This is a genomic window from Paraburkholderia sp. CNPSo 3274 (genome assembly GCF_024206475.1).
Classification (GTDB): Bacteria; Pseudomonadota; Gammaproteobacteria; order Burkholderiales; family Burkholderiaceae; genus Paraburkholderia.
Window position 1 is genome coordinate 1 of record NZ_JAMBPR010000016.1, and the last position, 57,671, is coordinate 57,671.

The 57,671-nt window shown below is 66.3% G+C and carries 49 protein-coding genes (1 of these 49 running past the window's edge); 23 read left to right on the forward strand and 26 right to left on the reverse strand.

The genetic code is table 11. From position 1 onward, the window contains the following. The 6 genes from M3I54_RS13105 to M3I54_RS13130 all read left to right on the forward strand — a co-directional run. Positions 1 to 818, forward strand: an 818-nt coding sequence (locus M3I54_RS13105; protein ID WP_254336465.1) for a UDP-2,3-diacylglucosamine diphosphatase, incomplete at its 5' end; no start/stop codon positions are given. A 70-nt stretch (positions 819 to 888) separates the two neighbouring features. Continuing rightward, on the forward strand, positions 889 to 1,920 hold the full coding sequence (locus M3I54_RS13110) for a glycosyltransferase family 1 protein (protein WP_254336467.1): 1,032 nt from the start codon (positions 889 to 891) through the stop codon (positions 1,918 to 1,920). 116 nt (positions 1,921 to 2,036) lie between these two features. After that, positions 2,037 to 2,744 carry a diacylglycerol kinase gene (locus M3I54_RS13115; RefSeq protein WP_254336469.1) on the forward strand — a complete coding sequence of 236 codons (708 nt, stop codon included), beginning with the start codon at positions 2,037 to 2,039 and terminating at the stop codon, positions 2,742 to 2,744. Between the two features lie 194 nt (positions 2,745 to 2,938). Beyond that, positions 2,939 to 3,661, forward strand: coding sequence for a TetR/AcrR family transcriptional regulator (locus M3I54_RS13120; RefSeq protein ID WP_254336471.1), 723 nt, complete (start codon positions 2,939 to 2,941; stop codon positions 3,659 to 3,661). 13 nt (positions 3,662 to 3,674) lie between these two features. Beyond that, a complete protein-coding gene (locus M3I54_RS13125; protein ID WP_254336473.1) occupies positions 3,675 to 4,259 on the forward strand; it encodes a TIGR00730 family Rossman fold protein in 585 nt (194 codons plus the stop codon). Between the two features lie 59 nt (positions 4,260 to 4,318). Continuing rightward, positions 4,319 to 5,065, forward strand: coding sequence for an SDR family oxidoreductase (locus M3I54_RS13130; protein ID WP_254336475.1), 747 nt, complete (start codon positions 4,319 to 4,321; stop codon positions 5,063 to 5,065). A 19-nt stretch (positions 5,066 to 5,084) separates the two neighbouring features. Here M3I54_RS13130 and M3I54_RS13135 read toward each other — a convergent pair whose 3' ends face one another. From M3I54_RS13135 to M3I54_RS13210, 16 genes are all read right to left on the reverse strand, one after another. Further along, complete coding sequence (locus tag M3I54_RS13135; protein ID WP_254336477.1) at positions 5,085 to 5,672, reverse strand: DUF924 family protein; 588 nt, start codon at positions 5,670 to 5,672, stop codon at positions 5,085 to 5,087. Continuing rightward, the gene (locus M3I54_RS13140) at positions 5,669 to 6,406 is read right to left on the reverse strand and encodes an alanyl-tRNA editing protein (RefSeq protein WP_254336479.1); all 738 of its coding nucleotides are present in this window, start codon (positions 6,404 to 6,406) and stop codon (positions 5,669 to 5,671) included. The genes M3I54_RS13135 and M3I54_RS13140 overlap by 4 nt, the downstream gene beginning before the upstream one ends. A 157-nt stretch (positions 6,407 to 6,563) precedes the next feature. Next, on the reverse strand, positions 6,564 to 6,974 hold the full coding sequence (locus tag M3I54_RS13145; protein WP_254336481.1) for a group II truncated hemoglobin: 411 nt from the start codon (positions 6,972 to 6,974) through the stop codon (positions 6,564 to 6,566). Between the two features lie 86 nt (positions 6,975 to 7,060). Next, positions 7,061 to 9,610, reverse strand: coding sequence for an ABC transporter permease (locus tag M3I54_RS13150; RefSeq protein WP_254336658.1), 2,550 nt, complete (start codon positions 9,608 to 9,610; stop codon positions 7,061 to 7,063). A 179-nt stretch (positions 9,611 to 9,789) separates the two neighbouring features. Then, positions 9,790 to 10,404 carry a DUF4126 domain-containing protein gene (locus M3I54_RS13155; RefSeq protein ID WP_254336483.1) on the reverse strand — a complete coding sequence of 205 codons (615 nt, stop codon included), beginning with the start codon at positions 10,402 to 10,404 and terminating at the stop codon, positions 9,790 to 9,792. Positions 10,405 to 10,614: 210 nt separating this feature from the next. Next, the gene (gene sugE, locus M3I54_RS13160) at positions 10,615 to 10,935 is read right to left on the reverse strand and encodes a quaternary ammonium compound efflux SMR transporter SugE (RefSeq protein WP_254336485.1); all 321 of its coding nucleotides are present in this window, start codon (positions 10,933 to 10,935) and stop codon (positions 10,615 to 10,617) included. 101 nt (positions 10,936 to 11,036) lie between these two features. Further along, the gene (gene kdpE, locus M3I54_RS13165; protein WP_069265302.1) at positions 11,037 to 11,735 is read right to left on the reverse strand and encodes a two-component system response regulator KdpE; all 699 of its coding nucleotides are present in this window, start codon (positions 11,733 to 11,735) and stop codon (positions 11,037 to 11,039) included. Continuing rightward, a complete protein-coding gene (locus M3I54_RS13170; protein ID WP_254336487.1) occupies positions 11,728 to 14,625 on the reverse strand; it encodes a sensor histidine kinase KdpD in 2,898 nt (965 codons plus the stop codon). The genes kdpE and M3I54_RS13170 overlap by 8 nt, the downstream gene beginning before the upstream one ends. Positions 14,626 to 14,757: 132 nt before the next feature. Further along, positions 14,758 to 15,336: a potassium-transporting ATPase subunit KdpC gene (gene kdpC, locus M3I54_RS13175; RefSeq protein ID WP_254336489.1), complete on the reverse strand. Its 579-nt coding sequence runs from the start codon at positions 15,334 to 15,336 to the stop codon at positions 14,758 to 14,760. 44 nt (positions 15,337 to 15,380) lie between these two features. Further along, positions 15,381 to 17,465 (reverse strand): potassium-transporting ATPase subunit KdpB, encoded by a 2,085-nt coding sequence (gene kdpB, locus M3I54_RS13180; protein WP_254336491.1) that lies wholly within the window; start codon positions 17,463 to 17,465, stop codon positions 15,381 to 15,383. 32 nt (positions 17,466 to 17,497) lie between these two features. Continuing rightward, positions 17,498 to 19,303: a potassium-transporting ATPase subunit KdpA gene (kdpA, locus tag M3I54_RS13185; RefSeq protein ID WP_254336493.1), complete on the reverse strand. Its 1,806-nt coding sequence runs from the start codon at positions 19,301 to 19,303 to the stop codon at positions 17,498 to 17,500. After that, positions 19,300 to 19,392, reverse strand: coding sequence for a K(+)-transporting ATPase subunit F (kdpF, locus tag M3I54_RS13190; RefSeq protein ID WP_027819619.1), 93 nt, complete (start codon positions 19,390 to 19,392; stop codon positions 19,300 to 19,302). The genes kdpA and kdpF overlap by 4 nt, the downstream gene beginning before the upstream one ends. Further along, positions 19,389 to 19,511 carry a potassium ABC transporter ATPase gene (locus tag M3I54_RS13195; protein WP_069265305.1) on the reverse strand — a complete coding sequence of 41 codons (123 nt, stop codon included), beginning with the start codon at positions 19,509 to 19,511 and terminating at the stop codon, positions 19,389 to 19,391. The genes kdpF and M3I54_RS13195 overlap by 4 nt, the downstream gene beginning before the upstream one ends. A 265-nt stretch (positions 19,512 to 19,776) precedes the next feature. Next, positions 19,777 to 20,751: a quinone oxidoreductase gene (locus tag M3I54_RS13200; protein ID WP_254336495.1), complete on the reverse strand. Its 975-nt coding sequence runs from the start codon at positions 20,749 to 20,751 to the stop codon at positions 19,777 to 19,779. Between the two features lie 79 nt (positions 20,752 to 20,830). Beyond that, the gene (locus tag M3I54_RS13205) at positions 20,831 to 21,220 is read right to left on the reverse strand and encodes a methylglyoxal synthase (RefSeq protein WP_254336497.1); all 390 of its coding nucleotides are present in this window, start codon (positions 21,218 to 21,220) and stop codon (positions 20,831 to 20,833) included. A gap of 101 nt (positions 21,221 to 21,321) precedes the next feature. Next, positions 21,322 to 22,101, reverse strand: coding sequence for an SDR family oxidoreductase (locus tag M3I54_RS13210; RefSeq protein ID WP_254336499.1), 780 nt, complete (start codon positions 22,099 to 22,101; stop codon positions 21,322 to 21,324). A gap of 373 nt (positions 22,102 to 22,474) precedes the next feature. On the opposite strand from M3I54_RS13210, the gene upp reads away from it, so the two are divergent. The 10 genes from upp to mnmH all read left to right on the forward strand — a co-directional run bounded on the left by upp (position 22,475) and on the right by mnmH (position 31,920). Continuing rightward, the gene (gene upp / locus M3I54_RS13215) at positions 22,475 to 23,125 is read left to right on the forward strand and encodes a uracil phosphoribosyltransferase (protein ID WP_254336501.1); all 651 of its coding nucleotides are present in this window, start codon (positions 22,475 to 22,477) and stop codon (positions 23,123 to 23,125) included. Positions 23,126 to 23,510: 385 nt separating this feature from the next. Beyond that, positions 23,511 to 24,239 (forward strand): YebC/PmpR family DNA-binding transcriptional regulator, encoded by a 729-nt coding sequence (locus tag M3I54_RS13220; RefSeq protein ID WP_028205715.1) that lies wholly within the window; start codon positions 23,511 to 23,513, stop codon positions 24,237 to 24,239. A gap of 123 nt (positions 24,240 to 24,362) precedes the next feature. Beyond that, entirely contained in the window at positions 24,363 to 25,637 is a 1,275-nt protein-coding gene (gene purD / locus M3I54_RS13225; RefSeq protein ID WP_254336504.1) for a phosphoribosylamine--glycine ligase, read from the forward strand. A gap of 306 nt (positions 25,638 to 25,943) precedes the next feature. Then, a complete protein-coding gene (gene hemF, locus M3I54_RS13230) occupies positions 25,944 to 26,879 on the forward strand; it encodes an oxygen-dependent coproporphyrinogen oxidase (RefSeq protein ID WP_254336506.1) in 936 nt (311 codons plus the stop codon). A gap of 4 nt (positions 26,880 to 26,883) precedes the next feature. Continuing rightward, positions 26,884 to 27,627, forward strand: a complete 744-nt coding sequence (locus M3I54_RS13235; RefSeq protein WP_254336508.1) for a nicotinate-nucleotide adenylyltransferase — start codon at positions 26,884 to 26,886, stop codon at positions 27,625 to 27,627. Between the two features lie 2 nt (positions 27,628 to 27,629). Then, the gene (rsfS, locus tag M3I54_RS13240) at positions 27,630 to 28,103 is read left to right on the forward strand and encodes a ribosome silencing factor (RefSeq protein WP_254336510.1); all 474 of its coding nucleotides are present in this window, start codon (positions 27,630 to 27,632) and stop codon (positions 28,101 to 28,103) included. A 34-nt stretch (positions 28,104 to 28,137) separates the two neighbouring features. Beyond that, entirely contained in the window at positions 28,138 to 28,608 is a 471-nt protein-coding gene (gene rlmH / locus M3I54_RS13245) for a 23S rRNA (pseudouridine(1915)-N(3))-methyltransferase RlmH (protein ID WP_254336512.1), read from the forward strand. A 73-nt stretch (positions 28,609 to 28,681) separates the two neighbouring features. Further along, positions 28,682 to 29,305 carry a nucleoside triphosphate pyrophosphatase gene (locus M3I54_RS13250; RefSeq protein WP_254336513.1) on the forward strand — a complete coding sequence of 208 codons (624 nt, stop codon included), beginning with the start codon at positions 28,682 to 28,684 and terminating at the stop codon, positions 29,303 to 29,305. Between the two features lie 8 nt (positions 29,306 to 29,313). After that, complete coding sequence (gene rng / locus M3I54_RS13255) at positions 29,314 to 30,783, forward strand: ribonuclease G (protein ID WP_254336515.1); 1,470 nt, start codon at positions 29,314 to 29,316, stop codon at positions 30,781 to 30,783. Between the two features lie 36 nt (positions 30,784 to 30,819). Beyond that, positions 30,820 to 31,920, forward strand: a complete 1,101-nt coding sequence (gene mnmH, locus M3I54_RS13260; RefSeq protein WP_254336517.1) for a tRNA 2-selenouridine(34) synthase MnmH — start codon at positions 30,820 to 30,822, stop codon at positions 31,918 to 31,920. A gap of 53 nt (positions 31,921 to 31,973) precedes the next feature. On the opposite strand, the gene M3I54_RS13265 is transcribed toward mnmH, so the two are convergent. Together M3I54_RS13265 and M3I54_RS13270 are read right to left on the reverse strand one after the other, a co-directional pair. Further along, positions 31,974 to 32,291, reverse strand: coding sequence for a DUF4148 domain-containing protein (locus M3I54_RS13265; protein ID WP_254336519.1), 318 nt, complete (start codon positions 32,289 to 32,291; stop codon positions 31,974 to 31,976). A 179-nt stretch (positions 32,292 to 32,470) separates the two neighbouring features. Continuing rightward, positions 32,471 to 33,397, reverse strand: coding sequence for a glycosyltransferase family 2 protein (locus M3I54_RS13270; protein ID WP_254336521.1), 927 nt, complete (start codon positions 33,395 to 33,397; stop codon positions 32,471 to 32,473). 278 nt (positions 33,398 to 33,675) lie between these two features. Between M3I54_RS13270 and M3I54_RS13275 the strand changes: the two genes are divergently transcribed. After that, on the forward strand, positions 33,676 to 34,854 hold the full coding sequence (locus tag M3I54_RS13275) for a glycosyltransferase family 9 protein (protein WP_254336523.1): 1,179 nt from the start codon (positions 33,676 to 33,678) through the stop codon (positions 34,852 to 34,854). Positions 34,855 to 34,873: 19 nt separating this feature from the next. Here M3I54_RS13275 and msbA read toward each other — a convergent pair whose 3' ends face one another. After that, entirely contained in the window at positions 34,874 to 36,658 is a 1,785-nt protein-coding gene (gene msbA, locus M3I54_RS13280; RefSeq protein WP_254336525.1) for a lipid A export permease/ATP-binding protein MsbA, read from the reverse strand. On the opposite strand from msbA, the gene M3I54_RS13285 reads away from it, so the two are divergent. Together M3I54_RS13285 and M3I54_RS13290 are read left to right on the forward strand one after the other, a co-directional pair. Beyond that, complete coding sequence (locus M3I54_RS13285) at positions 36,615 to 37,763, forward strand: glycosyltransferase family 2 protein (protein ID WP_309249605.1); 1,149 nt, start codon at positions 36,615 to 36,617, stop codon at positions 37,761 to 37,763. The genes msbA and M3I54_RS13285 overlap by 44 nt on opposite strands. After that, positions 37,760 to 38,593, forward strand: coding sequence for a glycosyltransferase family 2 protein (locus M3I54_RS13290; protein WP_254336527.1), 834 nt, complete (start codon positions 37,760 to 37,762; stop codon positions 38,591 to 38,593). Before M3I54_RS13285 ends, M3I54_RS13290 begins: the two co-directional genes overlap by 4 nt. A gap of 92 nt (positions 38,594 to 38,685) precedes the next feature. On the opposite strand, the gene dnaE is transcribed toward M3I54_RS13290, so the two are convergent. Beyond that, positions 38,686 to 42,243, reverse strand: coding sequence for a DNA polymerase III subunit alpha (gene dnaE / locus M3I54_RS13295; RefSeq protein WP_254336529.1), 3,558 nt, complete (start codon positions 42,241 to 42,243; stop codon positions 38,686 to 38,688). Positions 42,244 to 42,530: 287 nt separating this feature from the next. On the opposite strand from dnaE, the gene M3I54_RS13300 reads away from it, so the two are divergent. Both M3I54_RS13300 and gluQRS read left to right on the forward strand, forming a co-directional pair. Then, the gene (locus tag M3I54_RS13300) at positions 42,531 to 43,412 is read left to right on the forward strand and encodes a sulfurtransferase (RefSeq protein ID WP_254336531.1); all 882 of its coding nucleotides are present in this window, start codon (positions 42,531 to 42,533) and stop codon (positions 43,410 to 43,412) included. Between the two features lie 9 nt (positions 43,413 to 43,421). Next, positions 43,422 to 44,372 carry a tRNA glutamyl-Q(34) synthetase GluQRS gene (gluQRS, locus tag M3I54_RS13305; RefSeq protein WP_254336533.1) on the forward strand — a complete coding sequence of 317 codons (951 nt, stop codon included), beginning with the start codon at positions 43,422 to 43,424 and terminating at the stop codon, positions 44,370 to 44,372. A 70-nt stretch (positions 44,373 to 44,442) separates the two neighbouring features. On the opposite strand, the gene M3I54_RS13310 is transcribed toward gluQRS, so the two are convergent. The 5 genes from M3I54_RS13310 to purT all read right to left on the reverse strand — a co-directional run bounded on the left by M3I54_RS13310 (position 44,443) and on the right by purT (position 51,334). Continuing rightward, positions 44,443 to 45,921 (reverse strand): DEAD/DEAH box helicase, encoded by a 1,479-nt coding sequence (locus tag M3I54_RS13310; protein WP_254336535.1) that lies wholly within the window; start codon positions 45,919 to 45,921, stop codon positions 44,443 to 44,445. Between the two features lie 544 nt (positions 45,922 to 46,465). Continuing rightward, on the reverse strand, positions 46,466 to 47,902 hold the full coding sequence (locus M3I54_RS13315; RefSeq protein ID WP_254336537.1) for an aldehyde dehydrogenase family protein: 1,437 nt from the start codon (positions 47,900 to 47,902) through the stop codon (positions 46,466 to 46,468). A gap of 24 nt (positions 47,903 to 47,926) precedes the next feature. Further along, a complete protein-coding gene (locus tag M3I54_RS13320; protein ID WP_254336539.1) occupies positions 47,927 to 49,573 on the reverse strand; it encodes an acetolactate synthase large subunit in 1,647 nt (548 codons plus the stop codon). 115 nt (positions 49,574 to 49,688) lie between these two features. Then, positions 49,689 to 50,072 carry an MliC family protein gene (locus tag M3I54_RS13325; RefSeq protein ID WP_254336541.1) on the reverse strand — a complete coding sequence of 128 codons (384 nt, stop codon included), beginning with the start codon at positions 50,070 to 50,072 and terminating at the stop codon, positions 49,689 to 49,691. Positions 50,073 to 50,110: 38 nt separating this feature from the next. After that, entirely contained in the window at positions 50,111 to 51,334 is a 1,224-nt protein-coding gene (gene purT / locus M3I54_RS13330; protein WP_254336542.1) for a formate-dependent phosphoribosylglycinamide formyltransferase, read from the reverse strand. Positions 51,335 to 51,524: 190 nt separating this feature from the next. Here purT and M3I54_RS13335 point away from each other — a divergent pair, with 190 nt between their 5' ends. Both M3I54_RS13335 and M3I54_RS13340 read left to right on the forward strand, forming a co-directional pair. Beyond that, positions 51,525 to 52,199: an META domain-containing protein gene (locus M3I54_RS13335; protein ID WP_375542138.1), complete on the forward strand. Its 675-nt coding sequence runs from the start codon at positions 51,525 to 51,527 to the stop codon at positions 52,197 to 52,199. Positions 52,200 to 52,410: 211 nt separating this feature from the next. Next, positions 52,411 to 56,820: a DNA translocase FtsK gene (locus M3I54_RS13340; RefSeq protein WP_254336544.1), complete on the forward strand. Its 4,410-nt coding sequence runs from the start codon at positions 52,411 to 52,413 to the stop codon at positions 56,818 to 56,820. Between the two features lie 40 nt (positions 56,821 to 56,860). Here the strand turns inward: M3I54_RS13340 and M3I54_RS13345 are convergent, their stop codons facing one another. After that, positions 56,861 to 57,671 carry the 3' portion of a lactonase family protein gene (locus M3I54_RS13345; RefSeq protein ID WP_375542139.1) on the reverse strand. The gene runs 347 nt beyond the window's last position, so the window shows 811 of its 1,158 coding nt (coding positions 348-1,158); its start codon lies beyond the right edge, outside the window; the stop codon is at positions 56,861 to 56,863.

Below are 57,671 nucleotides of genomic sequence, written 5' to 3' on the forward strand. Positions count from 1 at the left end.
CCACCGGCTCTCACGACGACGACCATCCCGATCCCACCCGCTACCGCACGATCTGGCTCTCCGATATCCATCTCGGGACGGGCGGCTGTCAGGCATCGTATCTGCTCGATTTTCTGCGCCACAACGAGTCGGAGTATCTGTACCTCGTGGGCGACATCATCGACGGCTGGCAGTTGAAGAAGGGCTGGTACTGGCCGCAGGCGCACAACGACGTCGTGCAAAAAGTGCTGCGCAAGGCGCGCAAGGGCACCCAGGTCATCTACATCCCGGGCAACCACGACGAGAGCGCGCGCCAGTTCTGCAATCTCGCGTTCGGTGACATCCACGTGCGCGAGGAAGCCTTTCACACGACGCTCAACGGCAAACGCCTGTGGGTCGTGCACGGCGATCTCTTCGACGGCGTGATCCAGCACGCCAAGTGGCTCGCCTATCTCGGCGACTCGGCCTACACGCTGATCCTCCTGCTCAACCGCTGGTTCAACCGCGTGCGCGCGAAGCTCGGCTTCCAGTACTGGTCGCTCTCGCAGTACCTCAAGCATCAGGTCAAGAACGCGGTGAACTTCATCTCCTCGTTCGAGCGCGTGATGACCGACGAAGCGCGCCGCCGGGGCTGCGACGGCGTGGTCTGCGGCCACATCCACAAGGCTGAGATCCGCGACATCGACGGCATCCTGTACTGCAACGACGGCGACTGGGTGGAGAGCCTTTCCGCGCTCGTCGAGACGTTCGAGGGTGAGTTGCGCATCGTCTACTGGACGGTGATGCGCGCGCCAGAAACGCAAGCCTCGACGCGCAAGGCGCGCGTGAGCGCCGCCTGAGTGTCAACTGCTACCGCTACGCAGCGGCAGTCATAACCGCACTACCGAACGACAAGAGGGCCGACGACCGATGAAAGTAATGATCGTGACCGATGCATGGGAGCCGCAGGTCAACGGCGTGGTTCGAACGCTGAAGAACACGACGCGCGAACTCATCGCGCTCGGGCATCAGGTTGAACTGCTCACGCCGCTGGAGTTCCGCACGATACCGTGCCCCACGTACCCGGAAATCAAGCTCTCGCTGTTTCCGAAGCGGCATCTGCACGAACGCATCCGCGCGTTCGGGCCCGATGCGATCCACATCGCGACCGAAGGCCCGCTCGGACTCGCCGCGCGCCGCTACGCAATCGATCACGACCTGCCGTTCACGACCGCTTACCACACGCGCTTTCCCGAGTACGTGCAGGCGCGCTTCGGCGTTCCGCTCTCGGTGACGTACCGCTTCCTGCGCTGGTTCCACAAGCCTTCGCTCGCGGTAATGGCCCCCACGCCCGTCGTGAAGACCGACCTCGAGAAATTCGGCTTCACGAACGTCGTGCTGTGGACGCGCGGCGTGGACCTCGACATCTTCCGGCCGATGGAATCCAAGGTGCTCAATACGGCGCGCCCCATCTTCCTCTATGTAGGCCGCGTGGCCGTGGAAAAGAACGTCGAGGCGTTTCTCAAGCTCGATCTGCCGGGCTCGAAATGGGTATGCGGCGAAGGCCCGGCGCTTGCCGAATTGAAGTCGCGCTATCCCCAGGCGAACTACCTGGGTGTCCTGAGCCAGCCCGAGCTCGCGAAGGTCTACGCTGCCGCCGACGTATTCGTGTTCCCGAGCCGCACCGACACCTTCGGTCTCGTGCTGCTCGAAGCGCTCGCATGCGGCACGCCGGTGGCCGCCTACCCGGTGACGGGCCCGATCGACGTGCTGGGCACGGGCGGCGCAGGCTCGATGAACGACGACCTGCGCGAAGCGTGCCTCGAAGCGTTGAAGATCGACCGCGCCGAGGCGCGCGCCTGGGCCGAGCGCTTCTCGTGGCGCGCGGCCTCCGAGCAATTCGCCGCGCATCTCAAGCCGCGCACGCGCGCGACGATGGAGCCTTCCAGCGCCGCTGCCTGAGCGCGAGGCCGGCTATGGTCCGCGCATCGATCGTCCGCGAGCGCGCTGGGGACACTGACGGCCCCGGCGCAACCGCCTCTCACGCGTGCGATACTGGGGTTCTACTTGGCACCACCATGACGCCACGTCCTCCGTCACCGCCACATAGCGCCCAGGGCGCTCGCAGTCCCAATCCGCCAGCCCGCCAGAGTGCCGGCGGCACTACGCGCGCCGCACGCGCTGCCGAAGCGCTCGATCCGCGCGCGCCCGCTTCCGCCGCTGCCGCACCTGGCGTTGCGCCGCAAGCCGCATCTGCAACTGCGAGCGAGCCCGCCAATCCTCCCGCGCCCGTTGCACCGACCGCTGCCGCACTGGAGCCGCCCGAGCCGCCGCATCTGCACGAACCGCTCGGCCCCGACGATCCGCTCGCCCCACTGCCCTTCAACCCCTACAAGGGCAACCGCGGCGTCACCCGCGCCTGGAAAGCGCTCAAGTACTCGATCAAGGGTTTTCGCGCCGCCATCCGCGAGGAAAGCGCGTTTCGCCAGGAGCTCACGCTCTCGGCCATCCTCGTGCCGATCGGCGTGTTCATTCCGGTCGAGCCCGTTGAGCGCGTGCTGCTACTCGGCTCGGTGATCCTCGTGCTGATCGTCGAGCTGCTCAATTCGAGCATCGAGAACGCGGTGGACCGCATCGGCCTCGAGCGCAACGAGCTCTCCGGACGCGCCAAGGACCTGGGCAGCGCAGCGGTGACGCTCGCCTTGCTGCTCTGCGTCTTGACCTGGGGGCTGATCCTCGTACCCCGTTTCGGGCCGCTGCTGCTGCACGGAATCGGCTTGCTCTAGCGCCCCACACCCCCGCACCGCGGGGGCCTCGTCACTCTTCCACGCTCTTGACAGGCGCAAGCTGTCGGTGCGCGCGGGCCGTCGGTTTATAATCGAACGACAGTCTTATAACGACCAACCGCGTCCGGGCCGCGCGCACCGCAACATACTGGCGGGCGCCTGAGCCCGGCACTGCATTTTCAGGGCCGGACGACATGGATGCCAAACCTCCCCGCCGTACACGCGAACGGATTCTTGAGTTGTCGTTGAAACTGTTCAACGAGATCGGCGAGCCGAACGTCACCACGACGACCATCGCCGAGGAAATGGAGATCAGTCCAGGCAACCTGTACTACCACTTCCGCAACAAAGACGACATCATCAACAGCATCTTCAGCCAGTTCGAGCAGGAGATCGAAAAGCGTCTGCGCTTTCCCGAAGACCATCGCGCCACCATCGACGAGATGTGGGCGTACTTGCAGTACATGGTCGACTTCACGTGGCGCTACCGCTTTCTCTATCGCGACCTGAACGACCTGCTCGCGCGCAACCGCACGCTGGAGATGCACTTCAAGCAGATCATCAGCCACAAGGTGCACTTCGCGAAGCAGTTCTGCGAGCAGCTCATGGAAGACGGTGACATGGTCGCCACGCCCGCCGAGATCGACGTGATCTCGACCAACATCGGCGTGATTGCCACCTACTGGCTCTCGTACCAGTTCGTGATGAATCCGCGCAAGTACAACGACCAGGAAGCAATTCGCGACGAACTGCACCAGGTGAGCGTGCAGATCGTCTCGCTGATGGCACCGTACCTGCGCGGCCGCGCGCGCGAGCTGTTCGACGACCTCGTCTCGGGCAAGCTGCCCAAGCGAGAGTTCTACGACTACCTGCCGCCGCGCGAAGGCGCGGGCGCCGCGAAGGACAACCGGGAATAAAGGCCAAAGCCGAATGAAAGCAGTCTGCGTATATTGCGGCTCCTCGCCTGGAGCCAATCCGATTTATACCGAAGCGGCGCAGGCGTTTGGCCGTGCGCTCGTCGCCGCGAACCTCGCGCTCGTCTACGGCGGCGGCAAGGTCGGACTGATGGGCGTGATCGCCGACACGGTGATGGCGGGCGGCGGCCGCGCCATCGGCGTGATCCCCGAGCTGCTGGTGGACAAGGAAGTGGGCCATGTGGGCCTCACCGAACTGCATGTCGTGCCCGACATGCACCAGCGCAAGAAGATGATGGCCGACCTCTCCGACGCCTTCGTCGCGATGCCGGGCGGCGCGGGCACGCTCGAAGAGCTGTTCGAGGTCTATACGTGGGCGCAACTCGGCTATCACCGCAAACCGGTGGGCGTGCTGAATATCAGCGGCTTCTACGATCCGCTCATGGCGCTGCTCGATCACACCGTGCGCGAAGGCTTCATGCGCCAGACCTACCGCGACATGCTGCAAACCGACAGCGATCCGGCCGCGCTGATCGCCAGGCTCAAGCGCTATCACGCGCCTGCGAAGGACAAGTGGGCGGACTTGCGCGATAACGTTTGATCCAGCCGCTTGCCGCCGTCCCCTCGACTAACCGCAGTCACTACGATGAGTACATCGCGATGGGCAAGGTTGTCCTGATCACCGGCGCGAGCCGCGGCATAGGCCGCGCGACGGCGCGTCTGCTTGGCGCACACGGCTGGACCGTGGGCGTCAACTATCTGCACAACGAACCGGCCGCCGACGAAACCGCCGCCGAAGTGGGCCGCGCTGGCGGCCACGCGCGCGTGCTGCGCGGCGACGTAGCGAGCGAGGCAGACGTCGTCGCGATGTTCGACGCGCTCGAATCGGCCTATGGCCGCATCGATGCGCTCGTGAACAACGCGGGCATCGTGGCGCCCGGCAGCCAGGTCGCCGACATGAGCGCCGAGCGTCTGAAGCGCATGTTCGACGTGAACGTGTACGGCGCGTTTCTGTGCGCACGCGAAGCGGCGCGGCGCATGTCGAAGGATCGCGGCGGCGACGGCGGCTCGATCGTCAATGTCTCTTCGGCGGCCGCGCGGCTTGGCTCGCCCAACGAATATGTGGACTATGCGTCGTCGAAAGGCGCGGTCGACACGATGACGATCGGGCTCGCCAAGGAACTCGGCCCGCAGGGCGTGCGCGTGAACGCGGTGCGCCCCGGCCTCATCGACACCGAAATCCACGCGAGCGGCGGCCGCCCCGATCGCGCGGCCGTGCTCGGCGCGCAAACGCCGCTCGGCCGGCCCGGCAGCGCCGACGAAGTCGCGCAAACGATCGTGTGGTTGCTGAGCGATGCCGCCTCGTATGTCACAGGCGCCCTGCTCGACGTGAGCGGCGGACGCTGAAGTCGCGCGCTGAATTCAGCTAGAACGACGAACCCCGCTCGCGCAAAAACGCGGCCTCTTCGTCCGTGGACACGCGGCCTAGTTGCGCGTTGCGATGCGGGAAGCGCCCGAAGCGCTCGATGACCTTCGCGTGGCGCACCGCGTAATCGTAGTAGCCCTTCCCCTCGGGTTCCTTTGCCAGCTCGCCGAACAGACGCAGCGATTCTCGCTGCGCTTCGGCGCTTTCCGCGTGTTCGAACGGCAGATACGCGAAGGAGCGGTGTTGCAGCGCGGGCAAGCGCTGATCCGCGCCGCTCGCCACCATCATGCGCGCGATGCCGAGCGCCTTGTCGTCCGCGGAGAACGCGTGCGGTGTGCCGCGATGGCAGTTGCGCGAGAACTGGTCGAGCACGATCAGAAGCGCGAGCGCGCCTTCGGGCGTCTCGCACCATGCGTCGAGTTCGCCCGCACACGCGGCGTCGAGCAGCGCGCCGAAGCGTTCGCGCAGCTTAGCGTCGAACGCGGCGTTCTTGCGGAACCACATCTTGCGCTCGCGGCCGAATTCCTCCGAGCCCGGCGCGCCGAACCAGAAGTCGAGCACCTCGCGCGCACGCGCTTCGAGATTCATTCCGCCAGTTCCAGCACGAGTCGCCGCGTGCGCGCGCTCTTCTTCTCGAGCTTCGCCACCCGCAGCGCGCCGATCTCCTGCGTGTTGAGCACGTGCGTGCCGCCGCAGGGCTGCAAATCGACGTTATCGATACGCAAGAGGCGCACACGGCCCAGGCCCATCGGCGGCTTCACGCTCATCGTGCGCACGAGTTCGGGGCGTTGCGCCATTTCCTCGTCGGTGATCCATTCTGTCGCCACCGCGTGCGCGCCCGAAACGAGTTCAGCGAGACGCGCCTCCACCATGTCGCGCTCGATCGGGTCGACGGTCGCGAAATCGAGGCGCGCATAGTCGGTCGTGATACTGCAGCCGTCCACGGGGTATGGCAGCACCGCGCACATCAAATGGCTCGCCGTATGCAGGCGCATGTGCCGGTGACGGCGCGCCCAGTCGATCTCGGCGCGCACGCGCTCGCCCCCGGCGAGACGCGCGAGCAGCGCGTCCTGGCCGGGCGCGGGAACGTGGAGCGCGTCGTCGGGCGTCGCGCCTTCGAACTTCGCCTTGCGTGTGTCGGCAATCTCGATGCGCGTACCGTCGGCGAGCACCAGCGCGCCGGCGTCGCCAGCCTGGCCGCCGCCAAGCGGATAGAACACGGTCTGGTCGAGCCGCACGCCGTCCTCGCCAACGGCAAGCACGGTCGCTTCGCACTGCGTGAGATAGGCGTCTTCGCGAAAGAGCGCGCGGGTGGTCGTCATCGTGGGTGTCTCCTTGTTTTGCGTACGGCGGCCCGCGAAGCCGGTCGCCAGCCAAAGGGCCATTATGGCCGCGAGGCGAAACATCCCGCCGGACGGCCGCGATGCGTGAGCGCCTGACTGTACTGGCCCATGGACCGGAACAATCGGGCGCAGTGAATCAACCCGGATGATTGCGCATCCAGTCGGCGGTATCGAAGAACGAGTGCAGCAGGCGTTCGCGCAGCGGCTCCGGCAGGCCCACGTCTTCCATCGCCCAGGCCATGCAGCGCAGCCACTGGTCGCGCTCGGGCGAGGCGATCGCGAACGGCAAATGGCGCGCGCGCAGGCGCGGATGACCGAAGCGTTCGATATAGTGGTCCGGGCCGCCAAGCCAGCCGCAGAGGAACCAGAACAGCTTGTCGCGCGAACCGTCGAGCGTTTGCGGATGCATCGCGCGGATGCCCGCGAAATCGGCCTCGAGGTCCATCAGGTCATAGAAACGGTCGACGAGTTCGCGCACGCGCGCCTCGCCGCCGACGAGTTCGAAGGCCGTGGGTTTCTGCGGCGCTTCGTCGGCTGGATCGGTCATACGGTTGAATCAGGAAAAAAGAGGGACGGCAGCGCACTGCCCTAGACGAATGATTTTCGCACAGCGGCGCGTGGCGGGTGGCCGCCTCACGCGTCGCGCAGCGACTGCAGCGCCGGGCGCGCGAGCACGTGCCGCAAGCTGATCCAACCGCCCACGCCCGCGCACACGACGCCTGCGGCGATGCCGGCCGGCAGGAGCCACGGATCGAACGGCAGATAGAAGAGAAACACGTGCGTGGCGAGCACCGAGCCCACCGCTTGCGCGCCGAGCGCCGCCATGAGCCCCGCGAGCGCACCCACGGAAATGAATTCGGCCACCTGCACCGCGCGCACCTGCTGGTGCGATGCCCCCAGCGCGCGCAGCAGCGCCGACTCGCGCATGCGCTCGTCGCGCGTGCCCGCGAGCGCCGCGTAGAGCACCAGCACGCCCGCGGCGAGCGTGAAGAGAAAGAGGAACTGCACCGCGCCGATCACCTGCTCCAGCACGCGTTCGATTTGCGCGAGAATCGGCGCGATGTCGATCGCGGTGACGTTGGGATAGCGGGCCACGAGACCGTCCACGACCTGGCGCTGCCGTGGCGGCAGGTGAAAGCTCGTGATGTACGTCGCCGGAAAATCGCGCAGCAGTCCGGGCGGCATCAGCACGAAGAAGTTGACCTTGAACGAGCCCCAGTCGAGCTTGCGCACACTCGTCACGGGCGCCGTGACTTCCAGGCCTGTCACGTCGAACTTGAGCACGTCGCCGGGCTTCACGTTGATGAGCTTCGCGAGTCCCTGCTCGATCGAAAGCTGCGGCGTGCCCGAATCGCCATACCAGGTGCCCGCCTCGATGCGATTGTCGTCGGGCAGCTTCGTCGTGTACGAGAGATTGAACTCGCGATCCACGAGCCGGCGCGCGTCCTCGCTCTTGTACGAGTCGGGATTCACGGGCTTGCCGTTGATCGAGATGAGGCGCCCGCGCACCATCGGCTGGAGATCGCTGTCGGCAGACCCGGCAATCCCATGCGTGCGCAGCCAGGCGGCCACGGCGTCGCGCTGGTCGGGCTGGATGTCGATGAGGAACTCGTTGGGCGCGTCGGGCGGCGTGGACTTGCGCCAGCCTTCGACGAGGTCGTTGCGCGTCATCGCGATCAGCAAAAGGCACATGAGGCCGATGGCGAGCGCCGTGATCTGGAGCGCGCTTGCGCCCGGCCGCCGTTCGAGCGACGCCAGTGCATAGCGCCAACCCACGCCCGCGCGCGCCTGACCGGAGAGGCGAGCGCTGCGCGCCACGCGCGCCGCGCACCACAGCGCCGCGCGCGCCACGCTGGCGAACACGATCAGCCCGATCGCGAAACCGCCAGCGACGATGCCGCCCAGCTTCAACTCCCCCGCCGCGATCACGAGCAGCCCCGCGAAGAGCGCAATGCCAATGCCATATGCCGCCCACGCGGCGCGTCCTTCGTCGCCCCACTCGCGGCGCAGCACGCGCACCGGCGGCACGCGCGTGAGCGGCAAGAGCGGCGGCAGCGCGAAGCCCAGCAGCAGCACGAGACCCGCGGCGATGCCTTCGAGCACGGGCAACGGTCCGGGCTGCGGCAGCACGACGTCGATGAGATTCCCGAGCCACGCCAGCAGCGCGAGATGACCCGCGTAGCCGAGCGCCACGCCCGCTGCGCCGCCCGCGAGTCCGAGCCCCGCGAACTCCAGCACGAAAAGCGTGCGCAACGTGCGTTGGCTCGCGCCGAGGCAGCGCATCGCGGCGCATGCGTCGAGATGGCGGCGCGTGTAGCGATGCGCGGCCATGGCGATCGCCACCGCCGCGAGCAGCGCCGTCAGGAGCGAAACGAGCGTGAGGAAGTGGCGCGCGCGGTCGAGCGTCTGGCGCACCTGAGGCTGGCCGTCCTGGAGCGATTCGAGTGCGACGCCGCGCATCTTGCCGCCGTCCACGCGCGCACGCGACCAGGACGCGAATTGCGCGACGGCCGGATCGGCGCCCGCCACGAGCAGGCGGTAAGTCACGCGGCTGCCATAGCCGAGCAGACCGGTCGACGCGACTTCGTCGGCGCGCATCATGAGGCGCGGCGAGAAGTTCACGAACGAAAAGCCGCGGTCGAGTTCTTTCGTGATGAGCGCGTTCACGGTGAAGGTGCGCGTGCCGACCTTCACCGTGTCGCCGACATGGAGCTTGAGCGCGTCGAGCAGTTCGTCGTCCACCCACACGGTGCCGGGCGGCGGAATGCCTTGCGCCGCGTAATCGGCCGCGCCCGGCGCCGCGGCGATACGCAGCGCGCCGCGCAACGGATAGTCCGCCGAGACGGCCTTGACGGCGGCAAGGCGAGTGGCCGTTGCGCCCGGGGCGGCGGAAGCGCCCGCCGCTGCAGCAGCTTGTGGCGCTCCCGAACTCACCATGCTCGGGAAGATCGTCGTGGTCGCCGTGCGCAGCGAAAGCGACTGCGCCTCGCGCGCGAACATGGGATCGACGGGGTGATCGGCGCGCACGATGAAATCGGCGGCGATCATGCGCCGGGCATCGCGCTCGAGGCCGCGCTGCAGTCGGTCGGCAAGAAAACCCACGCTGGCGAGCGCCGCCACGGCGAGCACGAGCGCGAGCAGCAGCATGGTGAGTTCGCCCGCGCGCCAGTCGCGCGCTGTCATGCGCGCGGCAAGATGCACGAGATCGGACCAGCCTGGCGTGGTACGCACGGCCACCGGCCTACGCGGGCCGCCCGGAGCGCCCGGACCGCCCGCCGCAGCCGGCGGCTCAGCCTGCACGAACCCCGGGCCGCCTTCGCTGCGCGGAGGCTTTGCGTTGGAGGAAGAAGGCGTGCCGCCGCTCAATCGTGACGACCTCGTAACGAAAGTCGCGAAACCATGTGCATCGCCATGCCGCGGAAACCGCCCTGCACGCCGCGCCACAGGCGCGGCAGCGCCCAGGCCGCGAGCACGAGGAACGCCAAGAGCATGACGAGGAAGAGCAGCGGCACGAACAACGCGAGCAACACGCCGACGAAGGTCATGCCGTCCTCGGCGCTCGACGTGACGACGTTCGACACCGGCTCAGGCGAAAGATTGATGAGCGCGCGCGTGCCCGCCTTGGCGAGATGCGCCGTGCCCGCGAGCGTGCCGCCCGCCAGCGCGGCGACGGTCAACAGCGCCGGATCTGCATGGCCGAGCGCGCCGGCCGCGAGCACGGCCCCGGCCGGAATGCGGATGAAGGTATGCACCGCATCCCAGAGCGAATCGAACGCAGGGATCTTGTCGGCGAGGAATTCGAGCACCGTGAGCGCGGCGGCAATGCCGATCACCCACGGCGAAGCGAGCACGGCAAGCGTGTCGGGCAGGTGAATCAGGCCAAGACGTTGCAGGACGCCGGCCATCAGCACCGTGAGATAGAGGCGCAGGCCGCTGCCCCAGGACAGGCCCGCTGCTAGCGAAAGTGGTTCCAGCATGGCTGCCTCCTCGCGCGGCGCGGCCGGGGCGCCGGCGCTCCACGCGGGAAGCGGGAGAGCAGGCGCTGTGCGCACACGCTCGCCGCTCATGCGGCGCGGAGTGTTATCGGGTTATGACCGTTCCATTATAGCCACGCTCGCTGCGGTGCCGCAGCGGTGTTGCGTCGCCGCGGCATAGGGTCCGGACCGATGTATGCGCAGTGGATTTAATCAGGCGGCCGAAGAAAGCTTGAGTCCGATGAGGCCGAGCACGATCAGCGCGGCGCTCGCCACACGCGCGGCGCTCACTGCCTCACCCATCATGACGATGCCGAACACGAACGCGCCGACCGCGCCAATGCCCGTCCACACCGCATAGGCGGTGCCGAGCGGCAATTGACGCATGGCCATGGCGAGCAGGACGAAGCTGCCCAGCGCCGTGACCACGGTGAACGCCGAGGGCCAGAGTCGCGTGAATCCTTCGGAAGACTTGAGACCGGCGGCCCACGCCACTTCGAGCAGGCCAGCGATAAGAAGAAGAAACCAGGACATGGGGAACGCTCCATTTAAAAAATGGGGCCGTCCCCGTTGACATAACATTCCGCAAGGTCGTCCTTACAGACCTGTAATTATAGCCCCGGCGCAGTGCAGGCTTACTGCACGCCGACCAGTCGATACCCCACGCCCGTCTCCGTGATGATGTGCTCCGGCTGCGCGGGATCGCGCTCCAATTTCTGCCGCAGATGCGCCATGTAGATGCGCAAGTAATGGCTGCTTTCCACGTGCGACGGCCCCCAGACCTCGCGCAGCAGTTGCCGGTGCGTGAGCACACGCCCCGCGTCGCGCACGAGCGTGGCGAGCAGGCGGTACTCGATCGGCGTGAGATGCACGGGCGCGCCTTCGCGCGTGACCTGGCGCAGTCCCAGATCGACGTTTACGGCACCGAAGCTCACCTGCGGCACCTCGTTCGCCCCGCCGCGGTTGCGCCGCCGTAGCTGCGCGCGAATGCGCGCGAGCAGCTCGGACACTCCGAACGGCTTCGTGAGGTAGTCGTCGGCGCCGGCGTCGAGCGCGGCCACTTTCTCGCTTTCCTGGGTGCGCGCCGAAAGCACGATCACTGGCAGATCGCTCCAGCCGCGCAGTTCGCGGATCACGTCGAGGCCGTCGGTGTCGGGCAGGCCCAGATCGACGATCACGAGGTCGGGCTTGCGCGTGGCGGCCTCGACGAGGCCCTGCTTGCCGGTCTCGGCGTCGTGCACGACGATGCCCTCGCCCTCCAGCGTTGCGCGCACGAATCGGCGAATCTGTTTTTCGTCTTCGATCAGAACGACGGCGATGCTCGGGTCACTCATTTGCGGGTTTCGGATCGATGGTTTTTGGGGGGGCGGCCTCCAGTGGGGCGGCCTCCCGTGGGACGGCCTCGAGCGGCTCGAGCGCTTCGTGTGCCTCTGGCGCATCGGTCACATCGGCGGGCAGCGGCGGCGGCGACTCCACGGGCAGCGCAAACCAGAACGTCGCGCCTTGCACATGGCCGTCGGCGGCAACGCGATTGGCCGCGCCGATTGTACCCCCGTGCGCCTCGACGATCGCCCGGCAGATGGCGAGTCCGAGCCCGATGCCGGGCTTGGCCGACTCCTTCTCGCCTCGCGTGAACTTCTCGAACACGCGCTCGCCCATGCCGGGCGGCAAACCCGGCCCGTTGTCTTCGATCGAGACGCGCACGAACGGCTGGCCGCCCTCCTCCACGCGGCGCGCCGCGATGGTGAGCGGCGTGCCGGCGGGCGTGTACTTGGCCGCGTTCTCCAGCAGGTTCGAGAAGAGCCGCTCCATCAGCACGGCGTCGAGCTGGAGCAGCGGCAGGCCTTCCTCCAGCTTCACCTGCACGGGGTGCCGCGCGAGCACGCGGCGGCAAGCGGCAAGCGCGGCGCCCACGGTTTCCTCGAGCAGCGTCCACTGACGATTGAGATTGAGACTCCCCGCCTGCAGCCGCGCCATATCGAGCAGGTTCGTCACGATGCCCGTCATGCGCAGTGCCTCGTCGTGAATCGCCTCGATCAGCTCGCCCGAGCGCGAGTCCTGCGCATCCTCGGGCTCATGGGTTTGCGCGAGCATCGACGAGAAACCGACGATCGTCGTGAGCGGCGTGCGCAGGTCGTGCGAGATGGCCGAGAGCAGCGAATTGCGCAGCCGCTCCGACTCCATGTTGACGAGCGCGTCGCGCGCGATGTCCACGTAGTGCACGCGCTCGAGCGCGAGCGCGATTTGCGCGGCGAACGCGTCGAGCATGCGCTGCTGCTCGGGCACCTGAAGCTCGCGCGCGTCGCGCGTCACGACGGCGAGCACGCCGCGCGTGCGCATCGGCGCCTTGAGCGGCAAGTAGCGCGCCACGGCCGCCGGCAGCGTGTCGGTGCCGTTGCCCGCGGGCTTTTGCTGGTCGTACACCCACTGCCCCACGTCGATGTCGAGGTTAGCGGCGTCGAGCATGATCTTGGGATCGGGCTCCTCGATCTTCTGCTGCACCTTGTCGACGCTATCCGGCAGGAGCAGCGCCACGCGCGCACCGAACACTTCGCTCACGTGGCGGCTGCCTATCGCCACGATCTGCTCCGTGGTGAGCGCCGCGGCCAGCTCGCGCGCCATCGCGTACATCGCGCCGGTGCGCTGTTCGCGCCGCTGCGCGACGCTCGCCTCGCGGCGCAAGCTCGACGTGAGGTGGCTGATGACGAGCGAAGTGAGCAGCATGCCGACGAAGGTCAGCAGATATTGCGTGTCCGTCACCGAAAACGACATGCGCGGCGGCACGAAGAAAAAGTCGTACGCTGCGACGCTTGCAAACGAGAGCATCACGCCCGGACCGCGTCCGAGCTTCGTCGCCGCGAAGATCACGCCGAGCAGATACAACATGACGAGATTCGCGAGGTCGATGCGGTCGATCAGCTGGCTCGCGATGAGCGTCACGCACGCGCAGATCACGAGCGCGGCCGCGTAGGCGCGCGGCGGCGAGCGCTCGGTGCCCCCGGCCGCAAGCGCATCGCGCCAGGCGTTGGCAGCTCGCGTGGCCGCACTGGCCGCACCTCCTGGCTCGCTGCCCCCACGCACGGCTTCGCCCGCACTCGCGCGCACGAGCGTGAGATCGACGTCGCCGGCTTTCTCGGCCAGGCGCTCGCCAAACGGGCGCTTCACCCAGCGTGAAAAGCCCGTGCGCAGCGACCCGCCCGCCACGAGCTTCGACACGTTGCGCAGCCGCGCGTAGCCGACTAGCGTAGTCGCGGCGTCCTCGCCCGCGAGCGTCGCCGTTTCGGCGCCGAGTTCGGAGGCGAGCTTGAGCGCGCCGAGCGTGCGCTCGCGTACGGCATCGGGCAGTCGCTGGAGCTTCGGCGTCTCCACGTACACGGCGATCCAGTCGGCCTTCAGGCTCGCGGCGAGCCGCGCGGCGGCGCGCACCAGCGCGTTCGCCTCGGGCCCTGGCCCCACGCAGACGACGAGGCGCTCGCGCGCCTGCCACACGTGCTGGATCGAACGGTCGGCACGATACTCGCGCATCTGCGCGTCCACGCGGTCGGCGGTGCGGCGCAGCGCAAGCTCGCGCAGCGCGATCAGGTTGCCCTTGCGAAAGAAGTTGCGCACCGCGCGCTCCGCCTGCGCCGGCATGTAGACCTTGCCGTCGCGCATGCGGTCGAGCAGTTCTTCGGCGGGCAGGTCGACGAGCGTGACTTCGTCGGCGCGGTCGAACACCCGGTCGGGCACGGTCTCCCACACGCGAATGCCCGTGATCTGCCCCACCACGTCGTTGAGACTTTCGAGGTGCTGCACATTGACGGTCGTATAGACGTCGATGCCCGCGTCGAGCAGTTCGTACACGTCCTGCCAGCGCTTCATGTGACGCGCGCCGGCCACGTTCGAATGCGCCAGCTCGTCGACGAGCACGAGCTGTGGCTTACGTTCGAGCGCGGCGTCGAGATCGAACTCTTCGAGCAGCCGCCCGCGGTAAGCAATGCGCTGACGCGGCATCACTTCGAGGCCGGTGGTGAGCGCGGCGGTCTCACTGCGCCCATGCGTCTCGACGATGCCCACCACCACATCCACGCCTTCCTCGGCGCGGCGGCGCGCGGCCTGCAGCATTGCATAGGTCTTGCCGACGCCGGCTGACGCGCCGAAAAAAATCTTCAGCTTGCCGCGGCGGCGTTTTTCTTCGTCGCGCTGGAGCCGGTCGAGCAGTTCGTCGGGATCGGGGCGGTTCATGCGGAAGTCGGAATGAATTTCACCTGGGTTGCACCTGGGGCACGAAAGATCGTCTCACCGTGGCGCGGAAATGGCAAACCGCACGCTCGACGCGCCAGGCGTCGAGCGTGCGGTGCGGTTCAACGTTCTCGCTCAGCTAACCTCTTTGCCGTCGAGCGCGAGGTTCAGCTCGAGCACGTTCACACGCGGCTCGCCAAAGAGGCCGAACTGGCGGCCCTTCGTATAATGGTCCACGAGCGCCTGCACGTCGTTCGCGCTCATATGGCGCGCTTGCGCCACGCGCGCCACCTGGTAGACGGCCGCGGCCGGCGAGATCTCGGGGTCGAGCCCGCTGCCCGAAGACGTCACGAGGTCGGCGGGAACGGGCTGCGAGACATCGGTGCCCGCGGCCTTGAGGGCAGCGATGCGGCCTTTGATCTCGTCGGCGAGCGCCGGGTTGGTCGGCCCGAGGTTCGAGGCGCCCGAGCTCGTCGCGTTGTACGGCATCGGCGAAGTAGCCGAGAGACGGCCCCAGAAGTACTGGGGCGCGTCGAACTGCTGGCCGATGAGCGAGCTGCCCACCACCTTGCCGTCGACTTCGACGAGACTGCCGTTGGCCTGACGGTGGAACGCGACCTGGCCGAACGCGGTCATCACGGCCGGATACACGAGGCCGGTGATGACCGTCAGCACGGCGAAGATCACGATGAGAGGACGAAACTGCGATTTCATTTTGGCTTCCTATGTATCTATCCGTGTGTGTCTGTCTGCGCGGCTCAGACCCAGCCGAACGCGGTGAGCACCATGTCGATCAGCTTGATGCACGGGAACGGCAGCAGAATGCCGCCGAGGCCGTAGACCAGCAGATTGCGGCGCAGCAGTGTCGCGGCGCCGAGCGGCCGGTACTTCACGCCCTTGAGCGCGAGCGGAATCAGCATCACGATGATGAGCGCGTTGAAGATCACCGCCGAGAGGATCGCCGACGCCGGCGAAGTCAGATGCATGACGTCGAGCACGCGCAGTTGCGGATACGTCGAAGCGAATGCCGCCGGAATGATCGCGAAGTACTTCGCGACGTCGTTGGCGATCGAGAACGTCGTGAGCGAGCCGCGCGTCATGAGCATCTGCTTGCCGATCTCGACGATCTCGATGAGCTTGGTCGGGTTCGAGTCGAGGTCGACCATGTTGCCCGCTTCCTTCGCGGCCTGGGTGCCCGTGTTCATCGCCACGGCCACGTCGGCCTGCGCGAGCGCCGGGGCGTCGTTGGTGCCGTCGCCCGTCATCGCCACGAGCTTGCCTTGCGCCTGGTGCTCGCGGATCGTCGCGAGCTTGGTTTCAGGCGTGGCCTGCGCGAGGAAGTCGTCCACGCCCGCTTCGGCGGCGATCGCGGCGGCGGTCAGGCGGTTGTCGCCCGTCACCATCACGGTCTTGATACCCATCTTGCGCAGCTCGGCGAAACGCTCCTTGATGCCGCCCTTCACGACGTCCTTCAGCTCGATCACGCCGAGCACGCGCGCGGTGCCATCATGCATTTCGGCCACCACGAGCGGCGTGCTGCCGCGGCGCGCCACGTCGTCCACTGCGTTGTCGACTTCGCCGGGGAAACGGCCGCCATGGGCTTCGACGTAATTCTTGACCGCGTCGGCAGCGCCCTTGCGGATTTCGCGGCCGGGCATGTCCACACCGCTCATGCGCGTTTGGGCGCTGAAGGCGAGAAACACGGCGTGCAGCGAGTTCATGTCGCGCTGGCGGATGTTGAAGCGCTGCTTCGCGAGCACGACGATGCTGCGGCCTTCCGGCGTTTCGTCGGCGAGCGACGAGAGCTGCGCCGCGTCCGCGAGCACTTCTTCGGTCACGCCAGGCGCTGGCACGAACATCGACGCCTGACGGTTGCCGAGCGTGATCGTGCCGGTCTTGTCGAGCAGCAGCACGTCCACGTCGCCGGCGGCTTCCACCGCGCGGCCCGAAGTCGCGATCACGTTGGCCTGCATCATGCGGCTCATGCCGGCCACGCCGATCGCCGAAAGCAGACCGCCGATGGTCGTCGGAATCAGGCAGACGAGCAGCGCCACGAGCGCCGTGATCGTGACCACGTGGCCCATCTTCGCGGCTTCGACCGAGAACATCGAGAACGGCAGCAGCGTCGCGGTGGCAAGGAGCAGCACGATGCTCAGCGCGACGAGCAGGATCGTGAGGGCGATTTCGTTAGGCGTTTTCTGGCGCTTCGCGCCTTCGACCATCGCGATCATGCGGTCGAGGAACGCTTCGCCCGGGTTCGCCGTGACGCGCACGACGATCCAGTCGGAGAGCACGCGCGTGCCGCCCGTCACCGAGGAAAAGTCGCCGCCCGACTCGCGGATCACCGGCGCGGATTCGCCCGTGATGGCCGATTCGTCCACCGACGCCACGCCTTCGATCACTTCGCCGTCCGCCGGAATCGTGTCACCGGTCTCGACCAGCACCACGTCGCCGCGGCGCAGGTCGGACGCCGTCATGATGCGGATCGGCGCCTTCGGATGCGGCTCGTTGAGCTTCTTGGCCATGACGTCTTTCTTGGCCTGGCGCAGCGATGCCGCCTGCGCCTTCGAGCGCCCCTCGGCGAGCGCTTCCGCGAAGTTCGCGAACAGCACCGTGAACCACAGCCAGAGCGCGACCGCGAGGATGAAACCCGCGGGCGCTTCGGCCTGGCCCACGAGCGCCGCGATCCAGAGGATCGTCGTGAGCACGCTGCCCACGTAGACGCAGAACATCACGGGGTTGCGCAACTGCGTGCGCGGGTTGAGTTTTCTGAACGAGTCCACGATGGCCGGACGCACCAGCGCCGGATCGAACATGGACCGAGTTGCACTATGCTGATTCATTTTCGTTTCGCTCATGTTGCGAAGGCCCCCGTTCAATGCACGCCCATCATGATCAGATGCTCAACGCCGGGACCGAGCGCGAGCGCGGGCACATAGGTGAGCGCGCCGACCAGCAGCACCGTGCCGAGCAGCAGCACGACGAAGAGCGGGCCATGGGTGGGCAGCGTGCCGCCCGTCACTGCAATGCGCTTCTTGCTTGCGAGCGAACCCGCGATGGCGAGCACCGGCACGATGGTGCCGAAGCGGCCGAACCACATGGCAATGGCGAGCAACCAGTTATAGAACGGCGTGTTCACGGTGAGGCCGGCGAACGCGCTGCCGTTGTTGTTGGCGGCCGAGCTGAACGCGTACAGGATCTCGGAGAAGCCATGCGCGCCCGGATTGGCGATACCGGCCTTGCCCGCGTCGGCGAGCACCGCGATCGAGGTGCCGAGCAGCACGAGCAGCGGCGTGAGCAGCACGACGATCGAGACCATCTTCATCTCGAACGACTCGATCTTCTTGCCGACATATTCCGGCGTGCGGCCGATCATGAGCCCGGCCACGAACACTGCGAGCAGCGCGAACACGAGCATGCCGTAGAGACCCGAACCGACACCGCCGAAGATCACCTCGCCGAGCTGGATGAAGAGCATCGGAATGAGACCGCCGAGCGGCGTGAGCGAGTCGTGCGCCGCGTTCACGGCGCCGCACGAAGCCGCCGTGGTCGCGACCACGAAGATGCCCGTTTGTGCGATGCCAAAGCGCGTCTCCTTGCCTTCCATGTTGCCGCCGGCTTGCAGCGCGCTTGCGTGCTGGTCGACGTTGAGCGTCGTGAACATCGGATTGCCCGACTGCTCGGCGGATAGCACGCCGCCCACGGCCACGGCGAACGCAACCGTCATCACCGCGAGCACCGCGACGCCTTGCCTGCGGTCGCCCACCACGTTGCCGAACACGAGACACAGTGCGGCTGGAATGATCAGGATCGACAACATTTCGATGACGTTCGAGACCGGCGTGGGGTTCTCGTACGGATGCGCCGAGTTCGCATTGAAGAAGCCGCCGCCGTTGGTGCCGAGCATCTTGATCGCGACCTGCGAGGCGACCGGGCCCATGGCGAGCGTTTGCGACGTGACCTTCGTGTCCACCGTCTCGGGATTACCCTTCGCGTCCTTCACCGGGTTGCCCTGGGCATCGACCTTCGGCGCCGCATAGGTCGTGGTTTGCAGCACCGGCACGTCCTGATACGCCTTGAAGTTCTGAATCATGCCCTGGCTCATCAGGAGCGCAGCGATGATCGCCGACATCGGCACGAGGATGTAGAACGTCGTGCGCGTGAGGTCGACCCAGAAGTTGCCGATGGTCTGCACCGAGTGGCGCGCAAAGCCGCGAATCAGAGCGATCACGACCACGATGCCCGTCGCCGCCGAAAGGAAGTTCTGCACGGTGAGGCCGAGCATCTGCGTGAGATAGCTCACCGTTTGCTCGGGCGTGTAGTCCTGCCAGTTGGTGTTGGTGACGAAGCTCACGGCCGTGTTGAACGCGCCGTCGACGGTCATCGCGCCGAACTGCTGCGGGTTGCCAGGCAGCCAGCCCTGAATACGCAGCAGCACATAGAGAAAGCCCACGCCGAGCACGTTGAACGAGATGGTGGCGAGCGCATAGCGCTTCCAGTTCATCTCGGCCTGCGGATCGACGCCGGCGATGCGATAGAGCCAGTTTTCGAGCGGCGCAAAGAGCCGCACGACGCGCGAGCGCCCGTCGAGCACGCGCGTCATGTAGCCCGATACAGGCACCGCGAGCGCGAGCAGGATGACGAGGTAAAGCCCCGCCTGGAGCAGCGTGTTGGTGTTCATTCGATATCCTCCGCGCGCAGGAGCGCATGGACGAGATAAACGAACAGCAACAGCGTTGCCGCCCCCGATAGCCAAAAGATCCAGGTCATGGGCGCACCCCCTTCGCACCTTGATCGCGACGGTACTGCATGAGCTTCTCGCAGCCCGCGATCAACGCGTATGTGAGCGCGGCGAAAACCACCAGCCCCCCGATATACAGCACATCCATTGTCGTGTTCTCCATTCGCGGATGACGGATGGCTGAAAGTTACCCGCTACCGCATTAAATCCGGATCAAAGCTTTTGGCGCGCGTATAAAAAACGCGTAAACGCGAGCCAGAACACGGGCCGGGGAGGAAAGAAAAAAGGCGCGCAACACTGGCGTTGCGCGCCTTTTGGGTCTCCATGACGGAGTCAAGGAACGTAAAGGTCGAATCAATGCGCCAGCGCCGAAGGCATGCCCCGTGCGGCGCGGCGGTGCATCAATTTTTATCTCATGGGATCAGCACCGTCGAACCCGTGGTCTTGCGCGCTTCGAGATCGGCATGAGCCTGCCCGACGTCCTCGAGCGCATAGCGCTGGTTGATCGACGTCCTGACCTTGCCCGAAGACACCACGTCGAACAACTCGGCGGCCATCGCCTCGTAGTCGGCGCGCTTCGCCATATACGTGAAGAGCGTCGGGCGCGTGAAGAAGAGCGAGCCGCGCCCGGCGAACTCCGACGAATCGATCGGCGGCAGCGGCCCCGAAGCATTGCCGAAGCTCACGAACATGCCGAGCGGCGCAAGACAGTCGAGCGATTTCGTGTAGGTATCCTTGCCGATCGAGTCGTACACCACGGGCACGCCCGCACCGTTCGTGATCTCGCGCACGCGCGCCGTGAAGTCCTCGCGCGTGTAGACGATCGGATGATCGCAGCCGTGCGCCTTCGCAATCGCGGCCTTCTCGTCCGAGCCCACGGTGCCGATCACGGTCGCGCCCAGCGCCTTCGCCCACTGGCACACGAGCAGGCCCACGCCGCCCGCCGCCGCCTGGATGAGGATCGTGTCGCCAGCCTTCACGCGATACGTGCGGCGCAGCAGGTATTGCGCCGTGAGGCCCTGCAGCATGATCGAAGCGGCCGCTTCGTCGCTGATCGCGTCCGGCAGCTTGATCACCTGGTCGGCGCGCAGCACGCGCTCCTGCGCATAGGCACCCGGCGGACGCGCGACATAAGCCACGCGGTCGCCCACTTTCAGCGCGCTCACGCCCTTGCCGACTGCGGTCACCTCGCCGGCCGCCTCCATGCCGAGCCCGGCGGGCAGCGGCTGCGGATAAAGCCCGGTGCGGAAATACACGTCGATGTAGTTGAGGCCGCACGCGCTCTGGCGCAAACGCACCTCGCCCTCGCCCGGTTCGCCCACGTCGACCCCCACCCACTTCATCACTTCGGGGCCACCGGTTTTGTCGTATCGGATTGCCTTGGTCATCACGTCTCCTTGGTGTTGTCCTGGCTGGTTTCCTGAAATCGGGCTACGAAGCGCGCACTTCCCGCACACTGCACGCGCTTCAGACCACGTTCTTCTGACGCAGCGTGAGCACGTCGAGGAGCATGCGCGCCGTCGAGATGTTCGTGGCGCACGGCACGTCGTGCACGTCGCATGCGCGCACGAGCGCGTTGATGTCGGGTTCGTGCGGCTGCGGGGTCATCGGGTCGCGCAGGAAGATCACGATGTCGACGTTGCCTTCCGCGAGCCGCGCGCCGATCTGCAGGTCGCCGCCGTGCGGGCCCGAGAGCATGCGCTCGACGTTCATGCCCGTCGCGGCCTCGATGCGCGAGCCGGTCGTGCCGGTCGCGATGATCTCGCAGTGACGCAGCGTATCGACGTATTCGCTCGCCAGCTTGACGATGTCATCCTTCTTGTGGTCGTGCGCTATCAGTGCGACGCGGGTTGGCATGGCCTAAGTCTCCTTGAGATGTGGTTGACGTGCGTAATAGTCGTGATGCGTGTCGTGATGCGGCGCCAGGGGCGCCGCGGCTGGCCAGCGCTGACTCGATATCAATAGGTGCCCGGATAAGCCCCGCCGTCGATCAGCCAGTTCTGCCCGGTGATATAGCCCGCGTGCACGCTGCACAGGAACGCGCAGGCGCGGCCGAATTCTTCGGACGTACCGAAACGTCCGGCCGGAATTGCCTTCATGCGGCGCGCGCGCGCTTCTTCTTCCGAAATCTGGCTCGCCTTCGCCTGCGCGACGATGGTGGCCTGGATGCGGTCGGTGTCGAACGCGCCCGGTAGCAGGTTGTTGATCGTGACGCCCGTGGCCGCGACCTGGCGCGCCACGCCCGCGACGAAGCCCGTGAGGCCCGAGCGTGCGCCGTTCGAGAGGCCGAGCACGTCGATTGGCGCCTTCACCGAGGAGCTCGTGATGTTGACGATGCGCCCGTAGCCGCGCGCGATCATGTCGTCGATGGTGGACTGGATCAGCGCGATCGGCGTGAGCATGTTCGCTTCGAGCGCCGCGATCCACGCCTCGTGGGTGTACTTGCGGAAGTCGCCCGGCGGCGGGCCGCCCGCATTGTTCACCAGAATGTCCGGCGACGGGCACGCCGCGAGCGCGGCGGCGCGGCCCGCTTCGGTCGTGATGTCGCAGGCCACCGCCTTGACGTCCACGCCCGTGCTCTTGCGGATATGCGCGGCGGTTTCCTCCAGCGTCTGCGCGGTGCGCGCGACGATCGTCACGTTGACGCCTTCGGCGGCGAGCGCCTCGGCGCAGCCGCGCCCCAGTCCCTTGCTGGCCGCGCACACCAGCGCGTTGCGTCCTGCGATGCCCATGTCCATCGTTTTCGTGTCCTTTTTGCGTGGATGACCGTCGTATGACAGGGCGGACACGGCCAGGCCTTGCGCCGCACCGCCCTGCGACCTTTTTGGGATTCTAGAAGAATCGGGCGCGGCGCGTGGAAGGCCGATGGCGCGAGGCCCGGCAACCGGTCCGCGAAGTGGTGTCGCAACGCGCCATGCGCGCGCCGGTGCGCGCGTGCTTACCGTATACTGGCGCCTGTAGCGCGGCCCGGCGCCCTCGCAAGCATTGAGCGCTTGCCGCGCGCGGCGGGCCGTGTTCGCCGCAACCGCGCAACCCGGGCGTGCGCTTCGGGTTCGCGCGGCAGCGGCACGACCGATTCTCCGATTCCCTTGCAGCCTTGTGCGCCCCGCCATGAAACAGGACAGCCGTTTCCCGAATCTCTTCATCCTCGATCACCCGCTGATCCAGCACAAGCTCACGCATATGCGCGACAAGGACACGTCCACGCGCACGTTCCGCGAGCTGCTGCGCGAGATCACACTGCTGATGGGCTATGAAATCACGCGCGACCTGCCGGTCGCGTCGCGCCGCGTGCAGACACCGCTCGTCGAAATCGACGCGCCTGTGATCGCGGGCAAGAAGCTCGCCATCGTGCCGGTGCTGCGCGCGGGCGTGGGCATGTCCGACGGCCTGCTCGAGCTGGTGCCCTCCGCGCGCGTTGGCCATATCGGCGTGTATCGTGCCGACGACCATCGCCCGGTCGAGTATCTCGTGCGCCTGCCCGACCTCGAGGACCGCACCTTCATCCTGTGCGATCCGATGGTCGCGACGGGCTACTCGGCGGCGCACGCCATCGACGTGCTCAAGCTCCGCGGCGTGCCCGGCGAGCGCATCCTGTTCCTCGCGCTGGTGGCCGCGCCCGAAGGCGTGGACGTGTTCCAGAAGGCGCACCCGGACGTGAAGCTCTACGTGGCTTCGCTGGATTCGCATCTGAACGAGCACGCCTACATCATTCCGGGCCTGGGCGACGCCGGCGACCGGCTCTTCGGCACGAAGAACTAAAAGCTGCACCACCGTTGTCTGGGGGCGGCCGGGAAGACTAGCCGCCCTCGCCACCTTCGCGGGTTTGCGCGGGCGCACCCGATCCCGCCCCCTTAGCAGCCTCTGCGGCCGGCATGACCGGCCATCGTCTGGCGTTGCGGCACGTAGTTTCGTCAGATAGGCAGGCGAAGCCGGACGGTCCCGGCGTGATAAAATTCAGATCCACCTGAACGGGCGCTGCGTCCAGTCCTGCCGGCACATCGTGCTGCGCGGGCGTTACGCGCGAGGCCAAGCGCAGAATCACGCGCGCCGCGCGAACGACGCACGACGGCCGCGCCCGGGAACATCGCAACGACAACAGCACATTGCACACTGCACGCGCATGGCGCGTGAGACGGAGAAAGGTATGGCGGGTCATTCGAAATGGGCCAACATCAAGCACAAGAAGGCTGCTGCTGACGCGAAGCGCGGCAAGGTCTGGACGCGGCTCATCAAGGAAATCCAGGTCGCGGCGCGCATGGGCGGCGGCGACATCGACTCGAACCCGCGCCTGCGTCTGGCTGTGGACAAGGCGTACGACGCCAACATGCCCAAGGACAACATCAACCGCGCCATCCAGCGCGGTGTGGGCGGCGTGGACGGCGCGAACTACGAGGAAATCCGCTACGAAGGCTACGGCATCGGCGGCGCGGCCGTCATCGTCGACACGATGACCGACAACCGCACCCGCACGGTCGCGGAAGTGCGCCACGCGTTCTCGAAGTTCGGCGGCAACATGGGCACGGACGGCTCGGTCGCGTTCATGTTCGATCACGTCGGCCAGTTCGTGTTCGCGCCGGGCACGCCCGAAGACGAACTCATGAACGCCGCGCTCGAAGCGGGCGCCGACGACGTCGTGACGAACGACGACGGCTCGATCGAAGTGGTCTGCCCGCCGTTCGACTTCACGAAGGTCAAGACCGCGCTCGAAGCCGCGGGCTTCAAGGCCGAAATGGCCGAAGTCACCATGAAGCCGCAGAACGAGGTCGAATTCACGGGCGACGACGCCGTGAAGATGCAAAAGCTGCTCGACGCTCTCGAAAACCTGGACGATGTCCAGGACGTGTACACCAACGCGTCGATCGCCGAGGAATAAGGCGTCGGCCCGGGAGGCCGCGTCGAGGTCTGTTTTGGCCCCGCCTCCTGCTTGCGATTTTCACGGCCGGCGCACTGTGCGCCGGCCGCAACTGTTTCTGGTCTTGGTCTTTCGGGGATTCTCATGAAGTTACTCGTCGTCGGTTCTGGCGGCCGCGAACATGCGCTGGCGTGGAAGCTCGCGCAGGCGCCGCGCGTGCAGCTCGTCTACGTCGCACCCGGTAACGGCGGCACCGCGCAGGACGAGCGGCTTGCCAACGTCGACATCACGGATATCCACGAGCTCGCCGATTTCGCCGAGCGCGAAGGCGTCGCCCTGACGGTGGTCGGTCCGGAAGCGCCGCTCGCGGCCGGCATCGTCAACGTGTTTCGCCAGCGCGGCCTGAAGGTGTTCGGCCCGTCGAAGGAAGCCGCGCAGCTCGAAAGCTCGAAGGACTTCGCCAAGGCGTTCATGAAGCGCCACAACATCCCGACCGCCGCCTACGAGACCTTCTCGGACGCCACGGCAGCGCACGCCTACGTCGAAAAGAACGGCGCGCCCATCGTCATCAAGGCCGACGGCCTTGCTGCCGGCAAGGGCGTGGTCGTGGCGATGTCGCTGGAAGAAGCGCATCAGGCCATCGACATGATGCTCGCCGACAACAAGCTCGGCGACGCCGGCGCGCGCGTGGTGATCGAGGAATTCCTCGCAGGCGAGGAAGCGAGCTTCATCGTCATGGTGGACGGCAAGCACGTGCTCGCGCTCGCCTCGAGCCAGGACCACAAGCGCCTGCAAGACGGCGACCAGGGCCCGAACACGGGCGGCATGGGCGCCTACTCGCCCGCGCCGATCGTCACGCCGCAGTTGCACGCACGCGTGATGCGCGAAATCATCCTGCCAACCGTGGCGGGCATGGAGAAGGAAGGCATCCGCTACACGGGCTTCCTCTACGCCGGTCTGATGATCGACGCGCAGGGCAACCCGAAGACGCTCGAATTCAACTGCCGCATGGGCGACCCCGAAACGCAGCCGATTATGGCGCGCCTGAAGGGCGACTTCTCGAAGGTCGTGGAGCACGCCATCGCCGGCACGCTCAACCAGGTCGAGCTCGAATGGGACCGCCGCACGGCGCTTGGCGTCGTGCTCGCCGCACACAACTATCCGGAAACGCCGCGCAAGGGCGACCGCATCAGCGACATCCCCGCCGAAGCCGCCGATTCGGTCACGTTCCACGCGGGCACGCAGATGGTGGACGGCAAACTCTTGACCTCGGGCGGCCGCGTGCTGTGCGTGGTGGGTCTCGCCGATTCGGTGCGCAGCGCGCAGAACGTCGCGTACGAGACCGTGAACCGCATCTCGTTCGACGGCATGCAGTATCGCAACGATATTGGCTATCGCGCCGCGGGGCGCAAGCCGTAAGCGCAGCGCTTTCCTGGGGCCGCCCGCTTCGATGCGGCCCCAGAGGAAGCGAACGGCCATGCGAGAGCCACCTGGTTGCATGCCGTGGCCGAAGCGCAACGGCGCTCTCACGGCTTCTTCATCTGGCCGCTTACGCGCGCCACCAAGCCGTCCACCGCGAGCCAACCGGCGCAGCCGCCGTTGGCGCCGGATGTCGCGTCAATCGGCGCTACACTGCCGCTGTCAGGCCGCCCCGAGCGGTCTGTCCGAATAACCCGACGAAGAACCCGATTCCAGCGCCGGCGCGCTGCCGTCCCCATTTGATCGATGACCGACACCCCTAACAGCGCCTCCCCCGACAGCGCCGCCGTCCGCGCCTGGCTGGCCAGCCTGCAGACGCAGATCGCCGACACGCTCGGCGCCTTCGACGGCAAGGCGTTCGCCACCGACAACTGGCAACGCGGGCCCGGCGAGAAGCTGCGTGGCGGCGGTTGCACGCGCATCATCGAAGGCGGCGAGTTCTTCGAGCGCGGGGGCATCGGCTTTTCCGACGTTTCCGGCGACGCCTTGCCGCCCTCGGCAACGGCAGCGCGCCCCGAACTCAACGGCCGCGGCTTCGAGGCGATGGGCGTTTCGCTCGTGCTGCATCCGCGCAATCCGTATTGCCCGACCGTGCACATGAACGTGCGCATGCTGCTCGCCACCAAGGCGGGCGAGGCGCCCGTGTTCTGGTTCGGCGGCGGCATGGACCTCACGCCCTATTACGGCTTCGAGGAAGACGCGCAGCATTTTCATGGCGCGTGCCGCGACGCGCTCGCGCCCTATGGCGCGGACCTGTACCCGCGCTTCAAGCGCTGGTGCGACGAGTACTTTTTCCTCAAGCACCGCAACGAAGCGCGCGGCGTGGGCGGTATTTTCTTCGACGATTACGCCACTGGCGGCTTCGACGAGGCGTTCGCGATGCTCAAGAGCGTGGGCGACGGTTTCCTGAAGGCGTATCTGCCGATCATCGAAAAACGCCGCGCGACGCCCTACGGCGAAGCCGAACGCGAATTCCAGGCGTACCGGCGCGGTCGCTACGTCGAATTCAATCTGGTCTGCGACCGCGGCACGCATTTCGGCCTGCAAAGCGGCGGCCGCACGGAATCGATCCTCATGTCGATGCCGCCGGGCGCAACCTGGCGCTACGACTGGCAGCCGCAGCCCGGCACGCCGGAAGCGCGCCTCTACAGCGATTTCCTGCCCGTGCGCGACTGGATCTGACGCCGTGACGCAAGCTTTCACCGTCCCGCCCAACGCGCTCGAACGGCGCGTCGGACTGCTCGGCGGCACGTTCGATCCGATCCACGAGGGCCACCTCGCGCTCGCGCGCCATTTTGCGCGTGTACTGGGCCTGAACGAGCTGATCCTGCTACCCGCCGGGCAACCGTGGCAGAAGCCGGGCGTTACCGCGGCGCAGCATCGGCTCGCCATGACGCGTGCCGCCGCTGCCTCGCTCGCGCTGCCGGGCGTGACGGTGACGGTGGACGCCGACGAAATCGAGCACAACGGCCCGACCTACACGGTCGAAACGTTGCGCCGCTGGCGCGCGAGGCGCGACGTCAACGGCAGCGAGAGCAACGCGAAAGCGGCGCTCACGCTGCTAATGGGCGCCGATCAACTGTTGCACCTCGATTCGTGGCACGAATGGCGCGAGCTTTTCGCGCTTGCGCATCTGGGCGTGGCAAGTCGCCCGGGCTTCGGCTTTGACCAGGACTTCGCGGCGCTGCCGCCCGAGGTCGCACGCGAAGCCGCCGCGCGCCGCGCAAGCGCCGCAGCGCTTGCGACCACGCCGCACGGCCACTTGCTGGTCGACGAAACGCTCGCGCTCGACGTTTCGGCGACCGAAATCCGGCGCGACCTGCCGGCCTGCGTGGCAAGCGGGCAACGTCGCGGGACCGCCGCCGACAAGCTTCCCGCGGCCGTGTGGGACTATATCCTTCAACATCATCTCTTTCAGCATCACGGGTAACTATGGACATCCGCAAACTTCAACGCGCCATCGTCGACGGTCTCGAAGACGTCAAGGCACAAGACATCCGCGTCTTCAACACGAGCCATCTGACCGAGCTATTCGACCGCGTGGTCGTTGCGAGCGGCACCTCGAACCGCCAGACCAAGGCGCTCGCCAACAGCGTGCGCGAGAAGGTCAAGGAAGCCGGCGGCGACATTATCAGCACGGAAGGCGAGGACATCGGCGAATGGGTGCTCGTGGATTGCGGCGACGCGGTCGTCCACATCCTCCAGCCCGCGCTGCGCCAGTACTACAACCTCGAGGAAATCTGGGGCGACAAGCCGGTGCGCGTGAAGCTCGCGGCCAAGACGGGCTTCATGGGCGCGCGCCCGAGCGAGCCGATGGACGACGAGGACGAAGACGAAGACGAGGAAGCCGCGCCGGCCGTGAAGAAGCCCGCGCGCAAGACCGCTGCGCGTAAAACCGCGAAGTAAGCGCAGCGCTTGCGAACGACAATCGTCCCTCACGATGAAACTGCATATCGTCGCCGTCGGTCACAAGATGCCGGACTGGATCGCCGAGGGCTTCGAGGAATATACGAAGCGCATGCCGCAGGAGCTGCGCATCGAGCTGCGCGAGGTGAAGCCCGAGCAGCGTTCGTCGGGCCGCTCCGCCGAGAGTGTCATGGCGGCCGAGCGCACGCGCATCGAAACCGCGCTGCCCAAGAATGCGCGCATCGTTGCACTCGACGAACGCGGCCGCGACTGGACCACGATGCAGCTCGCCAAGGCGCTGCCGCTCTGGCAGCAGGACGGCCGCGACGTGGCGTTCCTGATCGGCGGCGCGGACGGCCTCGACCCCGAACTCAAGTCGCGCGCCGACACGCTCTTGCGCCTGTCCTCGCTTACGCTGCCGCATGCAATGGTGCGCGTGCTGCTCGCCGAGCAGCTTTACCGCGCCTGGACCATCACACAGAATCACCCCTATCATCGCGTGTGATGCAGGTTTAAAGCGCGCCCGGACCGGCAGGCGCGCACGTCAACCCGAAGTCCGTAACGACAAAGACGCTCCGATGCCCACCAACGCGCCCTATCCGTTCGTCTATCTCGCCTCGCAAAGCCCGCGCCGCCAGGAGCTGCTGCAACAGCTCGGCGTGCGCTTCGAGCTGCTGCTGCCGCGCCCCGACGAAGACGCTGAAGCGCTCGAAACCGCGCTGCCCGGCGAGCAAGCCGCTGTCTATGTCGAGCGCGTGTGCGCCGCGAAGGCCGACGCCGCCCGCGCGCGCCTCGTCGCGGGCGCGCACAGGCACGCGCCGATTCTCACCGCCGACACCACGGTCTCCATCGACGGCCACATTCTCGGCAAGCCGCACGATGCAGCCGAAGCCTATGCGATGCTCGAGCGCCTCGCCGGACGCGAGCACGAAGTGCTCACGGCGGTGGCCGTCGTCAACGCCGAAGGGGTCTGTCTGCCCGTCGCGGTCTCGCGTTCGCACGTGCGTTTTGCCCCTGCGATGCCTGCCGCGATCGCGCGTTACGTGGCGAGCGGTGAGCCGTTCGGCAAGGCCGGCGCATACGGCATACAGGGCCGCGCGGCGGAATTCGTCGAGCGAATCGACGGGTCCTATTCGGGTATCATGGGTTTGCCACTATTCGAAACGGCCGCCCTCCTGCGCGCCGCGGGCATCGACTTCTAGAACAAATCATGAACGAAGAAATCCTGATCAACGTCACGCCCCAGGAGACGCGCGTCGCATTGGTCCAGCAAGGCGCAGTACAGGAGCTTCACGTCGAGCGCACGCTGTCGCGCGGGCGCGTCGGCAACGTCTATCTCGGCAAGGTCGTGCGCGTGCTGCCGGGCATGCAGTCCGCGTTCATCGACATTGGTCTCGAGCGCGCCGCGTTCCTCCATGTGGCCGATATCTGGCATCCGCGCATTGCTGGCGAAGCGCATGCGCCTGTCCATCATCAGCCCATTGAAAAGATCGTGTTCGAAGGGCAAACCCTCATGGTGCAGGTCGTGAAGGATCCGATCGGCACGAAGGGCGCGCGGCTTTCCACGCAGGTGAGCATTGCGGGGCGCACGCTGGTCTATTTGCCGCAGGAACCGCACATCGGCATCTCGCAGAAGATCGAGAGCGAGGCCGAGCGCGAAGCGGTGCGCGCGCGCCTCACGGCCGTGCTGCCAGCCGACGAAAAAGGCGGCTATATCGTGCGCACGATCGCCGAAGACGCCACGAGCGAAGAGCTTGCAGCGGACGTCGCGTATCTGCGCAAAACGTGGGCAACGATAGTCGCCCAGGCGCAGCGCGTGCCCGCCACGAGCCTGCTTTATCAAGACCTGAATCTCTCGCAGCGGGTGCTGCGCGACTTCGTCAACGACGAGACTTCGCGCATTCAGGTCGATTCGCGCGAAACGTTCCAGAAGCTCACCGAGTTCGCCTCCGAATTCACGCCCGCCGTGCTGCCGAAGCTGCATCACTACTCGGGCGAGCGGCCGCTCTTCGATCTCTACAACATCGAGGCCGAAATCCAGCGCGCGCTCTCGCGCCGCGTGGACCTCAAGTCGGGCGGCTATCTCGTGATCGACCAGACCGAGGCGATGACGACCATCGACGTGAACACGGGCGGCTACGTCGGCGCGCGCAACTTCGACGACACGATCTTCAAGACGAATCTCGAAGCGGCGCATACGATCGCGCGGCAATTGCGTCTGCGCAACCTGGGCGGCGTGATCATCATCGATTTCATCGACATGGAGAACGTCGAGCATCGCGACCAGGTACTCGGCGAGCTGAAGAAGGCACTTTCGCGCGACCGCACGCGCGTGACCGTGAATGGCTTCTCGCAGCTGGGGCTCGTGGAAATGACGCGCAAGCGCACGCGCGAATCGCTTGCGCATGTGCTGTGCGAGCCTTGCCCGATTTGCCTCGGCAAGGGCCAGGTGAAGACCGCGCGCACCGTCTGCTATGACGTCCTGCGCGAAATTCTGCGCGAGTCGCGGCAGTTCAATCCGCGCGAGTTTCGCGTGGTCGCTTCGCAGCAGGTCATCGACCTCTTTCTCGAGGAAGAGTCGCAGCATCTCGCCATGTTGATCGACTTCATCGGCAAGCCGGTTTCGTTGCAGGTCGAGTCGAATTTGAGTCAGGAACAGTACGACATCGTGCTCATGTAGCGCGACGCCGTTGCAGGCATCACCGGAGCATCGCAGTTGAATCACCAGCGCGTCACCATTGAACAGATCGGCGAATTCGACGAGATCGTCGACGTACGAACGCCGCTCGAATTCGCCGAAGACCACGTTCCCGGCGCGATCAACGCGCCCGTGCTCAGCAACGAGGAGCGCGTGATCGTCGGGACGATGTACAAGGACTCGCCCTTCGAGGCGACGCGTGTGGGCGCGGCCATGGTGGCGCGCAATATCGCCATGCATCTCGACACGCTGTTCGCCGACCGTCCACGCAATTGGCGCCCGCTCATCTACTGCTGGCGCGGCGGCAAGCGTTCCGGCTCGATGACGGCCTGGTTCAACATGATCGGCTGGCGCGCGCGTCAACTGGATGGCGGCTACAAGGCCTATCGGCACACGGTCGTTCAGGCGCTTGGCACGTTGCCCGAAGGGTTCCGCTATATCGTGCTGGCCGGGCCGACCGGGAGCGGCAAGACGCGCCTGTTAAAGGCGCTGGGACGAGCCGACGCGCAGATGCTCGATCTCGAAGGGCTCGCTGCGCATCGCGGTTCGTTGCTGGGCGCGCTGCCGATGCGAGCGCAGCCGTCGCAGAAGTCGTTCGACACGGCGCTCGTGCAGACGCTGCGCGGCTTCGACGCCACGCGCCCCGTGTTTGTCGAGGCCGAGAGCCGGCGCATCGGCATCATCACGCTGCCGCCCGCGCTCGTAGAACGTCTGCACGGCGCGCCTTGTGTCGTACTCGATGTCGCGCGCAAAGAACGTATCGACTTGCTGCTCGAGGAGTACGGACATTTGTTCGACGACCGTACGTATTTCCGCGAGCAACTGAACAAACTCACGCCGCTGCACGGGCGCGAGCGTATCGAATCGTGGTGCAAGCTGCTCGACGAAGATCGAAGGGCCGAGCTTTACGAGACGCTTGTCGCACAGCACTACGATCCCGCCTACACGCGCAGCACGCGACGCAACTTCGCGAAGCTCGAAAAATCGCTGCACTTCGCATTCCAGCCGATGACGGGCGACACGCTCGCGCAAGCCCGCACGCTGCTCGCGCTGCTGGAGGAAACGTCGTACGCCGCAGAACCTGCGGGCAGCGAAGCCGAAGCGCCTCGCGCCGTCTGACGTATCCCCTTCCCCTTCGCGCACTTCACAAAAAGCACGCGCGCCGCGATGCCTTAGCGCGAGTACATCGCGTTCCAGTCTTCAGGCGACACCGTGGCGCGGCCGCCCGATTGCGAGGCGTTGGCCACGCCGCCGTAGCTGCTGTTTGCACCATTCAACGCCGCGACCTTCGCCTGGGCGGCCTGGATCGCTTCCGGATAGTGGGCGTTGTCGCCATCGCCAACGCGGTAGCCCGCCTGCTGGAGCTGCACGAGTTCGGCGCGCACCTGGGCGCGGGTGATGGTCGAGTGCGACTGCGCGAACGAAGCGGTGGGAAGAGCGGCAGCGGCAAGAGCGGCGGCGACGGCAACGGCTTGAATCAGGGACTTCATGGAAACGACCTCCAGTTGGATCAGGCGGTCGACGTGCGACGGTATGTGCATGCGACCGATGTACGCATCGTATGCTCACGATTGACTAGGGTTAACCCCTGGAATCCTGAGGCACTGTTCCAATTCGAGGCAAAGTCCGCGCGATCCGGCGCCGAAGGGCGCCGTCGGCGTTTGCGCGCTTACTGGCGCGGCGTGGCGTTTTGAGTCAACGAGGCGGTGTGCTGAAGTTGCGCGGGCAAATCGGGCTCCCACGCTTCGAGATCCTGAGTCGGGTAAAGGCCGAACGCATACATCACCCGCTTGAGACGGCTCACGAGGTTGGGCCGCGGCACGTTGGGAAGCGTGCCCGACGCGGCGTCGGCCGTGCGGGCCATGTAGTTGTACTTGAAATCGCGCTGCGTCACGCCCCACTTCATGAGAAATTCGCGGCCGCCGCGATTGCGGCGAATGCGTCCCGTCGTACGGCAGCCGAAATGGTAGATACGGCTCGCGCCTACCGAGCGGAACGTGCGGCAGCCGACCAGCCAGAGCTTCATCAGAAAGTCGTCGTCGCTGCTCATGCCCGGCCCGAATTCGATGCTATAGCCACCCACGCGCAGCCAAAGCTCGCGGCTCACGAGGGTCGGCTGCAGCGCGATGCCGTTGCGGTCGGCCGTGTTCATCTTCGCGGCGAATTCGAGCAGCCCCGCCTCGTTGAAGTCGGCAGGACCCGTGCCGAAGTGTGCGACCGTCACGAGGCGGTTGCCGGTGTCGGTCGGCTCGATGATCTGCGAGGCGAGATAGGCAGGCGCCTCGCCGATGTCGCGTAACGCATCGACGAAGGCCGAATCCCAACCGGGCGTGCAGAACATGTCGTCGTTCATGAACAGGATCCACTCGCTCGTGGCGAGCCGCGCCACGTCGTTCACGGCGAGGCATACGCCCACGTTCCCCTTGCTCCACGTATGGCGGATGCCCTGTTCGCGGACCCAGTCGAGCGTGCCGTCGCTGCCGTCGTTGACGTGCACGAGAATCTCGTGCTCGAACGAAGAATGGCGCCGGATGCTGTCGACGCACATCTTGAGGTACGGCAGGTTATTCCAGGTCGGAATCAGAATGCTGAACATGAAGATTTGCCCTAGAAAGGGTCAGATTTGACATCCGTGCGCTCCGTGATCGCCGCGAGAACGCGGGCATGGATGCATAGAAATGGGTTCTCTCATAACGTCCTGACTACGCGGCTTTTTGGGTGCGAAGCATGACGAGAAACGCGATATTGTACGCATACATTCTTCTTACCCGAACCTGCCGCGGAAGTTCGTATCCCGCGGTGCCCGCCAATGCCGCCATCCCTAATTATCCATGCGCCGCGCCAGCCAGCGCCATGCGATAATGAGCGGTTATCTTGAACAAGAACTGGGCCGTGTTTCAGCAGATCAACTCAAACACTTCGTGGGTTTCGCCGGCAAGCTGGCTCGATCGCGCCGTTGCGCGGTCCTGCATGATCCCCTATCAGGGCGTGCCTTACGAACCGGAGCCGTTTCTTCGCAGCACCAGCCGCCTCAAGATCGCGAAGAAATACCTGCACAAGCAGTTTCTTCTGAAGGCGCACGGCCAGATGCGCCTCGAACAGGCACATCTGGACCCTTCGCAGCGAATCCTGTGGGTCTACGCCAAACGCAACTTCGGCGACGCGACGATGGACATGGCCGGCCGCGCGCTGCTCAAGGGCCTCGGCATGCGCATCGATCTGCTCGCGCTGCCGTCGCTGGTGCCGCTTTTCAGCGAAGACGACGTGTTCGGCAAGGTCTACGGTGACCCGGGCGAGGTCGATGCGAACCGCTACGACGCGATCCTGCTCTCCGAGTACAACCTGCCCTCGATTCGCATCAAGACCCGGCACTTCGCGAAGCTGCCGTACGCGGGCCTCTTCCGCTACTTCAACGGCCCCGACCGTAACCAGACCTGCTTCAGCTTCGCGAGCGTCAACGACGTGTTCTCGCTCGGCCACAACGCCGACACGCTCGCCGCGATCAGCAAACCCTATCTCACCAGCAAGCCGGAAACGCGCGAGTCGGTGCGCGGCCTCTTGCCTGCGCGTCCGTTCATCGCGATCGCGGCGGGTGGCGTGGACCCCGATCGCACCTATAACCGCTGGTCCGAAGTCATCGAATTGTTGAGCAAGTACGACAACGCGAGCGCCGCGAAGGAAATCGTCGTGCTCGGCTCGGACAACGGCACGCAAATCGCGGAGCAGTTGTGCGCGAGCGCGCCCGCCAACGTGCGCATCCGCTCGCTGACCGGCAAGCTCGCATTCCTTCAGGCACGCGAGATCGTTGCGCATGCCGAGCTGTTCGTGGGCGCAGACGGCGGCCTGATGCACGTCGCCCACACCACCGAAACGCCAAGCGTCTCGCTGTTCAGGCATCAAGAGCCGCCCTCGCTGCGCTTGACCAAAGCCTGCCGATCCATCGGCCTGCAGGGCAGCGGCAACGTGGACACCCTCCCGCCCGCGCAAGTCGTTGGCGCGGTACTGCGCCAACTCGCCGTTCGCGCACCCGCGGGAGCGCCCGCCGCCGCCTGATCACCCCAAACGTAGCGGCTTAGGCCGCGCTCTGCTGATACTGGATCTTGTGCAGGTGCGCGTACATCCCGCCCTTCACGAGCAGTTCCTGGTGCGTGCCGGATTCGACGATGTGGCCGCCATCCATCACGAGGATGCGGTTCGCGCGCTCGATCGTCGACAGGCGGTGCGCGATCACGAGCGTCGTGCGCCCGCGCATCAGCGTTTCCAGCGCCGCCTGCACGTGGCGCTCCGACTCCGAATCGAGAGCCGACGTCGCCTCGTCGAGAATCAGGATCGGCGCATCCTTGTAGATCGCACGGGCGATAGCCAGGCGCTGGCGCTGGCCACCCGAGAACTTCATGCCGTTGTCGCCGATCAGCGTGTCCATGCCTTCGGGCAGCGCCGAGATCGTCTCCCACAGGTTCGCGGCGCGCAGCGCGCGCTCCACGCGCTCGCGGTCGGCCGTCTGGCCATAGGCGACGTTGTTCGCGACCGTGTCGTTGAAGAGCACCACGTCCTGGCTCACCATCGCGATCTGGTTGCGCAGCGCATGCACGTCGTAATCGGCAATCGATACGCCGTCGACCATCACCTGGCCGCCGCTCGGATCGAAAAAGCGCGGCAACAGATTCACGAGCGTGGTCTTGCCGCTGCCCGACGGGCCAGCGAGCGCGACCATTTCGCCGGGATTGATGCGGAACGACACATGGTCGAGCGTCACGCGGTGGCTCGCCCCATAGGCAAACGACACGTCGCGGAACTCCACCTCGCCGCGCGCGCGTTCGAGCGGCACGCCGCCGCCCGCGGGCTCGGGCGGCTCGTCGATCAGCCCGAAGATCAGCTCGGCCGCGGTCATGCCGCGTTGCAGCGGCTGATTCACGTCGATCAGGTGCTTGAGCGGCGAGATCACGAGCAGCATCGACGTGACGAACGCCACGAAGCCGCCAACTGTCGTCTGGTCGTTCGAGGCCTGCACGACCGCAATGGTGATGACGATCGCCAGCGCGATCGAAGCGAGGAACTGCGTGAGCGGCTGCGCGAGCCCGCCAGACACCGTCATGCGCATCTGGTAGCCGCGCAGGCGGCGGCTCATTTCGCCGAAGCGGTCCTTTTCGTAGTGCTCGCCGTTGTGAACCTTGACGACCTTGTAGCCGCCTACCGTCTCCTCGACGATATAGGACAGGTCGTTCGTGAGCATCTGATGCTCGCGGTTCAGCCGGCGCAGACGCCGGTTGATCTTGCTGACGAGCCAGCCGATAGCCGGCAGCAGCACTGCGACGATCAACGTGAGCCGCCAGTTCAGATAGAACAGGTAGCCGAGCAGGAAGACCACCGTGAGCGAGTCGCGCACGAGCGTGACCAGCACGCCGAGCAGCACGCCGAGAATCTGGTTGACCTCGAACACGATCGCGTTGATGACCGTACTCGCGGTTTCGCGCTGAAAGAAGCCGACGCTCGCGTGAATCATGCGCTCGAACATCTTGAGCCGCAGCGCGAGCAGCACGCGGTTCGACACGTACTGCAGCAAGTAACCGGACGCGTACTGCGCGAGGCCGCGCACGAGCGCCAGCCCGATGACGGCGGTGGGCACCAGCCACTTCGCTTTCGCATCGCCGCGCGTGCCGAAGCCGTGATCGAGCAGCGGCTTGAGCAGCGCGGGAATGCCGGCTTCGGTGGCGGCCACCACGGCCATCGCGAGCACGCCTGCGAGGAGCACCCACATAAGCGGCTTCACATACGGCCACAGCCGCCGGCCAATCACGACCGGCGACGACTTGGTGTCGGAGCCGATCGGCTTGCTCAAGGTTGATCTCTCGCCCAAAATTTCCTCGAAAAAAATGCGGGTAATCTGCCCGCCCCCCGGCAAACAGGTACGCCATTGTAAACGTTCGGCCCAGGAGGCGATGTATCCGCCCGGCCGGGGTCGGCGCCGGAGCGGTTTCGTAGCCCCCGACGTTTTTGTATATACTCAGCGATCCGGCTTCGGGGCACGAACGCGCGCGCAGCAAGACGCAGCAGGCGTCGGCGCGAAGTTCTCTCCGAACGCGAGGCCAGCTCCAGCCGGCCTCACCACTTCTTCACCTTCTTCCAGCCATCGCGAGCCAGCGCCGATGAACGACAGCGCCAAACCCGATGCGATCAGTGTCATCGTCATCGTCAAAAACGAAGCACACGATATTCGGGACTGCCTTGCTTCCGTGCACGGCTGGGTCGACGAAATCGTCGTGCTCGATTCGGGCAGTACGGACGGCACTCAGGCCATCTGCCGCGAGTTCGGCGCGACGGTCGTCGAAACCGACTGGCCCGGTTTCGGCCCGCAAAAGCAGCGCGCGCTCGACGCGGCCCGCGGCCCGTGGATTCTCTCGCTCGACGCCGACGAACGCGTCTCCCCCCTGCTTCGCGACGAGATTCTCGCAAGCGTGAAGACGAACGGCGCCGACCTGTTCCGCGTGCCTCGCCAATCGAATTACTGCGGCAAGTGGATCCGCCATTCCGGCTGGTCACCCGACTATGTGACGCGGCTCTTTCGCCGCGACGCGGCGCGCTTCTCGAACGATCTCGTGCACGAACGCGTGATCGCCGCGCCCGAGGCGCGCGTCGGCACGCTCGCTCAGGCGCTGATTCACTACAGCTTCCGCGACTTCTCCGAAGTGCTCGGCAAAATCGACAGCTATTCGACCTACGGCGCGACCCAGGGCGCGGCACGCGGCAAGCGCGGCGGCCTGCGCAAGGCGGTGCTGCACGGCTTCTGGTCTTTTGTGCGCAGCTGGATCATTCAGCGCGGCTTTCTCGACGGCAAAATGGGCTTCGTGCTGGCGATCTCCAACGCCGAAGGCACCTACTACCGCTACCTGAAGCTCATGCTCCTCGAGACACAGCAGTCCGCCGCGGCAAAAGCCCGCGACGCCGCACCGGAGAGCCGATGAACGCGCGTCGCGACATGCTGGTTTCGGTGATCGTCAGCACCTATAACCGGCCCGATGCGCTCGAACGGGTACTGGCCAGCTTGTGCGCCCAGTCCGACACGCACTACGAAATCATCGTCGCCGACGACGGCTCGGCCAATGCGACCCGCGAAACCGTGGAGCGCTGCGCGGCGTCGAGTCCGGTGCGCATGGAGCATGTGTGGCACCCGGACGATGGCTTTCGCCTCGCCGAGATCCGCAACAAAGGCATCGTCCAGGCCCGCGGCGATTACCTGATCTTTCTCGACGGCGACTGCGTAGCGCAGCACGATTTCGTTGCGCGCCATCGGCAGCTCGCAAGCGAGCACGCCGTCATCACCGGCAGCCGCATCCTGCTCGACGAAACGCTCACACAGCAGGCGATCGCACAGACGACTCCACTTGCGGACAAAGGCTTCGGCTTCTGGGTGCAACAACGCCTGTCTGGCCACGTCAACAAGATCGCGCCCCTCTTCATCAAGCTGCCGGATCGCAAGTGGCGCGTGATCGAGCAGTTCAAGTGGCGCGGTATCAAGGGCTGCAACATGAGCGCCTGGCGCAGCGACATCGAGCGCGTGAACGGCTTCGACACCAGCTTCACCGGCTGGGGGCACGAGGACGCCGATTTCGTGGCCCGGCTCGCCAATTGCGGCGTGCACCGCAAGCTCGGCGCCTATGCCACGGAAATTTTCCACCTGTGGCACCGCGAGCAACCGCGCGCGCAGGCAAGCTCCAACGAGGAACGGGTCAAGGTGCGGATCGCGGACGGTACCGTGCGCGCCGAACGCGGTCTGGCCGAACTCGCGAGCTAAACGCGCGTATCGCCGAACGACGGCACGGGATGGCGCGGCGTGCCGTGGTATGGCAGCGCGAAAACTGCCATGCCGCCTGCCGCCGGATCCCGTCAGTACACGATCTCGATTTCGCTGCCAGCGAACTCGCCACGCAGCGCGGCGAGCAGATCGTCGGTGGGCTTGACTCGCCAGGCGTCGCCCAGACGCACTTCGCCCTCCGCCCGATCGTTGCGATAAGCGATCTGCACCGCGAGCCCGTTCGGAATGACCGCTTGCGCGCGCTCGCCGCGATCGCGCCCGAAGCCGCCGCGGCCGCGCGTTTCCGTGGCAGGCGCCGGAAGCGAGTCGTCGGGCTTCGCGCGATACGCTTCGAGCACCGTGCGCAGCGCGCCGGCATTGGCATTGCCGTTCATCTGCAGCTTCACGGCTTGCGCGTAGCGGCTACGCGCGCGCTCCAGGTCCATCACGGTATCCACGGTGAAGCGAATGCCGCCCGTGAACGCGTCATTGCGCGCCCCGCCCTGCACGACGAGTAGCTCGTCTTCCTTGAAGAGCGCCTTGTGCGCCTCGAACTGCTCGTTGAACACCGTCACTTCGCACTGGCCGGTGCCGTCGTCGAGCAGCGCGATCAGCATCTTGCCGCGCTGGGTCATTTGCGTGCGCAACGAAGCGATCACGCCCGCGATCAGCTTGTCGCGCCCTTCCTTCAGCTCGCCGATCTTTTGGCGCACGAAGCGGCGCACTTCGTCCTTGTAGGCGTCGAAAAGGTGGCCCGAGAGGTAGAAACCCAGCGCTGCTTTCTCTTCCTGGAGCTTGCGCTTCTCGCCCCACGCCGGCTCGTCCACCAGTTCGTGCGCGGCGAGCGGTGCGTCACCCATGTCGAAGAGGCCGGCCTGCATGGCGTTGGCGCTCGCCTGGTCGGCGGCTTCCATCGCCATCGGCACGGACGCGAGCAACTGTGCGCGGTTCGCGTGAATCGTGTCGAACGCGCCAGCACGGATCATCGCTTCGATGGTGCGGCGATTCACGAGACGACGGTCGATTCGCTCGCAGAAGTCGAACAGGTCCTTGAACGGACCGCCCTCTTCACGCGCGCGCAAAATTTCTTCGATGGCGTTCTGGCCGCTGCCCTTGATCGCGCCGAGACCGTAGCGGATCGTGCGCGAGCGCTTGCCTTCGGCCACGCTGGCGTCGGCCACCGGCTCGAAGCGGTACGCCGAGGCATTCACGTCCGGCGGCAGCACGACCATCTTGTTGGTCAGGCAATCCTCGAAGAGGATCTTCACCTTGTCGGTGTCGTCCATGGCGAGCGACATATTCGCCGCCATGAATTCCGCCGGATGGTGCGCCTTGAGCCACGCCGTGTGATAAGCGAGGAGCGCGTAAGCGGCGGCGTGCGACTTGTTGAAGCCGTAGCCCGCGAACTTCTCCATCAAGTCGAAGGTCTCGTCCGCCTTCTCGCGCGTCAGGCCATTCTTCGCCGCGCCTTCCGCGAAGATCTCGCGGTGCTGGGCCATTTCCTCGGGCTTCTTCTTGCCCATCGCGCGACGCAGCAAGTCCGCGCCGCCGAGCGAGTAGCCGCCGATGATCTGCGCCATCTGCATCACCTGCTCCTGGTAGACCATGATGCCGTAGGTCTCTTTCAGAACAGGTTCGACACGCGGATCGGGATACTCCACCACTTCGCGACCGTGCTTACGCGCGCAGAAGCTCGGGATCAAGTCCATCGGGCCCGGACGATACAAGGCGACGAGCGCGATGATGTCCTCGAAGCGGTCGGGCTGCGCGTCCTTCAGCATGCCCTGCATGCCGCGGCTTTCCAGCTGGAACACGGCAACCGTATTCGCTTTCTTGAGGATCTGGAACGACGGTGCGTCGTCGAGCGGCACCTGGGCGAGCGACCAGTCTTTCTTCGACGGATCGAGCATGCGGATATAGCGCTCGGCCCAGTCGAGAATCGTGAGCGTGGTCAGACCCAGAAAGTCGAACTTCACGAGGCCGACGGCTTCCACGTCGTCCTTGTCGTACTGGCTCACGACGCCGCTTTCGTCGCCCTGCGTGTAGAGCGGGCAGAAGTCGGTGAGCTTGCCCGGTGCAATCAGCACGCCGCCCGCGTGCATGCCCACGTTACGCGTGAGACCTTCCACGAGCTGCGCGAGGTCGAGCAGCTGGTGCACTTCGTCTTCGTTGTCGTAGCGCTCCTGCAGGAGCGGCTCTTCCTTCATCGCGTCGGCGATGGTGACATGCTTGCCCGGCTTGAACGGAATCAGCTTGGCGACGCCGTCGGTGAAGTTGTAGCCGAGATCGAGCACGCGGCCGATGTCGCGCACCGCGGCCTTCGCGGCCATGGTGCCGAAGGTGGCGATCTGCGACACCGCGTCGGCGCCGTACTTCTCCTTCACGTACTGAATGACGCGGTCGCGCCCGTGCTGGCAGAAGTCGATGTCGAAGTCGGGCATCGACACGCGTTCCGGATTCAGGAAGCGCTCGAACAGCAGGTTGTAGCGCAGCGGGTCGAGATCGGTAATGCCGAGCGCGTATGCGACGAGCGAGCCCGCGCCCGAACCCCGGCCCGGCCCCACCGGCACGCCGTTATTCTTCGCCCAGTTGATGAAGTCCGCAACGATCAGGAAGTAGCCTGGGAAGCCCATCTTGATGATGGTCCCGCACTCGAATTCGAGCCGCTCGTTATAGCGCGCGCGCTCCTGCTCGCGTTCGGCTTCGTCCGGATACAGCTGCACGAGGCGCTTTTCGAGACCTTCTCTCGAAAGCTGCACGAGATAGTCGTCGAGCGAGAGGCCGTCGGGCGTCGGGAACAGCGGCAGCTTCGGCTTGCCGAGTTCGAGCGTGAGATTGCAGCGCCTGGCGATTTCGATGGTGTTCGCGATTGCCGAAGGAATGTCCGCGAAAAGCGCGGCCATTTCGTCCTGCGTGCGAAAACGCTGATCGGTCGTGAAGCGCTTCTGGCGGCGCGGATTCGCGAGCATGTCGCCTTCCGAGATGCACACGCGCGCTTCGTGCGCGGTGTATTCCTCGTCGGTCATGAACTGCATGGGGTGCGTGGCGACCACCGGCAGCTTCAGTTGCGACGCGAGCGCCACCGCCTGCTCGACATACTGCTCGCCGCCGGGCTGGCCGCAGCGCTGCAGCTCGATGTAATACGCGTTCGGGAACAGCTTCGCCCAGCGCTGCGCATGGCGCTTCGCGCTTTCCGTATTGCCCGCTGCGAGCGCGAGACCCACGTCGCCCTGTTGCGCACCCGAGATGGCGAGCAGGCCCTCGGCCAGCCCTTCTTCGAGCCACGCAACGTCGACTTCCGCGCGGCCGCGATACTGGTTCGTGAGCCACGCTTTGGAAAGCAGCTCGCACAGATTCAGGTAGCCACGCTTGTTCTTCACCAGCAGCAGAAGGCGCGACGGCTTGTCGCGGTCGTCGGGATTGGTGATCCAGACGTCGCAGCCGGCAATGGGTTTGACCCCTTTGCCGCGGGCTTCGGTGTAGAAACGGACAAGGCCGAATGCGTTGCCGAGGTCGGTGAGCGCGAGGGCGCCCTGGCCGTCCTTGGCTGCCGCCTTGACGAGGTCGTCGAGGCGCACGATGCCGTCGGCAATCGAGAATTCGGAGTGGACGCGGAGATGGACAAAGCGGGGATCTGACATGGCCGTCATTGTACCTTCAGGGGCACGCGATTTTCGGCGCTCGCTCGCATGCGCACGGGACGTTGGCCGGGGCGGCCCAACCGCTCTGGCCAGGACCTTGCGCGGGCGCAGGGCCGACGCACGGCGTGTCGACTACGCCGCAGGCGCCGCGAGGCGCGATTGAGGGATAATAGCGGATTGCGCCCGCCGCGCGCCCTGCCCCAATTCCCGTTTTCCTGGGGCCCGCAGTTCACAGGTAGCACGCGCGCCCGGCTCCGGTTTCACGCGCTTTTTTATGGCGCCTTTCCAGTTGCACCATGCGTATCCTCAATCTCTCCGCTTATCAGTTCGCCACGCTCGACAAGACCGCCGAGTGGCGTCCGCTCGTGCTCGAACGCTGCAAATCGCTCGATTTGCGGGGCACGATCCTGCTCGCGCCGGAAGGCATCAACCTCTTCGTTGCCGGCGATGAAAGCAACGTGCGCGCCTTCATGGACTACATCAACCACGATCCGCTCTTCGAGGGCAAGTTCGCGACGCTGCGGTTCAAGGAAAGTCTCTCCGAAACGCGGCCCTTCAACCGCATGCTCGTGCGCCTGAAGCGCGAGATCATCACGATGAAGAAGCCCGCGATCCGCCCCGAGGAAGGCCGCGCGCCTTTCGTGGCGCCTGTCGTGCTTAAGCAATGGCTCGACCGCGGCTTCGACGACGAAGGCCGCCCCGTCGTCATGCTCGACACGCGCAACGCGTTCGAAATCGATGTCGGCACGTTCGACAAGGCGCTCGACTACCGCATCGACAAGTTCAGCGAATTCCCCGGCGCGATCGAGGCGAACCGCGCCGACCTCGAAGGCAAGACGGTCGTGTCGTTCTGCACGGGCGGCATTCGCTGCGAAAAGGCCGCCATCCACATGAAGGAAGTGGGCATCGAGCACGTGTACCAGCTCGAAGGCGGCATTCTCAAGTACTTTGAGGAAGTGGGCGGCGCGCATTACAACGGCGACTGCTTCGTGTTCGACCAGCGCACCGCGCTCAATCCGCAGCTCGAACCGACGGACACCGCGCAGTGCTTCGCGTGCCGCGCCGTCGTGACGCCGCAAGAGCAGGCTTCGCCGCTCTATGTCGCGGGCAAGAGCTGCCCGGCGTGCCATCCGGAGCGCGTGAGCGCAACGGATGCAGCGGCTCAGGCTGCCGCTTAAGCCGCGCGCGTGAGCGCAACGCCGCAAGGGTATCGCGGGCGCTTCGCGCCCTCGCCCACTGGCCCGCTGCACTTTGGCTCGCTCGTTTCGGCGCTCGCGAGCTGGCTCGACGCGCGAGCGCATGGCGGCGTGTGGCTCGTGCGCGTGGAGGACATCGACGGCCCGCGCACCGTGCCGGGCGCAGCCGAGGACATTCTCGCGACGCTTGCGGCCTTCGGCTTTCACGCCGACGAGCCGCCCGAATGGCAGAGCCGCCGCACCGATCTTTACCGCGCGGCGCTCGACCGGCTGATCGCCTCAGGTCACGTCTACCCGTGCGGCTGCACGCGCAAGGAAATCGCCGATTCGCAACTGCGCGCGCATCAGCGCAACGCCACGCTGATCTATCCGGGCACCTGCCGCGACGGCCTGCATGGCAAACCCGCACGCGCGTGGCGGCTGCGCGTGCCTGACGAAGAATCTGCGGACGAACCTGACCACAAACCTGCCGGCGCGCACAGCAATCCCGCACTGATCCGCTTCGACGATCGCTGGCAAGGCCCGCAGCACCAGGACCTCGCGACCGAAGTCGGCGATTTCGTGCTGCTGCGCGCGGACGGCCAGTGGGCCTACCAGCTCGCCGTCGTCGTGGACGACGCCGAACAGCGCATCACGCACGTGGTGCGCGGCGCGGACCTGCTCGACTCGACGGCGCGGCAGATCTGGCTCCAGCAGTGTCTTGGCGCGCCGACGCCCGCGTATCTGCACGTGCCCGTCGTCACGAACGCGCAAGGCGAAAAGCTCTCGAAGCAGACCGGGGCGCCGGCGCTGGATGCATCACGCCCGCTGCAAGCGCTGATGGCCGCGGCGGGGCATCTGGGTCTCGAATTGCACGATCCCGCGCCCGCGACGCTCGAAGCGTTCCAGCTTGACGCGACCGATGCGTGGAAACGACAGCTCGCGCAATTGCCAGCCGCATAAACAAAAACGGCATGCCGCCAGGCGCGACATGCCGTTTTTTCTGCGCGGCGCGACTATTTCGCGCTCAAACTCAGCTCGACGAAGACGACGTCGGCTTATTGCGCCACGACGACCCGAGGCCGCCCAGCAGCGCCGCGAGCGGCTGCTTCGACTGCTGCTTTTGCGGCGCGGCGTTCGCGGGCTTGTCTTCCGCCTTGCTGCGCGCACTCGCCGAGGGCTCGTAGGGCTTCAGGAAAAAATCGTCGACAGGCTGCGAACGATGATGATGCGGGCGCTCGAACGACGCCGCACGGCGGTGCGCGCCGCGCTCACCGCGGCCTTCGCGGCTTTCATGCCCGTCGCGCTCGCGGCGGCGGGCGCCACCCTCGTGATGCGGCACCGGCACGTCAACCACGAGGCGCTCGACAGTCAGCGGACGCTTGATGAGCTTCTCGATATCGGCGAGCTGCTTCTTCTCGTTCGGGCTGCACAGCGAAAGCGCGTCACCCGAGGCGCCCGCACGGCCTGTGCGGCCGATACGGTGCACGTAGTCTTCGGCGTTGAAAGGCAGGTCGAAGTTGATGACAGCGGGCAACTCGACAATGTCGAGGCCGCGCGCAGCCACGTCGGTCGCCACGAGCGCTTCGATTTCGCCGCGCTTGAAGGCGTCGAGCGCCTGCATGCGCTCGCCCTGCGTGCGGTCGCCGTGGATCGCGGACGCGACGATGCCCTGCTTTTCGATCTGGCGCGCGAGGCGGCTTGCGCCGATCTTGCTGTTGCAGAACACGATCACCTGCTTCAGGCCCCGGTCGCGGATCAACTGAACGACCGCGCCGGTTTTGTCGCCCTCGGCGACTTCGTACACCACCTGGGTGACGTTGGTCGCGGTAGAGTTGCTGCGCGCCACCTCAATGGTCTGCGGCGTGCGCAGATAGGTCGCGGCAAGCTTCTTGATCTCGCCAGAGAACGTGGCCGAGAAGAGCAGCGTCTGACGCTCCTTCGGCAGCAGGTTCAGGATGCGCTGCAGGTCGGGCAGGAAGCCCATGTCGAGCATGCGGTCGGCTTCGTCGAGCACCAGCATCTGCACCTGACCCAGGTTGGTGGTCTTTTGCTGCACGTGGTCGAGCAGGCGGCCAGGCGTCGCAATCAGGATTTCCACGCCGCGGCGCAGCTCGTCGGACTGCGGATTCATGTCGACGCCGCCGAACACTACCGCGCTGCGCAGCGGCGTGTGCTGCGCGTAGGTGCGCACGTTGTTGGCGACCTGGTCGGCCAGTTCACGCGTAGGCGTGAGAATCAATGCTCGCACCGGATGGCGTGCGGGCGAAGCGCTCGTGCTCGCCATCGGCAAGAGGCGTTGCAGGATCGGCAGCGAGAAGCTCGCCGTCTTGCCCGTGCCGGTTTGAGCGGCGCCCATCACGTCGCGGCCCGTGAGCACCACGGGAATCGCCTCCGCCTGGATTGGCGTGGGCGTCGTGTAACCCTGCTCCTTGACGGCCCTGAGGATTTCGGGGGCCAGACCAAACTGGTCAAAGTTCGCAGTGCTGGGCGTGACGGCTGTGTCGGACATGGTGGCTTCGCTATAAAGGCGCTATTCGCGCAAGGCGCGGGAGCGCCTCAAAAGGTCACTGCTGGGCATTGCAGGTCGACGCACAGGCGCCGAACAACTCATCAGGCACCCTGCTGCGACGGGCGGAACACGCGCCCGCGAGGGCCTCCCGGCAAACGGATGGCCCGGGATGGCCCGTGGACGACGAGAAAGTCTGCCGGGGACGGGGCGCAGGTTCCATCGCCGCGCTCGCTCGGGTTCAACCCAGCCAGACTCGCTCGATTCCAGATGGTTCCGGCGCCGTCCTGGTCTATTGACTGGCGTGCGCCGGATATGTCAAAACGGCTCGATCGGCTTTTCAGGCCAATCCAGCAAGCCCGGGGCGGCTTGCCGCCGGCGTTCTGCCCGCCCTCTGCGGCAGGCGCAAAGGGCTCAAAGGCCGGTATTGTAGCACCTTGGCATAAATCCCTATGGCAGCAGACCATGCGTTCTGCAACGCGGCGCACGAGAAAACCCCGTGCGCCATGCGGCGAAGCATCGCATCCTTTTTTCCGCCAGCCCCTGCTCACCATGTCTCGCGAATCACCATTAGCCGCAGTTCGGTCATATCCTCGATCGCGTAGCGCACGCCCTCGCGCCCGAGGCCGGAGTCCTTCACGCCGCCGTACGGCATGTTATCGACGCGAAATGACGGAATGTCGTTGATCACCACGCCGCCTACATCGAGCCCGTCCCACGCGCGATGCGCGTTGGCGAGCGAGTCCGTGAACACGCCCGCCTGCAGGCCGAAATCACTGTCATTGACGATCTCGAGCGCACGGCCGAAGTCGTCGAAACGCTCCAGGATCGCGACCGGCCCGAACGCCTCCTTGCGGTAGAGGTCGGTGTCGCGGCGCACGTCTTCGAGCAGTGTGGCCTCGAACATCGCGCCGTCCACCTTGCCGCCCGCGACGATCTTCGCACCCGCGAGCACCGCGCTCTCCATCCAGCCCGCCAGACGCTTCGACTCGGACTCGGAGATCATCGGCCCGACGAAGGTCGTCTCGTCCTTCGGGTCGCCCATCTTGAGCGTCTTGACCTTGGCGATGAGTTTCTCGCGCAGCGTGTCGTAAATCGACGCGTGCACGAGAATGCGCTGCACGCCGATGCAGCTCTGCCCCGACTGGTAGTACGCGCCGAAAGCCAGGCGATCGACCACATAATCGAGCTTGCCGCCCTGATCGCCGTCGACGATAGCCGCCGCATTGCCGCCGAGTTCCAGCACCACCTTCTTCTTCCCGGCCTTCTTCTTGAGGTCCCAGCCCACCGCGGGCGAGCCCGTGAACGAGAGCAGCTTGAAGCGCTCGTCGGTGGTGAAGAGGTCGGCGCCGTCGCGGTGCGCGGGCAGGATCGAGAACGCGCCCTTGGGCAGGTCGGTTTCCGCCAGCACCTCGCCGATGATGAGCGCCCCCACCGGCGTGCGGCTCGCGGGCTTCAACACGAACGGCACACCGGCGGCGAGCGCCGGCGCGACTTTGTGCGCAGCCAGATTGAGCGGAAAATTGAACGGCGAGATGAACGAGCACGGCCCGATCGGCACACGCTTCACGTAACCGTGATAGCCCTTCGCGCGCGCCGAAATCTCGAGATTCACGATCTCGCCGTCGATACGCACGCTCTCTTCGGCGGCCACGCGGAACGTGTCGATCAGGCGCGTGGCCTCGCCGCGCGAGTCGTTGATCGGCTTGCCCGCCTCGATGCACAGCGCCATCGCCAGCTCGTCGAAGCGCTCGCGAAAGCGCGCCACGCAATGATCGATCACGGCCTGGCGCTTGTACGGCGGGAACGCGCGCATGGCGGGCATGGCGGCTTCGGCCGCCGCGATGGCTTTGTCGATCGCTTTCGCGTCGGCAAGCGCAACGCGCGTGGCGACTTCGCCGCTGTATTTGTCGGTGACTTCGAGGTCGGTATTGGCAGCGACGGCCTCGTTGGCCAGATAGTACGGATAGGTCGGTTTGAGCATGACGGGTTCTCCGTAAGTGCGGCGTCAAAGCTGCGCGCTAAGGCGCTTGATGTCGCGATTGAGCACGCGCTCGTTGTCCGAATAGTCGATGGGCACGTCGATCACATGCACGCCCGGTTGCGCCAGGCACTGTTCGACGAGCGGCTTGAATTCGTCCGCCGAGCCCGCGCGGTGGCCATGCGCGCCATAGCTCTGCGCATAGTCGACGAAATCGGGGTTCTGCAGCGTCATCCCGTAGTCGGGGAAATTCATGTTTTCCTGCTTCCAGCGGATCATGCCGAACGCGTCGTCGCGCAACAGCAGCACGACGAGATCGAGCTTCAGGCGCACCGCCGTCTCCAGTTCCTGCGAATTCATCATGAAACCGCCGTCGCCGCACACCGCCACGACCTTACGCTGCGGATGCACGATCTTCGTGGCGATAGCCGAGGGCAGCCCCGCGCCCATCGAGGCGAGCGCGTTGTCGAGCAGGATCGAATTGGGCTCACGCGCGCGGTAATAGCGGGCGAACCAGATCTTGTACATGCCGTTGTCGAGGCACAGAATGCCGTCCTCGGGCATCGCGCCGTAGACGTCGTGCACGAGCCGCACCGGGTACATGGGAAAGCGCTCGTCGTGCTGACCTTTGGCGAGATGCGCCTCGAAATGGCGCTTGATCTCCTCGAAGCGCGCGAAGTCCCACGCGTGCTCGCGCGGTTTCAGGCTCTCCTTGAGCTGCCAGACGGCGTTGGCGATGTCGCCCACCACCTCGATCTGCGGGAAATACACGGGGTCGACTTCCGCGCCGAGAAAATTCACGTGGATGACGGTTTTCTCTTCCGCGCTGCGCATGAAGAACGGTGGCTTTTCGATGACATCGTGGCCGACGTTGATGATGCAGTCGGCGTGCTCGATCGCGCGGTGCACGAAGTCGCCGTCCGACAGCGTGGCGTTACCGAGCCAGAGCGGATGCGACTCGTCGATCACGCCCTTGCCCATTTGCGTGGTGAAGAACGGGATGCCGGTTTCGTCGACGAATTCGCCCAGCACGTTGCGCGTGGTCTTGCGATTGCCCCCCGCGCCGATCATGAGAAGCGGATGGCGCGCCTTGCAGATCGCCCCGACCGCATGAGCAACGGCCTTTTCCTCGGCCACGGGGCGGCGGCTGAAGCTCTTGGGAATGGGCTTGCCGTCGCCCTCTTCGTCGGCCACATCTTCGGGCAGCTCGAGATGCACGGCGCCGGGCCGCTCCTGCTCGGCCTGGCGAAACGCCTCGCGCACGAGCGCCGGAATGTTGCCGATGGAGACGATCTGACGCGCGTACTTGGTGAGCGGCTCCATCATGCGCACCACGTCGACAATCTGGAAGTGGCCCTGCTTGCTCGACTTGATGGGCTTCTGGCCCGTGACCATCAGCATGGGCATGCCGCCCAGCTGCGCATAGGCCGCGGCGGTCACGAAGTTGGTGGCGCCGGGGCCGAGCGTGGCCAGACACACGCCGGTGCGGCCCGTCAGCCGTCCGTAAGTGGCGGCCATGAAGCCCGCGGCCTGCTCGTGGCGCGTGACGATCAGACGAATCTTCGAGCGCCGCAGCGATTCGAGCAGATCGAGGTTCTCTTCCCCTGGAATACCGAACACATATTCGACGCCTTCGGCTTCCAGCGCCTTCACGAACAGATCCGATGCTTTCATCGACCACCTCGTTGGCAAGAGCGTGGCCGGCGGCGCGGGCGGCAGCCGGCCTTCGCGAACAGGCCGACAGGTTACTCCCGCAAGGCGGAATGTGTCGTGAAGCGTGCGTCCGGCGTTAGCGCATGATCGTCGCGCAGCCTGAGAGCACCGGCTTCGGACTCACGTCGGACGTGACGTCGTAGAGATCCGCGCCGGGGCCCTTGGTCCACCACGTGTAGCGGTCGGCGACATACTTCACGCCCGAAGCGGCGATCACACCGACGAAAAGGAGCTTGCGGCCTTCCACGGGCACGAGCGCGAAGCTCTGGCCATTGGCGGCGTTCAGATAGGTGACCTTGAAGGTCTTGCTGTTGGCGCAGGTGTAGCTAAACGTGTGGCGCGATTGCACCTGGATCTCGCGCACTTCGAGCGGGGCCGCGTTTGCCGCGCTCACATGCAGCGCGGCGGCGAGACCGCACGCTGCCGCCAACCGGATTGCGCCGCTTCGACCAGCGATCATGATGTTCTCCTATGTTGCGTTGGCGGCACGCCGCGCGCTCACCGCACCGCGTCGCCCGGCACAGGACGAACCGCCGCGGCCGCTTCGCGGGCGCGCGAGCGTGCTTCGTCGGTGTCGGCGCCGGTGGCGAGCGCGACGCCCATGCGACGCTTCACGAAGCTCTCGGGCTTGCCGAACAGGCGCAGATCCGCGCCCGGCACGGCCAGCGCCTGTGCGACGCCCTCGAACGCGATGCCGCGCGCGTCCATGCCGCCGTAGATCACGGCCGAGGCGCCCGGACCGCGCGCCGTCGTATCGACGGGCAGGCCGAGAATCGCGCGCGCATGCAGTTCGAACTCCGAGAAGCGCTGCGACGCGAGCGTCACGAGCCCCGTGTCGTGCGGGCGCGGGCTCACTTCCGAGAACCACACCTCGTCGCCGCGCACGAACAGTTCGACGCCGAAGAGACCTCGCCCGCCCAGCGCCTCGGTCACCTTGTGCGAGATCTCGCGCGAGCGCTCGAGCGCCTTCGCGCTCATCGGCTGCGGCTGCCACGATTCGACGTAGTCGCCGTCCACCTGGAGGTGGCCGATCGGATCGCAGAAGTACGTTTGCACCTGGCCGCCGGCCGGGTCGATCGCGCGCACGGTGAGCTGCGTGATTTCATAGTCGAAGTTGATGAAGCCCTCGACGATCACGCGCCCGCGATTCACGCGGCCGCCCGCGAGCGCATATTCCCATGCGCGCTCGACGTCGGCATCGCTGCGCACGACCGACTGCCCCTTGCCCGACGACGACATCACCGGCTTCACCACGCACGGATAGCCGACCTTGGCGACGCCCGCCTTCAGCTCGTCGAGCGAATCGGCGAACGCATAGGGCGACGTGGCGAGGCCGAGTTCCTCGGCGGCGAGGCGGCGGATGCCCTCGCGGTTCATCGTGAGTTGCGCGGCGCGCGCGGTGGGGATCACCTCGGCGACACCCTCGGCCTCGACGGCGGCGAGCGCATCGGTGGCGATCGCTTCGATTTCGGGCACGACGAGATGGGGGCGTTCGGCGTCGATGAGCGCGCGCAGCGCCTTGGGATCGGCCATGTCGATCACGTGCGCGCGATGCGCGACCTGATGGCCGGGCGCGTTTTCGTAACGATCGACGGCGATCACCTCAACGCCGAGACGTTGCAGCGCGATGATCACTTCCTTGCCGAGCTCGCCCGCGCCGAGCAGCATGACACGGGTGGCGGAAGCGGAAAGCGGCGTGCCGATGCGGGGGCGGGTTTGCATGATGTCTCCAGAATGGCGGTATGGCGCAAATGCGTAAGAGCGCCGATGTTAACACGCGACCTTACCGGGGCGAGGCGCTTTGGGGCGTGGGCGGCCGCCCGGTTCAAGCGCGGCGCACGCACGTTTGCGCTCGCATGCTGCAGCGCGGTGCGTTACGCTTACGCCTTCGTCGATTACGAGGAACGATGCGATGCCTATCAGCCAGACGGCGAGCCAGACGCCGAGCCAGGCACCGAGCCATCCGCGCATGAATATGCGCCAGCGGCTGCGCCCTGCCCGAGGCGAATTCGTGCGAAAGCTGGCCACGCGCACGGCGATGCTCGCTGCGGCCCTGCTGGTTTGCGCGTGCAAGCTGCCCGTGCACACGGACGCCTCAGCGCCGCTGCCCGATCCGTTCAACCCAGCAACGACGCAACTGCTCGACAACACGCACTGGCAGCTCGTGGAATGGAAGCGCGCCGACGGCACGTTGCGCGCCGTGCCGGGCCCGAAATCCGACGCCGGCAACACCGAAAACCCCGACGCCCGCCCCATCACGCTCGACCTCTCGACCGAGAGCGGCCAGCGCCGCGCAAGCGGCTTCTCGGGCTGCAACCGCTATTTCGGCGCCTATACACTCAAGAACGGCCTGCTCTCGTTCAGCCAGCTCGGCGGCACGCGCATGGCGTGCATCGGCACGGGCGGCGATATCGAGGGCGCCTGGCTGGAAGCGCTCTCGCATATCGCGCGCTCGGGCGTGCAGATGCGCCATCCGCAGTCGCTCTTTCTCGTGCTGGAAAACGGCGACCGCCTGACGCTCGCCGAGCAGGGCGCCGAGCCAGCCCCGACGCCCGGCGCCGCATCCGACGCCAAACCGGCGCAGTGAACGCTGCCCGCATGAGCCGCCGCGCCCTTACCCGGCGCGGCGCTTTTTTTGTTGCGCGCGAACCAAAGCGGCGCGCGCAGGGTCTTTGGCGTGTCGGGCGCGCAACGCCCGCCGGGCCGCGCGCAACACCGCCCTCAAGTGGATGGCGGCGCGCAGGGGCCGAGCGGTTACACTCCACACGTCGCACACCTTCTCTACGTACATCTTTGGCATGCACACGGTAGTTCCTGGCTGGTTCGGCGTTTCGGCCGTCTGGTTCATCCCTCTGATCTGGCGTCTCGTCAAGTCCGTGCTGCCGGGCGGCGCGGGCCTGCGCGGCCCGGGCACGATCCGGCTTTGGCTCGGCTTCGTCGGCGTGCTCGTGGCGAGTTGCGCGCTCGAGGCGACGCTTATCGACATCGCCGGTTTCGACGCGCTCGGCCACGCACTTTCGGGCGGGCTCGGCAAGCTCATCGGCCGCGTGGCCGCGCCGCTCGCGATGACGGCGCTCCTCCTCGTGAGCTTGCCGTGGCTGCTCGACTTCCATTGGCGCGAATTCCTCGCCTGGGCCGACATCTCGCTCGGGCTCGGCCTGAACATCCGCGCCGCGCGTGAGACTCAAGACAGCCCGCGCCGCGAACGCCGCAGCCGCCGCGCCGCGGCGGAAGAGGGACTTCCCGCGCATGGCGCCGCCACCCTCAACCCGCCGATGCCTGGCGACGGCGCGCGACGCAAACGGCCGACGATCTGGCGCCCGCCCGCGCGTGAAATGCGCGAGGGTCGCGATAACCCGCGCACAGCCGGCGCGATGGCCGCAGGACTTGGCGCAGCGTCGGCCGCTGCCACCGCACAGGACGCGTTGGCGGATGCTGCGTCGTGGCGTGCCGAACCAGGCTTGCGTGGTCCCGCCGATCCCGCCGCGGCATGGGCGCGCACCGAACCAACCGCGGCCGCCGACTGGCTGCGCGGCACGCGTGCGCCGGTGCAAACGCAGCCAACGGGTACGTCGCGAGCACCGATGGAGCCGCCGCGCGCGCCGCTGCAGCAAGGCGCACCGCTCGGCGAAGCGCGCCGCCGGCCGGCGCGCGGTGCGAGCACAGTGCAGGACGTGGCGGGAGCGCATTGGGCGCAGGGCGTCCCCGCGCAACCCAATGCGCCGTGGCGCGCGGAGACGGGTCACACGCGACCGGCCATGGCCGCCGCGATGACGGGTGCGGGCGCGCGCGCGGCTTCAGCTGCGGTGCACGGTGCGCCGCTCATGGCCGGCGCCGCCGCGGCCGCAGCCGCTGCGCGCAGTGCCGCGTTCGGCACGACGCCGGCACCGCCCGATCCACTGACTTCGCCCTTCGCACAACCCGTCATGCCGCACCGCACGGCGCCGCCGCCCGCAGCGGGCAGCACGGCAGCGCGCGCCGCGGCCGCCGCGCCGCCTCGCGTCGCGAAGCCGCCGCGCCCGTACGTCTGGCAGGGACAACCCGCACGCGTGAACCCACGCCCGCCCATGGGTGCGCCGCGCACTGCGCCGTTCGCCTCGCACATGGCCGAAACGCCTCCCGCAACGCCCGCCTATTCGCGCCCCGCGCCCACCAGCGCACCGCAGGCTGGGGCACCGCTCTCGATGAGCGTGCTCGAAACGTTGCGCTCGATCGAAGAGAACGCCGCACGCTGGACGACGCTCGCCGGCGCGAGCCTCGCACGCCGCACCCTGGACGAAGCGGGCACACTCGCGGGCGAGGAGGAAACGCATGCGCAATTCCCGAGCGCATCGCCGGACATCTCGACGGCGGCGGTGCCGGTAACGCCTTCGGGCGGGTCGCTGGAAACGACATTCGCTCCGGTCACGCAGCAGAACGGTGACTACGTTTCGCCAAACCCGGGTGTGCAATCGTTCGAGGAAGTGCACGCCGCAGCGCAACCGCACGACACGACGTCAGGCGCGACATCCGCTGCGCCGACTCCCTGGCAACCGATGCCTGCGCACGTGGACGAAGCCACGCAAGGCGCCTCGAGCGAGGCGACGCACGTCGAGCCGGTGCAAGCTGCTGCCGGGGAAGCCGTAACGCCCTCACCCTGGCCAACGCTGGATCACGGCATGCCGTGGGTCCTGCTCGACGACGAACCGTCGGCCGCCGCCGAGACGCACGCCGCCGAACCGTTCTTCACGTTCAGCCCAGCGAAGGTGCAGGAACAGGCACCCGCGCTTGCCGTAGCGGTTTCTCCCGCTGTGGTATCGGTGCCAGCGCACGCTGCAACGCGAACACCGGTTGCAGCAAGCGCGCAGGCCGGGCAACCCGCTCCGGCCGAATCGCATGAAGCGCACGAATCGCACGATGCGCACGACCAGCTCGATGCATCGGCCGAGTCGAACATCGTGCACTTCCCCCGCTTCGCTCGCGAGGCGCAAGCCGAGGCCGACGCGACTCCTGCGCAGCACGCAGCGCCCATTAGCGAGCAACCGGTCGAAGCAAGCACCCGCGACGACGTCGTCGAACCGGCGTCGATGGCGACCCGTGACGAATCCGCGTACGGCACATACGGCAGCACGTTCGAAACATCCGCGCGCGCAACGCCTGCACATGTCGCGCCCGCGGTCGCGCATGCGGCTCCCGCGACGCCGTTCGACGCAGCGCCTTCGCCGGTGGAAGACCAGAAGGCGAGCGAGTCTTTCGCGCCCGTCGCGCGCAGCGAATCCGCCAGCGTCGACGAGCACCCCGAGTCAATGGATGAAGCGCAAGGGGTTGCAAACGCAGCAGCGGCCGAGGCCTTGCCGGCGATTGGCGCGCCGGCAACTCAAGCACCGGCCTTTGATGCGATGCCCCTGCCCGCAGCCCAAGCGCCCGCACCCGTATCAACGCCGCCGTGGGTTGAACAAACGCAGACGGAAAGCCGTCCTGCACCTGCCGAGGCCACGCTCACGCCGAATCCCTCGCAACCGGCGACGTCGGTTGCCACACCGGACGCCACCCCGATTGCGGCCCCCGCGGCGCCCTACCCCGCCATCGCGAGCGTACCCAGCGCCGCTAGCCCCGACTTCACGTCCGTATCCGCAGCCATCGAAGCACCTGAAGCGGTCGAAGCACCCGAGCCCGCAGCCCAGCGCGCTCCCGTGCGCGGCCACGCACCCACGTCCTTCGCGTTCGAGCCGCTCAGCGCATCGGCGGTCGAACTGCCGGGGATCGAACTGCTCGAGCGCGCTTCGTCCGAGATCGAGCCCGTCTCCGAGCAAAAGCTCGCCGAAACGAGCCAGCTCATCGAGCAGCGACTCCAGGAGTTCAAGGTCCCCGTGACGGTGGTCGGCGCCTCGGCGGGCCCGGTCATCACGCGCTTCGAAGTGGAACCCGCGCTCGGCGTGCGCGGCAGCCAGATCGTCGGCCTCATGAAGGATCTCTCGCGCGGCCTCGGCCTCACGTCGATCCGCGTGGTCGAAACGATCCCCGGCAAGACCTGCATGGGCCTCGAATTGCCGAACGCCCGCCGCCAGATGATCCGCCTCTCCGAGATCCTCGAATCGGCGCCGTACCATCGCTCGCAGTCGAAGCTCACGATCGCGATGGGCAAGGACATCGTCGGCCATCCGATCGTCACCGATCTCGCCAAGGCACCGCACATGCTCGTGGCGGGCACGACCGGTTCGGGCAAGTCGGTCGCGATCAACGCGATGATCCTCTCGCTCCTCTACAAGGCGACGCCCGAGGACGTGCGGCTCATCATGATCGATCCCAAGATGCTCGAGCTTTCCGTGTATGAAGGCATTCCGCATCTGCTCGCGCCGGTCGTGACCGACATGAAACTCGCCGCCAACGCGCTCAACTGGTGCGTGGGCGAAATGGAGAAGCGCTACCGGCTGATGTCGGCGGTGGGCGTGCGCAATCTCGCGGGCTTCAACCAGAAGATCCGCGACGCCGAAGCGAACGAAAAGAAGATCGGCAACCCGTTCTCGCTCACGCCGGAAGCCCCCGAGCCGCTCTCGCCGCTGCCGATGATCGTGGTCGTGATCGACGAACTCGCCGACCTCATGATGGTCGCGGGCAAGAAGATCGAAGAATTGATCGCGCGTCTCGCGCAGAAGGCGCGCGCCGCCGGCATCCACCTGATTCTCGCGACGCAGCGTCCTTCGGTGGACGTCATCACCGGCCTCATCAAGGCGAATATTCCGACGCGTGTGGCGTTCCAGGTGTCGTCGAAGATCGACTCGCGCACGATTCTCGACCAGATGGGCGCCGAGTCGCTGCTCGGCCAGGGCGACATGCTGTTCCTGCCGCCGGGCACGGGCTACCCGCAGCGCATACACGGCGCGTTCGTCGCCGACGAGGAAGTGCACGCCGTGGTGGAATATCTGAAGCAGTTCGGCGAGCCCGAGTACGTCGAAGGCATTCTCGACGGCCCGGCTTCCGAAGGCGCGCCGCAGGACCTCTTCGGCGATTCGCCCGAAGCCGAAGCCGACCCGCTCTACGACGAGGCGGTCTCGTTCGTCGTGCGCACGCGGCGCGCGTCGATCTCGTCGGTGCAGCGGCAACTGCGCATTGGCTACAACCGCGCCGCGCGTCTGGTCGAACAGATGGAAACGGCAGGACTCGTTTCGCCGATGGGCATCAACGGCAGCCGCGAAGTGCTCGTGCCCGGCGGCGGCCAGGGCGAGTAAAGAAGGCGCGCCTCGCGCCTTCTTTCGTCATCTCGAAACCTTACTGCGCTGCGAACTTGAAATCGACCGGCGAGCCGATATCGATGCGCTTCGGGTTCGGCTCCAGCAAACCAGTCTGCTGATCGCGGCGGAACACATAGGCGGTATCGCTGTTCTGGTTGCCGACGATGAGCCACTGACCAGTCGGATCGATCGCGAACTCGCGCGGCGACTTGCCGAGGCTCGACTGGCGCCCCACGCGCTTGAGCTTGCCGCTATCGCCATCGACGGCAAAGATCGAGATGTCGTTGGCGTCGCCGCGATTGGAAACGTAGAGGAACTTGCCGTCCGGCGACAGATGGAGCGCCGCCGCGCCCTGCGTTCCCTTGAAGCCCGGCTCCGCCAGCTTTTCCACTTGTTCCAGCTTCATGTGGCCATCGTGATACGCAAACACCGTCACAGTGGCGGCCAGTTCGCTCGTGAGATACGCGTGACGGCCGTCATTGCCGAAGATCAGGTGACGCGGACCACTGCCTGACTTCACGTCGGTATAGCGCCACTCGGCAGGGCTCACCAGGCCGCGGCTGCCGTCCGGCGTGTAGAGATAAGTCCAGAGCTTGTCGGTGCCGAGATCCTGGGTGAAGAGATAGTGTCCATCCGGCGAAAACACCGTCGAGTGTACGTGCGCGTTGTCCTGACGCCCCTTCACGGGGCCGCCGCCCTCGTGGTGCACGGTGAGCACGGACTCGCCCAGTTTGCCGTCCTGCTGCACCGGCAGGACTGCGAAGCTGCCGCCCGGGTCGGCGGCGACCGAGTAGTTCGCCACGAAGAGATAGCGCCCATCCGGCGAGAGGCTCAGGTAGCACGGATCG

Bases quoted from the DNA above. Each gene is read 5' to 3' on its own strand.
- M3I54_RS13110 (WP_254336467.1), top strand. From the start codon at position 889: ATGAAAGTAATGATCGTGACCGATGCATGGGAGCCGCAGGTCAACGGC.
- M3I54_RS13115 (WP_254336469.1), top strand. From the start codon at position 2,037: ATGACGCCACGTCCTCCGTCACCGCCACATAGCGCCCAGGGCGCTCGC.
- M3I54_RS13120 (WP_254336471.1), top strand. From the start codon at position 2,939: ATGGATGCCAAACCTCCCCGCCGTACACGCGAACGGATTCTTGAGTTG.
- M3I54_RS13125 (WP_254336473.1), top strand. From the start codon at position 3,675: ATGAAAGCAGTCTGCGTATATTGCGGCTCCTCGCCTGGAGCCAATCCG.
- M3I54_RS13130 (WP_254336475.1), top strand. From the start codon at position 4,319: ATGGGCAAGGTTGTCCTGATCACCGGCGCGAGCCGCGGCATAGGCCGC.
- M3I54_RS13135 (WP_254336477.1), bottom strand. From the start codon at position 5,672: ATGAATCTCGAAGCGCGTGCGCGCGAGGTGCTCGACTTCTGGTTCGGC.
- M3I54_RS13140 (WP_254336479.1), bottom strand. From the start codon at position 6,406: ATGACGACCACCCGCGCGCTCTTTCGCGAAGACGCCTATCTCACGCAG.
- M3I54_RS13145 (WP_254336481.1), bottom strand. From the start codon at position 6,974: ATGACCGATCCAGCCGACGAAGCGCCGCAGAAACCCACGGCCTTCGAA.
- M3I54_RS13150 (WP_254336658.1), bottom strand. From the start codon at position 9,610: ATGACAGCGCGCGACTGGCGCGCGGGCGAACTCACCATGCTGCTGCTC.
- M3I54_RS13155 (WP_254336483.1), bottom strand. From the start codon at position 10,404: ATGCTGGAACCACTTTCGCTAGCAGCGGGCCTGTCCTGGGGCAGCGGC.
- sugE (WP_254336485.1), bottom strand. From the start codon at position 10,935: ATGTCCTGGTTTCTTCTTCTTATCGCTGGCCTGCTCGAAGTGGCGTGG.
- kdpE (WP_069265302.1), bottom strand. From the start codon at position 11,735: ATGAGTGACCCGAGCATCGCCGTCGTTCTGATCGAAGACGAAAAACAG.
- M3I54_RS13170 (WP_254336487.1), bottom strand. From the start codon at position 14,625: ATGAACCGCCCCGATCCCGACGAACTGCTCGACCGGCTCCAGCGCGAC.
- kdpC (WP_254336489.1), bottom strand. From the start codon at position 15,336: ATGAAATCGCAGTTTCGTCCTCTCATCGTGATCTTCGCCGTGCTGACG.
- kdpB (WP_254336491.1), bottom strand. From the start codon at position 17,465: ATGAATCAGCATAGTGCAACTCGGTCCATGTTCGATCCGGCGCTGGTG.
- kdpA (WP_254336493.1), bottom strand. From the start codon at position 19,303: ATGAACACCAACACGCTGCTCCAGGCGGGGCTTTACCTCGTCATCCTG.
- kdpF (WP_027819619.1), bottom strand. From the start codon at position 19,392: ATGACCTGGATCTTTTGGCTATCGGGGGCGGCAACGCTGTTGCTGTTC.
- M3I54_RS13195 (WP_069265305.1), bottom strand. From the start codon at position 19,511: ATGGATGTGCTGTATATCGGGGGGCTGGTGGTTTTCGCCGCGCTCACA.
- M3I54_RS13200 (WP_254336495.1), bottom strand. From the start codon at position 20,751: ATGACCAAGGCAATCCGATACGACAAAACCGGTGGCCCCGAAGTGATG.
- M3I54_RS13205 (WP_254336497.1), bottom strand. From the start codon at position 21,220: ATGCCAACCCGCGTCGCACTGATAGCGCACGACCACAAGAAGGATGAC.
- M3I54_RS13210 (WP_254336499.1), bottom strand. From the start codon at position 22,101: ATGGACATGGGCATCGCAGGACGCAACGCGCTGGTGTGCGCGGCCAGC.
- upp (WP_254336501.1), top strand. From the start codon at position 22,475: ATGAAACAGGACAGCCGTTTCCCGAATCTCTTCATCCTCGATCACCCG.
- M3I54_RS13220 (WP_028205715.1), top strand. From the start codon at position 23,511: ATGGCGGGTCATTCGAAATGGGCCAACATCAAGCACAAGAAGGCTGCT.
- purD (WP_254336504.1), top strand. From the start codon at position 24,363: ATGAAGTTACTCGTCGTCGGTTCTGGCGGCCGCGAACATGCGCTGGCG.
- hemF (WP_254336506.1), top strand. From the start codon at position 25,944: ATGACCGACACCCCTAACAGCGCCTCCCCCGACAGCGCCGCCGTCCGC.
- rsfS (WP_254336510.1), top strand. From the start codon at position 27,630: ATGGACATCCGCAAACTTCAACGCGCCATCGTCGACGGTCTCGAAGAC.
- rlmH (WP_254336512.1), top strand. From the start codon at position 28,138: ATGAAACTGCATATCGTCGCCGTCGGTCACAAGATGCCGGACTGGATC.
- M3I54_RS13250 (WP_254336513.1), top strand. From the start codon at position 28,682: ATGCCCACCAACGCGCCCTATCCGTTCGTCTATCTCGCCTCGCAAAGC.
- rng (WP_254336515.1), top strand. From the start codon at position 29,314: ATGAACGAAGAAATCCTGATCAACGTCACGCCCCAGGAGACGCGCGTC.
- M3I54_RS13265 (WP_254336519.1), bottom strand. From the start codon at position 32,291: ATGAAGTCCCTGATTCAAGCCGTTGCCGTCGCCGCCGCTCTTGCCGCT.
- M3I54_RS13270 (WP_254336521.1), bottom strand. From the start codon at position 33,397: ATGTTCAGCATTCTGATTCCGACCTGGAATAACCTGCCGTACCTCAAG.
- M3I54_RS13290 (WP_254336527.1), top strand. From the start codon at position 37,760: ATGAACGCGCGTCGCGACATGCTGGTTTCGGTGATCGTCAGCACCTAT.
- dnaE (WP_254336529.1), bottom strand. From the start codon at position 42,243: ATGACGGCCATGTCAGATCCCCGCTTTGTCCATCTCCGCGTCCACTCC.
- M3I54_RS13300 (WP_254336531.1), top strand. From the start codon at position 42,531: ATGCGTATCCTCAATCTCTCCGCTTATCAGTTCGCCACGCTCGACAAG.
- M3I54_RS13310 (WP_254336535.1), bottom strand. From the start codon at position 45,921: ATGTCCGACACAGCCGTCACGCCCAGCACTGCGAACTTTGACCAGTTT.
- M3I54_RS13315 (WP_254336537.1), bottom strand. From the start codon at position 47,902: ATGCTCAAACCGACCTATCCGTACTATCTGGCCAACGAGGCCGTCGCT.
- M3I54_RS13320 (WP_254336539.1), bottom strand. From the start codon at position 49,573: ATGAAAGCATCGGATCTGTTCGTGAAGGCGCTGGAAGCCGAAGGCGTC.
- M3I54_RS13325 (WP_254336541.1), bottom strand. From the start codon at position 50,072: ATGATCGCTGGTCGAAGCGGCGCAATCCGGTTGGCGGCAGCGTGCGGT.
- purT (WP_254336542.1), bottom strand. From the start codon at position 51,334: ATGCAAACCCGCCCCCGCATCGGCACGCCGCTTTCCGCTTCCGCCACC.
- M3I54_RS13335 (WP_375542138.1), top strand. From the start codon at position 51,525: ATGCCTATCAGCCAGACGGCGAGCCAGACGCCGAGCCAGGCACCGAGC.
- M3I54_RS13340 (WP_254336544.1), top strand. From the start codon at position 52,411: ATGCACACGGTAGTTCCTGGCTGGTTCGGCGTTTCGGCCGTCTGGTTC.